At 68.3% G+C, this 57,671-nt stretch carries 38 protein-coding genes and 3 pseudogenes (2 of these 41 only partly in view); 16 read left to right on the top strand and 25 right to left on the bottom strand.

Translation table 11 applies throughout. The annotated features are described in order from the left end of the window. The 4 genes from M878_RS68110 to M878_RS68095 form a co-directional block, all read left to right on the top strand. Positions 1–581, top strand: partial view of an ABC transporter ATP-binding protein gene (locus M878_RS68110; RefSeq protein WP_023547851.1) — the 3' portion only. It extends 358 nt beyond the left edge of the window; 581 of the gene's 939 nt are visible here — the last part of the coding sequence; its start codon lies off the left edge, out of view; its stop codon occupies positions 579–581. Continuing rightward, positions 578–1,438, top strand: coding sequence for an ABC transporter permease (locus M878_RS68105; protein ID WP_023547850.1), 861 nt, complete (start codon positions 578–580; stop codon positions 1,436–1,438). The genes M878_RS68110 and M878_RS68105 overlap by 4 nt, the downstream gene beginning before the upstream one ends. A 71-nt stretch (positions 1,439–1,509) precedes the next feature. Then, positions 1,510–2,775 carry a sensor histidine kinase gene (locus tag M878_RS68100; protein WP_209445641.1) on the top strand — a complete coding sequence of 422 codons (1,266 nt, stop codon included), beginning with the start codon at positions 1,510–1,512 and terminating at the stop codon, positions 2,773–2,775. Continuing rightward, on the top strand, positions 2,772–3,440 hold the full coding sequence (locus M878_RS68095) for a response regulator (protein ID WP_023547848.1): 669 nt from the start codon (positions 2,772–2,774) through the stop codon (positions 3,438–3,440). Before M878_RS68100 ends, M878_RS68095 begins: the two co-directional genes overlap by 4 nt. On the opposite strand, the gene M878_RS68090 is transcribed toward M878_RS68095, so the two are convergent. After that, positions 3,428–4,192: a polysaccharide deacetylase family protein gene (locus M878_RS68090; RefSeq protein WP_023547847.1), complete on the bottom strand. Its 765-nt coding sequence runs from the start codon at positions 4,190–4,192 to the stop codon at positions 3,428–3,430. The genes M878_RS68095 and M878_RS68090 overlap by 13 nt on opposite strands. Continuing rightward, on the bottom strand, positions 4,189–5,577 hold the full coding sequence (locus tag M878_RS68085) for a glycosyltransferase (RefSeq protein ID WP_078630314.1): 1,389 nt from the start codon (positions 5,575–5,577) through the stop codon (positions 4,189–4,191). Before M878_RS68085 ends, M878_RS68090 begins: the two co-directional genes overlap by 4 nt. Positions 5,578–5,771: 194 nt before the next feature. Here M878_RS68085 and M878_RS68080 point away from each other — a divergent pair, with 194 nt between their 5' ends. Beyond that, the gene (locus M878_RS68080) at positions 5,772–6,197 is read left to right on the top strand and encodes a BlaI/MecI/CopY family transcriptional regulator (protein WP_023547845.1); all 426 of its coding nucleotides are present in this window, start codon (positions 5,772–5,774) and stop codon (positions 6,195–6,197) included. Positions 6,198–6,248: 51 nt separating this feature from the next. Beyond that, complete coding sequence (locus M878_RS68075; RefSeq protein WP_023547844.1) at positions 6,249–7,271, top strand: M56 family metallopeptidase; 1,023 nt, start codon at positions 6,249–6,251, stop codon at positions 7,269–7,271. A 233-nt stretch (positions 7,272–7,504) separates the two neighbouring features. Here M878_RS68075 and M878_RS68070 read toward each other — a convergent pair whose 3' ends face one another. Both M878_RS68070 and M878_RS68065 read right to left on the bottom strand, forming a co-directional pair. Beyond that, complete coding sequence (locus M878_RS68070) at positions 7,505–7,828, bottom strand: hypothetical protein (RefSeq protein ID WP_023547843.1); 324 nt, start codon at positions 7,826–7,828, stop codon at positions 7,505–7,507. A 321-nt stretch (positions 7,829–8,149) separates the two neighbouring features. Then, positions 8,150–8,629: a hypothetical protein gene (locus M878_RS68065; RefSeq protein WP_023547842.1), complete on the bottom strand. Its 480-nt coding sequence runs from the start codon at positions 8,627–8,629 to the stop codon at positions 8,150–8,152. Between the two features lie 540 nt (positions 8,630–9,169). Here M878_RS68065 and M878_RS68060 point away from each other — a divergent pair. Together M878_RS68060 and M878_RS68055 are read left to right on the top strand one after the other, a co-directional pair. Continuing rightward, entirely contained in the window at positions 9,170–10,111 is a 942-nt protein-coding gene (locus M878_RS68060) for an NAD-dependent epimerase/dehydratase family protein (protein WP_031225215.1), read from the top strand. 89 nt (positions 10,112–10,200) lie between these two features. Continuing rightward, positions 10,201–13,602, top strand: a complete 3,402-nt coding sequence (locus M878_RS68055; RefSeq protein ID WP_023547840.1) for an aminotransferase class I/II-fold pyridoxal phosphate-dependent enzyme — start codon at positions 10,201–10,203, stop codon at positions 13,600–13,602. Between the two features lie 10 nt (positions 13,603–13,612). Here M878_RS68055 and M878_RS68050 read toward each other — a convergent pair whose 3' ends face one another. The 4 genes from M878_RS68050 to M878_RS68035 all read right to left on the bottom strand — a co-directional run bounded on the left by M878_RS68050 (position 13,613) and on the right by M878_RS68035 (position 16,942). Further along, the gene (locus M878_RS68050; protein WP_023547839.1) at positions 13,613–14,200 is read right to left on the bottom strand and encodes a toxin; all 588 of its coding nucleotides are present in this window, start codon (positions 14,198–14,200) and stop codon (positions 13,613–13,615) included. A 13-nt stretch (positions 14,201–14,213) separates the two neighbouring features. Continuing rightward, positions 14,214–14,654, bottom strand: a complete 441-nt coding sequence (locus M878_RS68045; protein WP_023547838.1) for a helix-turn-helix domain-containing protein — start codon at positions 14,652–14,654, stop codon at positions 14,214–14,216. Positions 14,655–15,059: 405 nt separating this feature from the next. Next, positions 15,060–16,202: an MAB_1171c family putative transporter gene (locus tag M878_RS68040; protein WP_023547837.1), complete on the bottom strand. Its 1,143-nt coding sequence runs from the start codon at positions 16,200–16,202 to the stop codon at positions 15,060–15,062. Between the two features lie 41 nt (positions 16,203–16,243). After that, on the bottom strand, positions 16,244–16,942 hold the full coding sequence (locus tag M878_RS68035) for a TetR/AcrR family transcriptional regulator (protein ID WP_023547836.1): 699 nt from the start codon (positions 16,940–16,942) through the stop codon (positions 16,244–16,246). 192 nt (positions 16,943–17,134) lie between these two features. Here M878_RS68035 and M878_RS68030 point away from each other — a divergent pair, with 192 nt between their 5' ends. Next, positions 17,135–17,362: a hypothetical protein gene (locus M878_RS68030; RefSeq protein ID WP_023547835.1), complete on the top strand. Its 228-nt coding sequence runs from the start codon at positions 17,135–17,137 to the stop codon at positions 17,360–17,362. Positions 17,363–17,753: 391 nt separating this feature from the next. Here the strand turns inward: M878_RS68030 and M878_RS68025 are convergent, their stop codons facing one another. From M878_RS68025 to M878_RS000000101445, 7 genes and pseudogenes are all read right to left on the bottom strand, one after another. Further along, the gene (locus tag M878_RS68025; protein WP_023547834.1) at positions 17,754–20,423 is read right to left on the bottom strand and encodes a hypothetical protein; all 2,670 of its coding nucleotides are present in this window, start codon (positions 20,421–20,423) and stop codon (positions 17,754–17,756) included. Positions 20,424–20,667: 244 nt separating this feature from the next. Continuing rightward, entirely contained in the window at positions 20,668–21,378 is a 711-nt protein-coding gene (locus M878_RS48175; RefSeq protein ID WP_342452754.1) for a hypothetical protein, read from the bottom strand. 328 nt (positions 21,379–21,706) lie between these two features. Then, positions 21,707–26,212, bottom strand: a complete 4,506-nt coding sequence (locus tag M878_RS68020) for a DUF6531 domain-containing protein (protein ID WP_023547832.1) — start codon at positions 26,210–26,212, stop codon at positions 21,707–21,709. Between the two features lie 5 nt (positions 26,213–26,217). Next, the gene (locus M878_RS68015; protein ID WP_023547831.1) at positions 26,218–26,529 is read right to left on the bottom strand and encodes a hypothetical protein; all 312 of its coding nucleotides are present in this window, start codon (positions 26,527–26,529) and stop codon (positions 26,218–26,220) included. A 147-nt stretch (positions 26,530–26,676) separates the two neighbouring features. Beyond that, entirely contained in the window at positions 26,677–27,717 is a 1,041-nt protein-coding gene (locus M878_RS68010) for a hypothetical protein (RefSeq protein WP_023547830.1), read from the bottom strand. Beyond that, positions 27,705–28,334, bottom strand: coding sequence for a hypothetical protein (locus M878_RS68005; RefSeq protein WP_245238129.1), 630 nt, complete (start codon positions 28,332–28,334; stop codon positions 27,705–27,707). Before M878_RS68005 ends, M878_RS68010 begins: the two co-directional genes overlap by 13 nt. Positions 28,335–28,886: 552 nt before the next feature. Then, positions 28,887–29,600: pseudogene (locus M878_RS000000101445) on the bottom strand (serine hydrolase domain-containing protein); the annotation flags it as partial. On the opposite strand from M878_RS000000101445, the pseudogene M878_RS94455 reads away from it, so the two are divergent. Then, positions 29,589–29,807: pseudogene (locus tag M878_RS94455) on the top strand (site-specific integrase); the annotation flags it as partial. The pseudogenes M878_RS000000101445 and M878_RS94455 sit on opposite strands and share 12 nt — an antisense overlap. A 332-nt stretch (positions 29,808–30,139) precedes the next feature. Here the strand turns inward: M878_RS94455 and M878_RS67990 are convergent. The 9 genes from M878_RS67990 to M878_RS67945 form a co-directional block, all read right to left on the bottom strand. Further along, the gene (locus M878_RS67990) at positions 30,140–31,990 is read right to left on the bottom strand and encodes a DUF262 domain-containing protein (RefSeq protein WP_023547824.1); all 1,851 of its coding nucleotides are present in this window, start codon (positions 31,988–31,990) and stop codon (positions 30,140–30,142) included. 156 nt (positions 31,991–32,146) lie between these two features. Further along, a complete protein-coding gene (locus M878_RS67985) occupies positions 32,147–33,331 on the bottom strand; it encodes an McrC family protein (protein ID WP_023547823.1) in 1,185 nt (394 codons plus the stop codon). Then, the gene (locus M878_RS67980; RefSeq protein ID WP_078630312.1) at positions 33,328–35,148 is read right to left on the bottom strand and encodes an McrB family protein; all 1,821 of its coding nucleotides are present in this window, start codon (positions 35,146–35,148) and stop codon (positions 33,328–33,330) included. Before M878_RS67980 ends, M878_RS67985 begins: the two co-directional genes overlap by 4 nt. A 63-nt stretch (positions 35,149–35,211) precedes the next feature. Further along, positions 35,212–37,056, bottom strand: coding sequence for an AIPR family protein (locus M878_RS67975; RefSeq protein WP_023547821.1), 1,845 nt, complete (start codon positions 37,054–37,056; stop codon positions 35,212–35,214). A 93-nt stretch (positions 37,057–37,149) separates the two neighbouring features. Continuing rightward, positions 37,150–41,208, bottom strand: a complete 4,059-nt coding sequence (locus M878_RS67970; protein WP_031225207.1) for an Eco57I restriction-modification methylase domain-containing protein — start codon at positions 41,206–41,208, stop codon at positions 37,150–37,152. After that, on the bottom strand, positions 41,205–44,228 hold the full coding sequence (locus M878_RS67965; protein WP_023547819.1) for a helicase-related protein: 3,024 nt from the start codon (positions 44,226–44,228) through the stop codon (positions 41,205–41,207). Before M878_RS67965 ends, M878_RS67970 begins: the two co-directional genes overlap by 4 nt. After that, positions 44,225–49,492 (bottom strand): DEAD/DEAH box helicase, encoded by a 5,268-nt coding sequence (locus M878_RS67960; RefSeq protein WP_023547818.1) that lies wholly within the window; start codon positions 49,490–49,492, stop codon positions 44,225–44,227. Before M878_RS67960 ends, M878_RS67965 begins: the two co-directional genes overlap by 4 nt. A 666-nt stretch (positions 49,493–50,158) precedes the next feature. Then, complete coding sequence (locus M878_RS67950) at positions 50,159–50,416, bottom strand: DUF397 domain-containing protein (protein WP_023547816.1); 258 nt, start codon at positions 50,414–50,416, stop codon at positions 50,159–50,161. Next, complete coding sequence (locus tag M878_RS67945) at positions 50,413–51,294, bottom strand: helix-turn-helix domain-containing protein (protein ID WP_023547815.1); 882 nt, start codon at positions 51,292–51,294, stop codon at positions 50,413–50,415. The genes M878_RS67950 and M878_RS67945 overlap by 4 nt, the downstream gene beginning before the upstream one ends. 221 nt (positions 51,295–51,515) lie before the next feature. On the opposite strand from M878_RS67945, the gene M878_RS97540 reads away from it, so the two are divergent. Both M878_RS97540 and M878_RS67935 read left to right on the top strand, forming a co-directional pair. After that, positions 51,516–52,856, top strand: a complete 1,341-nt coding sequence (locus M878_RS97540) for an NsdA family TPR-like regulatory protein (RefSeq protein WP_031225205.1) — start codon at positions 51,516–51,518, stop codon at positions 52,854–52,856. A 55-nt stretch (positions 52,857–52,911) separates the two neighbouring features. Continuing rightward, complete coding sequence (locus tag M878_RS67935) at positions 52,912–53,616, top strand: 2'-5' RNA ligase family protein (protein ID WP_023547813.1); 705 nt, start codon at positions 52,912–52,914, stop codon at positions 53,614–53,616. Here M878_RS67935 and M878_RS99960 read toward each other — a convergent pair. Next, positions 53,497–54,057: an ATP-binding protein gene (locus M878_RS99960; protein WP_245238128.1), complete on the bottom strand. Its 561-nt coding sequence runs from the start codon at positions 54,055–54,057 to the stop codon at positions 53,497–53,499. The genes M878_RS67935 and M878_RS99960 overlap by 120 nt on opposite strands. A 212-nt stretch (positions 54,058–54,269) precedes the next feature. On the opposite strand from M878_RS99960, the gene M878_RS99955 reads away from it, so the two are divergent. The 4 genes and pseudogenes from M878_RS99955 to M878_RS67925 all read left to right on the top strand — a co-directional run. Then, complete coding sequence (locus tag M878_RS99955; RefSeq protein ID WP_245238125.1) at positions 54,270–54,677, top strand: hypothetical protein; 408 nt, start codon at positions 54,270–54,272, stop codon at positions 54,675–54,677. A gap of 8 nt (positions 54,678–54,685) precedes the next feature. Continuing rightward, positions 54,686–54,853 (top strand): hypothetical protein, encoded by a 168-nt coding sequence (locus tag M878_RS97535; protein WP_023547811.1) that lies wholly within the window; start codon positions 54,686–54,688, stop codon positions 54,851–54,853. Between the two features lie 185 nt (positions 54,854–55,038). Next, complete coding sequence (gene fxlA / locus M878_RS67930) at positions 55,039–55,242, top strand: FxLD family lanthipeptide (RefSeq protein ID WP_023547810.1); 204 nt, start codon at positions 55,039–55,041, stop codon at positions 55,240–55,242. A gap of 79 nt (positions 55,243–55,321) precedes the next feature. Further along, positions 55,322–57,671: pseudogene (locus M878_RS67925) on the top strand (lantibiotic dehydratase); it runs 701 nt beyond the window's last position.

Below are 57,671 nucleotides of genomic sequence, written 5' to 3'. Positions count from 1 at the left end.
TCGCGAAGAAGCGGGCCGGTGCCTTCTCGCTCGGCATGGGACAGCGGCTCGGTATCGCCGCCGCGCTGCTGGGCGATCCGCAGACGGTGATGCTGGACGAGCCCGTGAACGGTCTGGACCCCGAGGGTGTCCTCTGGATCCGCAACCTGCTGACGTCGCTCGCGGCCGAGGGGCGCACGGTGTTCGTCTCCTCGCATCTGATGAGCGAGGTGGCCCTGGTCGCGGACCACCTGATCATCGTCGGCCGGGGACGGCTGCTGGCCGACACGACCGTACGGGACCTGGTCCGCGAGGCGGGCGGCGACACCGTGAAGGTCGCGACGCAGGACCCGGCCCGGCTGCGGGACCTGCTGGCCGGACCCGGCGTGGAGATCACCGGCCGCGTCGGCACCGAGGAACTGCAGGTCACCGGGGCGAGCGCCCGTGAGATCGGGCTGAAGGCGGCCGAGCACGGGATCCCGCTGTTCGAGCTGACCACGAAGGCGGTGTCGTTGGAAGAGGCATTCATGGAACTGACCAGGGACGCCGTCGAGTACCACGGCTCCACGACCGGCACCGACACCTCCGGGAGCGCGGCATGAGCACCCTCACGGCAACCCCCGAGACCCCCGAGACCCCCGAGACCGCTCCGGCGGCCGCGCCCCGCCCCGGCTACCGGGTGACCGGACGGCGCGTGCTGTCCTCGGAGTGGGCCAAACTCTGGTCCCTGCGCTCCACCTGGATCACCCTCGGCCTGGGCCTGCTGTTCCTGGTCGCCTTCGGCGTCATCGCCGCGAGCCACTACAAGTCCAACCTCGACTCCGGCCGTCACATGGACCGCGACTTCGCCACCGCGACAGCCGTGAGCCTGTCCCTCTTCGGCACCAACTTCGCCCAGCTGGCCCTCGGTGTGCTCGGCGTGCTGGTCACGGCGGGCGAGTACTCCACCGGCATGATCCGTTCGACCCTGGCCGCCGTGCCGCGCCGGCTGCCCGTGCTGTGGTCCAAGGCGGCGGTGTACGGGCTCGTCGCGCTGGTGGTCGCCACCGTCGGCGCGTTCGTCGCCTTCCTCGTCGGCAGCCAGATCGTGTCCGGCACGCCCGCCGCCCTGGGCCTCGGCCATGCCGGCGTCGTACGCAGCCTGCTGGGCGCCGGGCTCTACCTGGGCCTGGTCGGTGTGATCGGCACCGCGCTGGGCGCGTGGCTGCGGTCCGTGGCCGGCGGTATCTCGGTCCTGGTCGCCGCCCTCATGCTGGTACCCGGGCTGATCTCCCTGCTGCCCACCTCGTGGCAGAGCGGCATCGACCCCTATCTGCCGAGCCACGCGGGCGAGTCGATCTTCGCCCTGACCCATGACTCCACCACTCTGTCGCCCGGCGCCGGGCTCCTGGTCTTCCTCGGCTGGACGGCGCTGGCGCTGGCGGGGGCGGCGTACCGGATGCTGCGCAGCGACGTCTGAGCGGCGATGTCCGCGTACCGGCACCGCATCATGGTGTGGTGAATTCCGTGACCACCGAAGATCTCGGCGGGATGGGGCCGCTGGTCGCCCGGCTCGGCCGGGCCGGCCAGCGGCTCCGGCACGCCGACCGGGACCGTCCGTGGGTGCTGGACACCGCGGTGGTGGTCCTGGTCTTCCTGATGTTCTGCCTGCCGGACCTGCTGCACGGGATCGGGACCGACGGGGACGGCGACGGCCACCGCCGCTTCCGCCTGGCGTTCACCCAGCTGCCCCCGGCCGGGATGCTGGCTCTCCAGGCCGGACTGGTGCTGCCGCTGCTGTGGCGGCGGCGGGCGCCCGCCGTGGCCTTCGGCGCCGTCTCGGCCGTGTTCGTCCTGCAGTGGTCGCTCGGCGCCGTACTCCGTGCGGACGTCGCCCTCTTCGTCGCCCTGTACAGCCTGACCCTGCACGGGCGGCTACGGCAGCTGCCATGGGCCTGTGTGGTCATGGCGGGTGCGCTCGGCCTGGTCGCGGCGCGGGTGTCGGCGGCGGTGTCGGTCTGGGACGCGCTCTTCTTCCTCCTCAGCACGGCGACCGCGGCCCTCGCGCTCGGCCTGATGATCCGCATCCGGCGGGCTCAGCTGGCCGGGCTGCGGGACCGCGCGGCCCGGCTGGAGATCGAACGCGACCAGCGCGGCAGACTCGCCGTCGCGGCCGAACGGACGCGGGTGGCCCGCGAGATGCACGACATCGTCGGCCACAACCTGTCCGTCATCATCACCCTCGCCGACGCAGGCGCCTACGCCACCGCCGTCGCCCCGGAACGGGGCAGGGAGGCCCTGCACCTCATCGGCGACACCGGCCGGCAGGCGCTGGGCGAACTGCGCCGGGTGCTCGGCGTGCTGCGCGAGGCGGACGGCCGACGGGGCGAGGCCGAGCTGAGCCCGCAGCCCGGGCTCGCGGACATCGACGCGCTGTGCGAAGGCGTGCGCGCCGCCGGCCTGGAGGTCGTCTACCGCACCGCCGGTGACATCGAGGCCCTCGACAGCGGGGTGCAGCTCACGGTCTACCGCATCGTGCAGGAGGCCCTGACGAACACCCTGAAGCATGCCGGTGCGGGCGCCTGTGCACACTTGGCGATCGTCGTGGCGGACACGCGGCTGACCATCACCGTCCAGGACTCCGGCCCGTCGGTCCCGGCCGGCCGTCCCGGCACGGCGAACGAGGAAGGACACGGCCTGGTGGGCATGCGGGAACGAGCGGCTCTCTACGGCGGACACGTCAGCGCGGGTCCCGCCGGTACGGGATGGACGGTGCGGGCCGCTCTCGACCTCGCACCCCAGGGCGGTGCCCGATGACCACCGTGCTCGTCGTGGACGACCAGCCGCTCCAGCGGTACGGCTTCCGCATGCTCCTCGACTCCGTGCCCGAGACGGAGGTGCTCGGCGAGGCCGCTCACGGAGCCGAAGCCGTGCGCAAGGCCGCCGAACTGCGTCCCGACGTCGTCCTCATGGACGTACGCATGCCGGGCATGGACGGCATCGAGGCCACCCGCCGTATCGTCGCCGCCGGCGACCGCTCCCGCGTCCTCGTGCTGACCACCTTCGACCTCGACGAGTACGTCCATGCGGCCCTGCGCGCCGGAGCCAGCGGCTTCCTCCTCAAGGACGCCAGGCCCGAGGAACTGCTCGCGGGCATCCGCGCCGTGGCGGTCGGGGACGCGGTCATCGCCCCCGCGCTCACCCGCCGTCTCCTCCACGAGTTCGCCCGCCTCGTACCCTCCGGCACCGACGGCATCGCCGAGGACCCGCGACTGGCCTCCCTGACCGACCGCGAACGGGAGATCCTGGTCGCCATCGGCAAGGGCTGGACCAACGGCGAGATCGCCGCCCGCTTCGTCCTGTCGGAGTCCACGGTGAAAACGCATGTCGGCCGCGTCCTCGCCAAGATCGGCGCCCGCGACCGCGTCCAGGCGGTGATCTTCGCCTACGACCACGGCCTGGCCCGGCCTCAGACGGACTGAGCCCGCGAGCCATGGCTCGCGGCGCTGCCGGCCCACCCGTGGTCGGACAGCCGGCCGACCTCGTAGCCCCGCTGCTCGCAGGTGTCGAGAATGCGGGGAAGGGCGCCCAGGGCCGAACGCCAGGCGCCAGGGGCGGAGGTGCAGTCCGAGTCGTGGAGCAGGACGGTGCCACCGCCGTCCAGGCCGGAGACCACCGTGCGGTGGACCGACTCCGGTGTGGCCCGGGCCGTCCAGTCCTCGCCCCAGCAGGTCCACAGCACCGGGGTGAGGCCCAGCCGCCGGGCCGCCGTATGGGCGGCGGTGGACATGACCCCGTACGGAGGGCGGAAGAGCGTGGGCGGGCCGCCGGTGATCGCGGCGACCGTGTCGCGGGCGCGGGCGAAGTCGTCGTAGGTGGCGCGCGGGCCGCGCAGCAGCAGGGGGCGGTGCAGCCAGCCGTGGATGCCGATCTCGTGGCCCGCGGCGGCGATGTCACGCACCAGGCCGGGGGAGCGGTGGGCCGCGCTGCCGAGCAGGAAGAAGGTGGCGCGCACGCCGCGCCGGTCGAGCGTGCGCAGGAAGAAGGGGGTGGACAGGGGGTCGGGTCCGTCGTCGAAGGTGAGCGCGACGTGGTCCGGCCGGCCCCGGCCGGAGAGGCGGGGCATGACGCGGTTGCGCAGCGGGCCGAAGGTGGAGATGACGGGTGCGCAGTGGAGGGCCGCGAGTGCGGTGGCGGTCAGGGCGGCCGCCCGCAGCGGACGGGGCGTCGTCACGAGTGGCGCCCTTCCGGAGCGTGGCCGTGGCCGGTCGCGAGGCGGTCCGGGTCGAGGCTGTGGCCGAGGGCGTGCAGCAGGGCAGGTGGGTCGTACGTCGTCGCGACCCCGGTGCCGACCGCGCAGGCCCACACCGCGCAGGCCACCGTACCGGTGACCGCGAGCCGCCGCCGGCGGCCGCGCCTTCGTGCGCCGGGCTGCGCGGGCAGGGGCGGCGGACCCGAGCGGTGGACGCGGGCTATCTCGGCCGCCGGGCCGTCGTGCGCGGACCGTGCGAACAGGTCGAGCCCTGCTGCACGCTGCTGCCGCCCCAGCGAGCCGTCGACCAGGTCGCACAGCACGCTCTTGAGGTCGGCCGGGTCACGGATCCAGGCGGCGACGCCCGCCTCGTCCAGGGCGGCGGCGTTGGTCAGGCCGTGCCCCGGTATGCAGCGGTAACTGGCCACGGGCAGGCCCGCGGCGAACGCCTCCAGGGAGGTCAGCCCACCCGCGTTCTGCACGAGGACGTCGGCCGCGTGCATCAGGCCGGGCATGTCGTCGACCCAGCCGTAGGCGTGCTCGATCCCGTCCGCGGCCAGTTGCCGGGCCAGGGCCTCGTTGCGGCCGCAGACGACGACCGGGACGGCGGCTCCGCAGTCGCGCAGCTCGCGCGCCACCTGCCGGACGGGCCCGACACCCCAGGACCCGGCGACGAGCAGGGCCAGCGGGGCGTCGTACGGCAGCCCGAAACCGGCCCGGGCACGGTCGCGTTCCGGTGTGCCGCACGGGCGGAACCGGGGGTCGGCGACCGGCCCGCACACCCGGACGTCCCGGGCTCCGGCCGCCCGCGCCTGGGCGGCGGGCACGGCATGCGCCGCGAGGTGGACGTCCACACCGTCGGCCACCCACAGCGGATGCACGGAGAAGTCGGTCAGGTAGGTGACGACCGGGGCGGTCAGGCGTCCGGCGAGGCGCAGGTTGCCCAGCACACGGCTGGCTCCGGGATAGGTGGAGACGACCGTGCCGGTGCCGGGGTGCAGGGCGCGCAGTACGCGGTCCTCGGCGGCGCGGAGCAGGGCGCGCGCCGCGGGGCCGCTGCCACCGGCGCGCTCGGTGCCGGTGTAGAGCCGCTGGTAGGCCCACGGTGCCCGGACGAGCATGCGGTGGTAGCCGTCCCGGACGGCCCGGCCGAGTCCGGCGGGCAGCAGGTCCAGCAGGTCGTGCCGGTCGACGACCAGCCCGTCCGCCGTGAGGCGGCGCTCCAGCTCGGCGGCGGCACCGTCGTGGCCGGCGCCGACACTCGCCGAGACGATCGCGACCCGGTCCGAGCACATCGCCACCGTGCGGGGCGCCGGCAGAACATCCGCGGTCCTGTGTCGCCGAAGTGTGAGTCCGGGGTTGGCCATGGGTTTTCCTCTGCGCAGATGGGAGGACACGTGGGAAGAGAACGGGGAAGGAGAAAGGGGAGGAGACATGGGAAGGGCACAGCGAAACTACAAGTTGTAGTAGTTCGCCCTTCAAAGCCCGGAGCTTACCTCCTACAACTAGTAGAAGGTCGCCGGGTAGCCTGTCTGAAGGCAAAGCGACGGAAAGAGGAACGGTGCACCACCCCAGGGAGGACGAGGCCGGCGGCGCATCCGGCAGGCGGGCCCGCGGCGAACTCGAGAGCAACGTGCTCGCCGCCCTCTGGTCCGCCGACGGTCCGCTGACCGCGCGCCAGGTCCTGGAGCGCCTGCCGGGCGATCTGGCCTACACCACCGTGCTGACGATCCTGTCCCGGCTGTACGACAAGGGGATGCTGGTCCGGCACAGGGAGGGCCGTGGATACGCCTACGAGCCGGCCCGCGACGAGGCGTCCCACACCGCACAGCGCATGAAGTCACTCCTGGAGGGCGGCTCCGACCGCGAGGCGGTGCTGACCCGATTCGTCTCCGAGCTGTCCCAACGGGACGAGCGACTGCTGCACCAGCTGCTGTCCGGGCACGAGAGCCGCGACGGCGCCGGGAACTGGGACGAGAAGGGGTGAGCGGGTGCCGATCCGCGTGTGCGTTCCGCCCGTACGGCAAGGGGTGAGCCGGTGCTGATCAGCGTCTACGTTCCGCTCGCCGTCACGGCCGTACTGACCGTGTGCGCACCGCGGTTGGCTCGTCGGCTCGCCCCGCGTCCCGCGGCCTGGGCACTGGCGTGCACCGCGCTGGTGACGACGGTCGGCTGGGCGGGCTCACTGGCTCTCCTGGCGTTCACCGGGATCGCCCAGATCCCCGAGGTGGCGGCGGAGGGCCGTTGGTCGGTGCCGGCGCTGCGGGCCGAGGATCCGGTCCTGCTCGACGTCGCGGTCATCAGCGCCTTCGTCCTGCTGGCGGGCACCGCCTCCCTGCTCCTCGCCGCCGTACGACAGGCCCGCCACCTCCTGTGGGCCCGGCGCGAGTGTGCTCGCCTGTCCGGCGACAGCGAGCTGGTCGTCGTCGACGACGACACTCCGCACGCCTTCGCCCTGCCCGGTGCGCCCGGACGCATCGTGGTGTCACGCGGCATGCTGCGCTGCCTCGACAACGAGGAACGCGAGGCCCTGCTGGCACACGAACGGGCCCATCTGCGCGGCCGGCACCACGTGTTCCAGAGTCTGTGGCGACTGGCCGCGGCCCTCAACCCGCTGCTGCGTCCCCTGGCCGCAGCCGGCGGCTTCGCCCTGGAGCGCTGGGCCGACGAGGAGGCGGCGGCGCGGGTCGGCAGCCGGCGGGTCGTCGCCCGCGCCGTCGGACGGGCCGCTCTAGCGTCCTCACCCCGCACGGCGAGCCCCCCGCACCTCGCCGTCACCGGCGGCCCCGTACCCCAACGGGTCCGAGCCCTCCTGGCCCCTCCCCCGCCTCGCCGCACCCTCCCCATCGCCGCCGGAGCCCTGCTGCTGACCCTTTGCTGCGCCGGCCTGGCCAACGCCACCTCCGACAGCGACAAGATGCTCGACGACGCACAACGCGCCCAATGCGCCACGTCGCTCACCCAGCCAAGCGCCTCGGGGCCCGAAGACCCCCACCTCAGGCCGCCGCACGGCTGCTGCGAGCACCGCATGCGGGGCGGGCACGCGGAACATCTCGGCTGACCGGCCGAGGGTGGACCGCTCCGAGCTGGTGATCACCGCCGTACGCCGCCAGCCCTGATGGTTCGCAGTTCGGCCTGGCCGCGCTTCGTCCAGTCACCTTGGTGGAGGTAGCGACGCGACGTGCCCTTCATCGTCTCGCGGGTCAGTACGTCGAGCGCGCCGCTCGAAGGGCGAGGCCGAAGCTCCCCGGCGGCTCGGGGGTCGGGTGCCGGCGCCGTTCGCGCTCGTTGCTGTCATTCGTGGGCGCGTGGAACACGTGCCCACGAGAAGCGACGCCCCGCACGAAGGACCAAGACCAGCACTGTGACCGCCAACACGACGTTGACAGTGTCCACGATCACGACGACGGGGTGAGGCGCGTACAACAGTCCCGGCACCTTGGCGCCTATCATCCCCAGGCCCAAGAGAAGCAGGAACCACGCTCCCGGGAAGCGCCTGCCCTGATCGAGGCCGGCTCCCTTCCGCCCCTTGTCCCGTTCCCACCACCGGACGCCAAGACTCGCGAGGACCAGCGCGCATCCCATCGCGACTATGGACCAGTCCATGAACCGCAGCATCACAGCCCCCTTGATCGGCGGGAGGATCTTCGTCCTGAAAGGTGGCAGCGGTCAAGATACGACGGCCGCCCAGGTTGCCGGCCGGCTAAGACCCGGCCGTCGGCAGAATGAGGCCATGGACGCTGGATCGGCTGCACTGCTCGGCGCCGCCGTGGGCTCACTCGCCACCCTCGGCTCTGCGAGTGAGAACGGCCCATGGCCTGCGTATGTGGTCGAGGGCGGTCCTCATGCCCAGCTACCGTGACTGCCCGGCGCTCCCGTGGAGGGGGCTGTTGCTGCGGTTGCTGTATCCGGCTGCTGTACCGCAGGATCCTGCCGGGGTCACCTGCCCCGGACGACGATCCGTGAGAGACGGCCTACGCCGTGGAGCCCGGTGAGGCGCCTGGTCACACCGCCGCTGCCGTGCTGGATGAAGTGCAGCAGATACAGGGCCGCTGTGAACACGCACCAGCCGATGGGGACGAGCCGGGTGTCGGTGGTGTCGCCGCCGAACATCAGGCTTTCGGGACAACCGAGCATCACACACAGACACAGGGCTGCCACGGATGCGAACGCGCCGGCCTTCAGTTGCCGCTCCCAGCGCTGTCTCGGCCGTTGAGGCCGGTAGTAGGCGGCCAGAATGAGTACCAGCGCTGATCCGACCATGAAGTCGGAGAAGTCCCAGTTGCTGTGGTCGTTGTTCACCGTGAAGGCCGCTACGAGCGCGGTGCCCATGAGCACCGCCTGATCGGTGGCGTGCGCGGGTGCCGCGCCACCGGGTTGTTCCTGATGCGCGCTGTCCTGTCCGATGGCCTGAACCATGGCCAACCCCCCTGGTGGTGCGTCATGTTGATCCAGTTTCGCTCCAAGGCCACACGATTCCGGTGGAGTTCCCCCCAATTCCGTCTTCATCTCCCGCGTGGGCACTACAGGCGAAGCCTGCGTATGCCGGAGCACGGGTCATCATCCGGACGGGCACACCGGAGGCGGGAGCGGCGGTCTCCGCCGACAGCCAGCCACGATGGCGAGAGCGTCGCCCGTGCCAACGGTGCCGGAGCCATCAGCCTGGGACGCGACGGAGCTTGGGCGGTCAGATAGCTTCTGACCTGGGCTTATGTGCTCTGGTGTGGCGCCGTGAGCGTCGTACCGCACCTTCTCTTCGCGGCCGACGACTACCACGGCCTTCTCGTGCCCGAGGCCCGTGCCGTCCACGAGCGGGCCGACGCCGCGCTCAGGGGCAGGTGCTGCCGGCCGCCGGCAGCGTATGGTGGGCGGCCTCCGTCCGCCAGAGGAGGGCCTCGGGGTGACGCCCCCTTGGGTATCCGTTCCAAGGGCGGCGCACCCCCGCGCTAGTGTGCGAGCGTGAGTCTTTACGTCGTCATAGGATTCGGGCCCGCCGGAGCGGCCACCGCTCGACTACTGGTCGAAAAGGGGCATTCGGTACGGGTCGTGACTAAGTCGGGCCGAAGCCCCGAGCCCGGCATCGAGCATCTCGCGTTCGACGCGGCGGACCGCACGCGGCTGAGCGAGGCCGCGCAGGGAGCGGCCGCGATCTTCAACTGTGCCGGACCGCCCTACCACCGCTGGACGGACGAGTGGCCGCCGCTGGCCTCCTCGCTCTGCGCGGCGGCCGAGGCGAGCGGCGCCGTCCTGGTCATGCTGGGCAACCTCTACGGCTACGGCCCGGTGGACGGCCCCATGACCGAGGAACTCCCGCTCGCGGCGACCAGCCGCAAGGGGCGGATCCGCGCCGCCGTCTGGCAGCAGGCCCGGGAACTGCACGAACAGGGCCGGATCAAGGCGGTCGAGGTGCGGGCCTCGGACTTCTTCGGGCCCGGTGTGACCGATGGCGGGCACCTGGCCGAACGGGTCATGCCGCGGCTGCTGCGCGGCAAGCCGGTCTCCACGTTCGGGGACCCGGATGCCCCGCACAGCTGGTGCTACCTCCCCGACGTGGCCCGCGCCCTGGTCGAGGTCGCGGGTGCGGAACAGGCGTGGGGCCGGGCCTGGCACGTACCGAACGAGCCCGCCCGGTCCGCTCGGGAGATGGCCGACCTCCTCGCCGCCGAGTCGGGAACGGGGCCGGTCGCGGTGCGCCCGCTCCCGCCGGCCGTGCTCGCCGTCGCGTCGCTGCTCTCCCCGCTGATCCGCGAGATGAAGGAGATCCGGTACCAGTTCGACCGTCCCTTCGTGGTCGACGCGAGCGCGTACGAAGCCGCCTTCAAGGTACGGGCCACCCCGCTGGACGAGCAGGTCAAGGCGACTGTGGACTGGTGGCGTGACCGACTGGCCGGTACCGCGTGATACCTGTGACAGCGAACGATCCCGCAGCGGGTCCGGCCTCACCGGTGGATACGGCGGGACCACGGCCCGCGGACATCGCGATCGTGGGCATGGCCTGCCGCTTCCCCGGGGCACGGAACGTCAACGAGTACTGGCGGCTCCTCACCGACCCGCAGGCGCAGTTCTCCCCCGTTCCCGACTCGCGGTGGCGCACCGCCGCCTTCCTCAGCGACAGCCTCCGCGACTCCTCCGCGGCCTACACGGACACCATGGCGCTGCTGCCGGACGTGGGCCACTTCGACGCGGCGCACTACGGCATCCCGCCACGGCGGGCGAAGTCCATGGACCCCCAGCACCGGCTGCTGATCGACCTCGCCCGTGAGGCGATCCAGGACGCGGGGTGGGAGACCGAGGGCTTCGACCGCGAGGAGACCTCGGTGATCACCTCGCTCACCGAGAGCGGCTACCGCGAGATCTCCCTCATGCAGATCCGGATGCGGCAGCTGGCCGGCGGGGAGTTCGGGGCGCGGTCGGCTGATCCCCGCTGGCCGGAGATGGTCCGCGCGGTCGACGGGCTGCACGGCACGTCCGTGGCCGGGCTCCTGCTCAACATGGGACCGAACACGATCAGCTCGGTCTTCGATCTGCACGGCGAGAGCTATGCGCTGGACTCGGCGTGTTCCGGCGGGCTGATGGCCGTCGCCAACGCCGTCTTCGCGCTGCGTGCCGGCCGCTGCCGGATCGCCCTCGCCGGTGGTGCGCAACTGGTCCTCACCCCCGACCTGCTGGTCGGGCTGTGCCGGATCGGCGCCATCTCGCGCAGCGGCCGGTGCCTGCCGTTCGGCGCGCAGGCCGACGGCTTCGTCCTGGGAGAGGGTGCCGGAATCCTGGTGCTGCGGCCGCTGGCCGACGCGCTGGCGGCCGGCGACCGGGTCTACGCGGTGATCCGCGGGGTGGGCACGGCCAACGACGGGACCGTGCAGGGCGGTCTGCATCCTCAGGCGGCCGGCCAGCTCCGTACGCTGCGCCGGGCCTACCGGGACGCGGGCGTGCCCCTGGACTCGGTGGGCTACCTGGAGGCGCACGGCACCGGGACCGCGGTCGGCGATCCGGTCGAACTCGGTGTGCTGCGCGAACTGCGCGGTGTGCGCAGCGCCCCCGCCTTCCTCGGCGCGGTGAAGGCGGTGGTCGGGCACTCGCTCAACGCCGCGGGGATGGCCGGGCTCATCAAGACCGTGCTGGCCGTGCAGCGGGGAGTGGTACCGCCGCAGCCGGAGTTCGACCTGGCCGACCGGGCCGGTCTCGACGCCGCGGGGCTGACCGTCCCGACGGCGCCGGCCCGATGGCCGGGATCCGGCCATCCGCGCCGGGCGGGAGTGAGCGCCTTCGGCTTCGGTGGCACCGGCGTCCACGTAGTGGTGGAGGAGCCCCCAGCGGCACCTGCCCGCCCGGCACCGGAGGGCAGGCCGCACCTCCTCGTCCTCAGTGCCCGTGACCGGGCCGGGCTGGCTCGTTACGCCCGGGAAGTGTCCGACACCATCGTCGGCGAGCGGCTTCCGCTGGCCGGGGTGGCGGACACCCTGGCCCGCCGGGCCGCGCTTCCGGAACGCCTCGCCCTGGTGGCTGAGGACGCCGCCGATGCCGTTGCCAAGCTGACCGCGGCGGCCGACGCCGTGGCGGCGGGCCGGACCGGAACGCCGGACGGGCTCGCCGAGCACGCGGTCGGCGGCGCAGGGCTCCGTCCGGAAGGGGAGCGGATACCCCCGTGCACCCTGCCGCCCAGCCCGCTCGCCCCGCGCCGCCACTGGGTGGTGAACGACTCCGCCCGCGATGCCGCGGAGACTCCGCCGGCCGAGGACACTTCCGCCGTCGCGGAGACTTCCCCCGCCAAGGACACCCCCACCGTCGTGGAGACTCCCGCCCAGGCCCTCGCAATGGCCGGACAGGTGCGATCCGCTCAGCACGCCCAGATCGCCCCGCCCGGGCCGGCGCTCGCGGTGGCGCCGGGGACCGGCACCGCGGCCGCCGCCTCCCTCGTACTCGAAGAGGTCTCGCGGACCGGCGTCTTCCCCCTCTCCGACCTGAGCGAGCCGATGGCCCTGGTGGCCGACCTCGGCTTCGACTCCCTGATGCTGCAGGAGCTGGAGGTCAACATCGGCAAGCGGATACCGGGCTTCCGCACCGACGAGATGTTCCAGCCCGGCCTCACCATCGAGCGCCTGATCGCGCTGGTCGACCCGCATCTCATGGAGCCGCCGGCCGCGGGGGCGCCACTGCCCCGGCAGACCGAGGCCCACTGGGACGCCGCCACCGCGTGCGTCGACGACTTCCCCGAGGTGGGGCGGTTCGAGGACCTGCTGACCTCGATCGCCGACACGGGTGCCGACTTCCCGTACTTCCGGGTGCACCAGGGCACCATCCGTGACACCACGGTGATCGGCGGCCGGCCGTACCTGTCCTTCGGAAGCTACAACTACCTGGGACTCTCCGGCCATCCGGCGGTCAACGAGGCCGTGCACCAGGCGATAGACCGGTACGGCACATCGGTCTCCGCCAGCCGGGTGCTCTCCGGCGAACGGGACCTGACCGTACGGCTGGAGCGGGCGCTGGCCGCCTTCCTCGGCGTCGGGGACTGCCTGGCCCTGGTCAGCGGTCACGCCACCAACGTCACCGCGATAGGCCACCTGGTCGGCGCCGGGGACCTCGTGGTGCACGACGCGCTGGCCCACGACAGCATCCTCCAGGGCATCACCCTGTCCGGCGCGGCGCGGCGCCCGTTCGCCCACGAGGACATCGGTCAGCTGGAACACGTGCTGCGCCGGAACCGGTCCCGCTTCCGGCGGGTGCTGATCGCCGTCGAGGGCGCGTACAGCATGGACGGCGACGTGGTCGACCTGCCCGCCGTGGTCGAGCTGAAGAAGCGCTACGGCGCCCTGCTGATGGTCGACGAGGCGCACAGCATCGGCACGGTGGGCGAACGCGGCCGCGGCGTCGGTGAGTTCCACGGCGTCGACCGTGCCGACGTGGACCTGTGGATGGGCACCCTCTCCAAGTCCTTTGCCAGTTGCGGCGGTTACCTCGGTGGCTCGGCCCGGATGGTGCGGTGGCTGCGGCACACACTGCCGGGCTTCGTCTACAGCGTCGGCCTGACCCCGGCCAACGCGGCCGCGGCGCTGGCCGCCATCGAGCTGATCGAGGCGGAACCGCACCGGGTGCGCACGCTGCGGCGGAACGCGGATCTCTTCCGCGGCCTGGCCACCGAGGCCGGTCTGGCGACCGGCTCCAGCGCCCACACGCCGATCGTGCCCTGTCTCCTCGGCGGCTCGGCGCGTACTCTGCGCGTCGCGGACCGGCTGTTCGACCGTGGTGTGATTGCCGACCCGATCTTCCACCCCGCCGTGGAGGAGGGGCTCGCCCGGCTGCGGTTCTTCGTCACCAGCGAGCACCACGAGGACGACATCCGACGGGCCGTGGCGATCCTGGCCGAGGAGGTGGCGGCCGCGGGCGGATGAGTACCTCACGTCAGATCAGGGTGCGTTCGATCCGGCTGAGCATGGCGGTCTTCCCGGCGTCCGCGGCATCCTGGGGCCCTGCGGTGTCCCCGGCCGCGGGTGCGCCGTGCCGTTCCGCGGTGCTGCCCACCCGTTGGGAGAGCAGATAGGCGATGATCTCCGCCTCCTGCTCCTGGACGTCGTCGTAGGTCGCGCGCAGGAGCATGTCACGCACGAGGTCGGGGTCGAGGTTGGGGAAGAGGAGGCGGGCACTCGCCTCGTCCAGCCAACCCGCCCCGCGGTGGCAGCAGATGATGTGACCCAGCTCGTGCAAGATGATGTGCTCCTGATGCGCGCTGGTCGTGTTGGCGTCGTAGAAGATCAGGTCCTCGTCGCGGGCGGCGACCCATATGCCGCACGGGTGTGACGCGGGCATCTGCATCGGGACCAGGGTGATCGGACGGTCCCGGATCTCGCTGAGGTGGCGGCAGAGTTCGGCGACGTCGGAGACCTCGGGCAGATCGAGTTCGATGATCCGCTGGGCGCCGGCCTTCCGGAGCCGCTTGAGCTGGCTGCGGCGGTCCTGGTCGGCCGCGCGGCCCTTCCTGACGCCCCTCACCCCCCTGTGCTCCTCACTCGCCCTCCGTGGGGTCGGTGACGGGCGGCAGGCCCTGCATCTGCCGGTACTGGTCCATGATGGCGGTGATGGCTTGGAGGTTCTCCTTCTTCATCCCGGCCGCCCGCATCGCCACCGAGCGGACGCCCGCCTGCCGCAGCGCCTCGATGGCGGCGACCTGGCTGAGCACCGACTCGGCGACCTCGTCGTCGAAGAAGTAGGCGACCGACACGCCGAAGAAGCGCGCCAGCGCCTCCAGGAGGTCCGGGGAGGGATTGGACCGCTTGCCCGTCCGCAACTGCGACAAGTACACGCCCCCGACGCGGAGTTCGGGGTTGGCCTGCTTCAGCTCCTCTGCCACCTCGGCATTGGTCCAGTGCTTGCCCTTGGGACGAACCGTCTTGAAGAGGTTGTCCAGACGCACCGCCAGCTTGGGCCGGTCCTCAGTCTCGGACATTGTGGGTCTCCCTCCCGTCACCTCCCAGGCTGTTAGCCCTCGGCTAATCGCCAGTTTCGCAGATTAGCCGTCAGTTGACAATCGACCGAGACTCCGTCAACGTGGATCCCGCCGATAGCTGTCAGCTAACTTTGCTTACGGGGGTAGCCGAGTTGGTTGCCGGCCATGTCGGTCTGGGCCGGCCCTCGGGGGAAGGGCCGGCCCAGGACCGGACGGGGACATCGCGTCCGGTCCGACAGGTGAATACGGGGGAACAACGGGGGAACAACGGGGGACCTGCGGGACACACGGGGGAACAACGCAGGTAACGGGGGAACGGGGGAACCGAGAAAAAAACCCGCCCCGGTCCGACGGGGGAACGGACCGGGGCGGGAGCTCTCAACGCGGGTGATCTTAGCCCGCGTTCTAGAGTTTACGATACGCGTATGCGACTTTGGTGAGCCAGTCGACTTCCGCCGTGAAGTTGTTCGTATCGCGGTCCTCGAAGTCGCCGGCGTCCTTGTTGTCGTCGGGGACGACGCCGACGCGCTTGGCGTGCAGGGCCTGCCGGATCTGGGCCGCCTCGGCCAGCGCCTGCCGGGACTCATCGCTCGCCCCGCGGTCCGCGCCGGGCGTCCCGCCCGCCGTGCGCTCGATGTAGGGACGCAGATCCCGCCATCCGTCGCGGATCTCGATGACCCGGCGGTGGAGCCGGTAGTTGAGGTCGGAGACCGAGGCCCCCGGCGGCTCCAGCAGGATGTCCGGGGAGGACTCGTACAGATCCCGCCAGAGCGGGTACAGCGCCCGGTACGAGCGGTAGCTGCGCGCCCACTCCAGCAGCTTGCCGGCCGACGGTCCCCAGGAGGAGATCGTCAGGGCGAGCGAGAGGGTGGCGATGCCCACCGCGCTGAAGACGTTGGCGGCGAGCTGCCAGACGCCGATGTCGAACCCGCACGCCGAGGTGAGGATGTTGACGGTCCTGGACAGGCAGTAGAGGAAGAGGACCATCGCGGCGACGGAGAGCAGGTGCAGGGCCTGCCGCAGCTCGGCCTTGTCGGTCATCCGGGCGTAGGGGCCGCACTGGCGGAAGATGGTGACGCACGGAACCGCTTGGGAGACGATGAAGACCAAGAGGTAGGTGAGGACCAGCGGCTGACCGCTGCCGCTGTTGAAGTCCGAGGCCGGCCGCCCCGGGCCGTCGGCGATCAGGAAGAGCCCGATCAGCAGCGCGTTGAGGGCGATACCGGCGATCAGCCAGTAGCGGGTCTTGCGCACCGCCTCCTCGGCGGCGGTCGCCCAGCGCAGCAGGATGATCTGCGAGCTGACGCAGAAAGCGACCGCCGAGACGTGCATCACGAGGATGGCGAGGTTGCCGACGCCCAGGAAGCGCTCGCTTCCCATGGCGACGGCGCCCATCGTGAAGGTGAGGCACTGCAACAGCAGCGTGATCACCAGGGTGCGGTAGGCGTTGTCCCGCCAGCTGTGACGCACCTGGGTGAGCCGGTAGACGAGCGCGGCATACGACGAGAGCGCCGCTATGACGAAGCAGAGGGTTCTAATGGAGTTCACGGCTTGATTCCCCGTCGGCGCCGCGCACGCGGCGAACAGAACTAGTCGGTGTGCTCGCTCAAGGGAACCACGAGCCCGATCCCCTCAGCCGCCACGGCGATGGCGCGGTCGAAGAAGGCCGACTGGTCCTGGACGCTGTCGTGGGTACGGCTGAAGACCTGGAACACCAGGAGCCCGATCAGATTGCTCCACAGCACCATGCCACGTTCGATGAGGTCCGCGAACGGAGCCTCAGGCGCCCCACCGAAGACCTCCACGGCCGTCGGCAGCAGCACCGACGGGCCGGGCAGCGGCCGCTGGGGCGGGGTGAGCTCACCGTCCTGAAGCGCCGAGCGGATGACGGCGCCCAGCACCTCGGGGGTGCGCGAGGCGGGCGGCACCGTCTCCTGCGGGGCGTGATACCCCGGGACCGGCGAACCGTAGATCAGCGTGAACTCGGCCACGTTGGCGAAGGACCACGTCCGCAGCGCCCGCGCCACCGCCAGCAGCCGCACCCCCGCCGAAGCCTGCGCGTCCCGGGCGGCCTGGTCGGCCTGCTCCATCGCCGCGCCGGAGGCGTTGTAGGCATCGATGACCAGCGCGGTCAGCAGGTCGTTCCGGTGCGGGAAGACGCCTGCCACCTCGCTGACGGCAAGATCACTGGCGGCGGCGACGGCATCCAGGGACAGCCCTCCGGCGCCCAGATCCACCAGCAGGCGGCGCGCGGCGGCCTTGATGGCCTCCGGCAGCTTGGTGTTCACGTCGTCCGCACTCCTTCCGGAAACATCCATGGCCAAACCGTACCTGTCGGCTACCACGGCCGGCGGCCCGATCACCCGGCTCGGTCCGGCGATCCACGAGATTCGGCCATCCCCTGCCGCGGGACGAGGCCGGCGGCAGGGGCGGCCGGGCCGGGGACACAGTCCGGCCAGGACCGGACCATCGCTCTGCCGATGCAGGCGGTCGACGTCCTCGAAGAGCACCTGCGATGGCAGAAGCAGGAGCGAGCATCGAGAGGGAAAGGGAAGGAGCGGAGCCCGACCGGCCGCGTCTTCACGACTGGCAGCGGCGAGCCGCTTGACGCGGCGAACGTCCGGCGAGACTCCACGGCCATCGTGAAGAAGGCCGGACTGAAGCTGAGGGGCACGGAGGCCGCCGAAGAGGGCGACGCGGTGGCCTGACCAAATTCGTTTGGCTCCCCGTTTAGCCCCCAAGCATGACAGAGGGCCAATCGCGATCACGCGATTGGCCCTCTGACCTGTGTCGGGGTGGCGGGATTTGAACCCACGACCTCTTCGTCCCGAATGAGGTTCGGGCAAGATCGGCGCCTGAAGATCTTGCTAAACGTGCAGGTCAGCAGGCTGGTCTGGGTTGGTGCGGCAGGGGCTCGCCGCGTCTCCGGGGGAAGATCATCTCCCAGATTTCTCCCAAAGGGGTGGTGTGGCAGCACGCTGGCCGTGTCTGCATGACGCGTTGCGTCGGCGAATTTGCGCTTGGATAGTCGGGCAGGGTCGCCGCTGCCTTGTGGAGAACTGGGCAATCTCCTGGCAGCAGCAGACCGTGTACTGCGGCTCAACGAACCCCACCGACGTGATCGCGGCGTCCCAGTACTATGTTGCGCCATCGTTCCCGGGTCTGTCGTTCCCCGTCGATCCATTGTGCTCGTACGGTATTCGGAGGCAGTGGGAGGCCGCCCATGAAGTGGGCGATTTCGACGTAGTAGGCGTAGTAGCCGTTTTGTGTGAGTTCGCGCAAGCGGGCGATGTCAGCCGCGAGGTTGTCCTGGGCATCAAGGACCGCGTGGTGGAAGCACAGGGCCAGTTGTAGTTTGGCCGCGGCGTAGGAGATGCCGGAGACGCCGATTTCTGCGAGCTGGACGGCCGCCCGGTCAGGCAGGTCTACGGCGAATCCTGCGTCGCGCACGAGTGCGGCGATGTGAGCGGTCATCTCGTTGGAGCGCAGACTCAGGGGCGACAGCAGCCGGTCCGCGAGGTCGAGTTCGTCGTCGGCCCGAAGCGGGTCGACGAAGGATACGGCGAAGGCGAGGTGTGCCTGGGCCACGGCGGTCTCGCCGACCACACCGTGTTCTTCGGCCTCGCTCCGGGCCGCCAGATAGGCGGCTGCCGCCCGTTCCATGTCTCCCTGTACCCACCACACGTCCCCCAGCACCCGATGGTGCCGTCCCGCCCAGCCCAGCCTCCCGGCGGCCTCCACCGCCGCAGGGAAGTCTCCGGACACTCGGCTCAGGTGCGCCAGGCCCCGTCGTGCGGCGGAAGCGAGCCGACCGCCGGCGGACGCGACATGCTGCATGCCGCGGCGAGAATCCTCGGTCAGCCCGAGGTCCCGCTGGGCCTTCGCCCGGTAGTACGCGGCCAGTTCGACCAGTCCATCGGGGAGCAACCCCGATGCAAGGACGGCGGAGAGCCGACTGACGGTGCGTTCACGGTGTTCGTGCTGGCGCCGGGCGATGGCACTGAGCGTTTCCACCAGGGCATCCGCAGCAGTCTGCAGGCCGTCCGACGACGCGGCATCGTCGGCTGGGAGCACCAGCGGTTCCCAGATCGAGTCCCCCACGTACTGGAATGCTGCATCGCCGAGCCAGCCGAGATCGAGACGGAAGGTCCGTGCGAGGAGCAGCCCTTGCTGGAGGCAGCCGACCAGGACGGCGCGGTCGCGCCGCAGGTCCTGGCGCCACTGCGATTCCAGAGCGTGGAAGGCGCGATGGGCCGCGCGCTGCCAGTCCTGCTCCGACCAGCGGTCGTCACTGGCGTCGTCCGCGTTGCGAATGGCGCAGCGGATCAGGTCGTGGACATGAAAGGGCCACACACCGGAGGGGGACTCCCGGATGAAGGGGCGCTCGGTCAACCGCAGGGCCGGCGCATCATGCTGCATGCCGGCGGCTTGGGTGGCCAGGGGCACGGAGAACGCGTTGAGCAGGCTGACCGAGCGGAGTACGTGGCGTTCCTCGGCGGTCAGGTCTCTGAGGGTGCGGGTGATCAGGGCGGGGAAGTCGTGGTCGAAGTCCGTGACCTGCGGCTGTCGGCCGCTGCGCCGCAGCTCCAGGTAGCGCATGACCGACAGGTCCAGGTACAGGGGCAGCCCATGGGAGCGCTCGGCGATGATCCGGCGGACCGGTTCGTCGATCAGCGGCTGCCCGTCGCGGCTGAGCCTGCGGGCCAGGTAGTCCTCGCAGTCTTCGGGGGAGAAGTCGCTGATCAGGATCTGACGGCCGGATGCGCGTGACCGGGTGGGTGTCGTGTCGGGGACGAGGCCGGGCCAGGCGTGCGGCCCGGTCCAGTCGAGTTGGCCTGACAGGCTCGTTTCCGCCCACTGAAGGCGGTTGCGTCCGGTGACGACGAAGAACGCGTTGGGCATCAGCCACACGATGCGCTGGAGCAGGCGTTCGAGGTCGCGGTGCGTGCGGTCGCCGGTGTCCTCGAAGGTATCCAGAAGGATCACGGGTAGTACGCGCTCGTCAGCCGGGAGTTGGGCCAGGTCCCAGGCGAGAAGATGCGGGTAGAAGCTGAGGGCTTCCAGGTCGGGCTCGGCTTCCAGGAGGTCGGCCAAGCGGGAGCAGCCGGCGAGGGCGCGTACGGACTGGCGCCGCTCGCGTAACGCCTTGATGAGCGCTCCGGCTCCGTGCCCGAGCGCGCTGCCGACGGTGCCGGGCAGGAGCAGGGCCTGGGCGACATCGCCGAGGGCGGACTGCATCTGCTGAGGCAGAGCGGCAGCAGCGCTGAAGCGGCTCAGCAGCCCGCCCCTGCGCAGGTAGTCCTCGATCGGTTCGCCCGGGTGGTTGTGCTCCCAGTAGCGGCGCAGAGCGAGGTCGAAGGCCGGCATCGGCCCGCCGAGCGCGGCGATGGCAAGGCGGATGGTGAGGACGACGCGCTCGAAGTCCATGCCCGCGGCGTGCGCGAGGTCGATGCGGACCGGCAGGATCCCTTCCTCGTGAGATGTCGCTTCCCACTGCACTGGGCGGTGCTCACTGTGGGCGAGTGACGCCTCGATCTTGCGGGAGAGCGTTGACTTACCGATCCCGCCCACACCGTGGAACACGAGGACGTTATGGCGGGGACTTTCCAAGTCCTCCACGTCGAAGTCAGAACGGGTCACGTGCCGTATGTGCTCCGCGAGGCCGGCCGTCACCGCCTGCCACTGCGCCTGCCGGTTCGTGAACGCCTCGCTGGCGGATATGCTCCGGTCGTTCGAGCTGAACAGTGTTCGAAGATCCCTCCCTGCCACCGCTCCCCCTGAAGATCAGCTGGAGCCAATCTACGCTGCCTCGAGGACACCGTGGCAAGCCAGCATTCAGACGGAGCTGCAGAGGTGATTACATGTCTTCGCCCCGATATGGAGGTGCGGTGCTTGGAGCGCCAACCGGATAAGAACGGCTCTGACCAGGTGACCAGCGCGTTTTAGGTCGCCGCCACGACGTACACCAGGCCAGCTGTCGCCATCCGGACTGCGTTGATCTTCGATGTGTTGGTCACTGCAGGGTGACCTGGTGTGGGTGCCTGGGATCAGTAGGGCAAGTGAAGATGGTGAGGGAGCCACCTCTGCCCACGGTGACGCGGGTGGGGGTATTCGCCTCGAATTCCTCTGCCAGGTGTCGGTCTTCCACTGGAACCCAACTGATGGTCTCGTCCTCCCACTCTGTGCTGGCGATGGTCAGCAAGGGGCACATCGGCGAACCGCAGGTGCATACCACTTGGTACGGGCCGCTGGTCTCCCAGGTCGCGAACCCACCGACCTTCCAGCCAGGTGCCGTGGAAAGGTCCGTCTGGTAGCGAGGCGGTTCGTGGCCCTCGAACTCGTCGGCCTCGGCTTGCCCGTCCTCCCATCCGTAGATGCGTTCCTGCAGACCTGCATCCAGGAGTCCGATGTACTCGTGCTCCGTGACAGGTTCGGGGTGAAGAACGCAGGGCTCCGGCACGTATTCGTCGTCACCGATCACCGCAGGGAGCGGAGGCTCCGCCAGGAGCTCACCGACCTTTGACGAGTTGCGCCACCTGAGGTGAATCCCCGGTGTGGCCAGATCTCCGTGTGCACTGAACGGGCACCACAGGACCTGGAGCACATCGGCTCCATCGGGCCCGGCGAGGCCCGGAACATCCCGAGCGAAGAACTGCGCCAGCGGCAGCAACGGGACCGGATGAGTGTCGGTGATCCCTGGGACATGGTGCTCTTGCTCAAGCACGGACAAGCGCTGGAGTTCCTCTGGGGTCGGCCCACTGCCCGGAGACCTGCGCCATGCCTCCGCCAGGATGCGACGCCACTCGTGAATATCGTCAACGCTTCGGCCCCGATCCCGCGGGTGCGGCTCCTGACATGCCGGCCACGCTTCGCCAGCAGGCCACAGAAGCGGGCCGCCGATAGAATTGTCGGTGGCGTTGGGGTTGCCGGGACGAGGGTGGAGACGAGTGCAGCCTCGTCGGTGGGAGCCCAGTTCAGGGAAGACTGCTTCGATGTCCACCGGCCGTGGCGGGGTCGTTCGGGGCATTGCTGGCCTCGCATTGCGCTGCAGACTACTTGGGGACAGGAATTCGTACGCCGGCGGAGGGGTTTTCCAGCGAGCGGCTCAGGTTGAATCCCCGGTTGCCGTACGCCGATATGTCCAGCCTGGTGGGTATGGGGTTTGTTCCCTCGTAGACAGGTACGACCGAGTACTGAACGTTCTCACCTTTCGCCACCGCGTTGTACACCTCCTTCTCTATTCCACGCATGACCGGGGTGTTCACCGGATTCTGCATCAATGTGACCAGGTTTCGGTAGCCGTTCTCACCCGACCCCGGGCCGCCAAGCTTCCTCGCCAGCAGGTGACCACGTGCCTCGTTGAAGAGGCGGCCGTTTCCGCGCCATCCGGGCGGCCAGATGTAGTCCGCAGCTCCGCTACCGCCCTTCATGATCTCCTTACGGAGTGCTGCCCAGGCCCCGGTCGGGCGCCCGAGATCGTCCAGTTTGCCGAGTCTGACGCTGCCGTCCCACAGGTAGGCGTCCGTCTCGAAACACGCCTTCGGGACGAGCCCGAGCGGGTCGCTCCACGTGTGGGGGTTGTGCGGGTAGGTGACGGGGTTGGGGGCGGGGTCGAGACCGAGGGGGTCGGGGCTGGCGAAGCGCGCCGTGTCGGGGTCGTAGTGACGGAAGAAGTTGTAGTGCAGGCCAGTCTCGTGGTCGGCGTACTGACCTGGAAAGCGCAACGGTGTGTAGGCGGACGCGTTCTGGTTCCAGGTGGTGGTGCCCCACAAGGTGGTGCGGCAGTGCCAGGCGATCTCGCCTTGTTCGTCAACGAGTTCCGTCGGGGTGCCGACGAGGTCGGTGATGATGGCGAAGAACCTGGCGTCGACCTCGGACTGCGTCAGCCCTTCCTGACCGGCGCGCCGCTCGAGCTGGGCAAGGGGGAATTCGTCGCTGTACTCCCACGTGGTGATGATGCCCGTGGCGCTCTCGGTCTGTTCAGCGAGGTTGGTGCCGTCCCAGGTGAAGTGGATGGTCTGCTGGATCGTTTCGCCGTCAGGTGCCATGTGGTGCTTGGCGGTGCGGCGGCCGAGCGGATCGTAACTGTAGCGCCAGATAGTGCCGTCAGGCGTGGTACAGGCGACGAGGTGGTCCTCGGAGTTGTACTCGTAGCGCCAGGTGTCGGGCTTGCGGGACAGACGCATCTTCTGGCGCAGGACCATCCGGCCGGCCGCATCGTATTCGTAGCGAACGCTTCCGGCGGAGTGTATTCGGGTGCCGGTATACGAGCGTTCACCTCGAGCCTCGGGGTGGGGGGCGGTATCGGGCCACTGTGCGCTGGTCTGGTTGCCTGCCGTGTCGTAGGCATACGACTCGTTCCAGCCCTCCGCTGTGACCTTGAGCGGTCGGCCGATCGGGTCGAGGGAGATGGTGCGCTGTTCGCCGGTGAGTTGGTCGGTGATCGCGGTAAGGATGCTGTCCGGTCGGTAGGCGTAGGCGCGAGAGCGCAGGGTCCTTCCTGCGGTGGCCAGTTGCTGGATGACAGGGCGGCCGGAGCTGTCAAAGGCACGGCTGAGCGTCACGGAGGCTGCGGGCGGGCCAAAGGCGCGATCGGTTTCGCGGTCGAGGCGGTCGCGGGTGAAGGTGAGGGCGTGTCCGGCAAGGGCCAGCTCGGTGATATTGCCTGCCGCATTGCGGGTGATGCGGGTAACCGCACCGCTCGGAGTGGTACGGCTGGACCGCCGCCCTTGGGCGTCGTAGGTATATCGGGTGGTGTTCCCCTCGACCGTCTCGGCCAGGACACGGCCCAGGACATCTAGTTGCAATGTGAGAGATGAGGAAGGTGCCGTCGCGGCTATGAGCTGTCCAGCGGTGTTGTACGTGTACGCAGTGCGCTCGCCGTCGACGTCCTTGCCGATGATCCGGCCTGCGGCATCGAGTTCGTAGGCAGTCACCTGACCAAGCGGCGCCGTCCGAGACATGAAGCGACCGGCAGCGTCGTAGGTGTAGGTCAGGGTGCGGCCATCGAAATCTGTCTCCGAGATCAGACGACCGGCCGGGTCATACTCATAACTCCAGGTAAAACCTAGTGGGTTGCTGACCTGTGTCAGCCGCATCTCCGCGTCGTGCGTGAACGTGAATCGGGCGCCGTCTGGATCAGTGCGGGCCGCCAGTAGATCGAATTCCCCGTACTCGAAGCGTGTGACCCCGCCGACCGGATCCGTCAGAGCGACGCGGTTGCCCTCGTCGTCGTAGGTGTACGTCTCGCTTGTGCCATCAGGGTTCGTGCGACGTGTCAGGTTGCCCTCGACAGTCCAATCCAGCCGAGTGGTGTTGCCTGCCGCGTCCGTGATGGCCGACTGCCGGCCCATGCTGTCGTATTGGTACGAGGTCACTGCCCCCAGCGCATCGGTGACCTCAACGGGCAGGCCCGCCTTGTTGTACCGAATTCGACTCACGTTGCCGAGCACATCGATCAACGCGGTCACTTGTCCGGCTGAGTTGTAGGTATACCGCGTGGTGGACCCCGACGGATCGGTGACCGCGGTGCGGTTGCCGTGCTCGTCGTACTCCTGGCGCCACATGCTCCCGTCCGGGCCGGTGATGAGCGTTGGTAGGCCACCTTCGTTGTACTCGGCCGTGTTCTCCCGGCCGTCCGGCCCTATGGCGCAGACCACTTGGCCCAGCTCGTTGAAATGCGTCCGAGTCGTGTAGCCCAACGGATCGGTGGTCGCGATCAGCCGTCCCGCAGCGTCCCACTCGTAGCGGGTCGTGTTGCCGAGGGGATCCGTCTGCCGGATCAGCCGAAACGCCTCATTGTGCTCGAACGTCGTGGAGTGGCCCAGGGCGTTGATGACCGTGGTGGTACGGGTCCTGTCGTCGTAGGAGAGGGTTCCGGACAGGTAGCCGCCGCTGCCCTCGGTGCGGACTACGCGGCCTCGGTCGTCGTAGGTGTACGAGTACGTGTTGGCGTTGCGATCCGTCCACGAGGTGATCCGGTACTCGGCGTCGTACGTGAAGCACATGGGTACACCTGCGGAGTTGCGCACCTCGGTCAGATTGCCGCGCTCGTCGTAGCCGTAGGACACCAGTGCCGTGCTGCGGCCCTCGGGGCGTTGCGGGTCGAGCAGCCGCAGGCCCGTGATGCGGGGCAAGGAGGCATGGCGGTCGAGACCGATGTGGTAGCCCGCCGAGTGCGTGACCTTGAGGGGCGCGCCGCGGTCGTCATAGTGGACCGTGATCCGCTGCCCGTGGCGGGAGACGACGAACTGCAGGGGGAGGTCTACGGCCTCGTCGTCCTCGGTGGGCTGGGGGCTGTGAAAGACGTAGCTCAGGCCGGTGGCCGGATTGGTGACGCGCAGCGCGCCGTCGACCGTGGTGTCCCAGGTGAGGGGGAGACGGGGGCCGGTCTCGGGGTACACCGGTTCCGTGGCGTTCGGAGCCGGGTGGGGGTAGACCAGTCGGGAGCCGTCTGGAGCGGCGAAAGTGATCTTCTCGTCGTCGGCCTGCAGGCGCTGGTCGAGGGTGGAGGCCCAAGACGGGCCGAACCAGCCGCCCCAGCGGTACGAGGAGACGTGGGTGCGTTCCAGGATCAGGGGAAGTGCTGCGGCCAGCTCCACGTCGACCTGCGGCAGCAGCATGCTGCCGGTGGCTACATCGATTGGGTCCAGTTGGCATTCCGCTTCCGATTTGGGAATGCCGGCCTCGATCTTCTCCAGCTCTCCGGGGCGTATCTTGAAGCGGGCGAGGTCGCCTCCCCCCATCCCCAATGCCTTGGCCAGCTTGGACAGTTCGCTGGGCTTGAGGGCCTTGAGTCCTTTGCCGAGGGCTTTGCCGAGCATGCCGCCGCCGATGCCCATAAGGGCGCCTTCGGTGAGGATCCCGGCGAGTTTCTCGGGGTCTTTGAAGGCGCCGGGGTCTTCGAGGGCGGTGGCGAAGGCAGTGAACTTCATGCCGTCGGCGGCGAGTTTGCCGACCTTGGCGACGCCCTTGATCTCCCTGAGGGCCTTTAGGACTCGCTCGACGTTGCGGATGGCCTCCATCACCGTGCGGATCGTGGACCCGAGTACGGAGCCGGACTCCTCGATGCGCGAGATCAACGCCATGATCTTGATCGCGCGCGAACCCGCGGCGAGGGTCGACGCGACGTCCGACAGTCCGGCGGTGAGGACGGACAGGGCCAGGCCCGCGATCTCGAACTCGGCGATCTCGGCGACAAGGACACCGATCTGGGAGATCAACTCGTGTGCTTCGTTGGCGTACTTGTCGAGGGCGTCGGCGCCCTTGTGGAGGGCATCGGCAGTGTGGTTCGCGTTGGTGCGCGTGGTCTTGGCGCGCTTGTGGAACGCCTTGGCTGCTTTGCCCTCCCACCTCACGTCCCGCAGAGCCGACTCCGCGTCGTGGCTGGCGTCATCCAGACCCTTGGCCAGGGCGCGCCACTTCTTGGCAATCTCACGTACCCCGTCGGGGTCGACGGCGGGGTTGGTGATGCCGAGGAACTCCAGGCCGCTGGCCATGGTGTCGCCGAAGGCGTGGTTGATCTTGTTGATGTAGTGGAGCGGATTCAAGTCGACCACGAGGCTCAGCTCTTCTTGGCTGCGGTCTCGGCGGCGAGGAGGAGGTCCAACAGATCGAAGGTGGCCGAGACTTCGCCCATAAAGCTCGTCTCGTCCCGCCACTCCTCGTTCAGGCCGGCGGTGACCTTGGCGAGGGTGTTCATGCCGTCGCGTATGTCATTCTTGACGCCCAGGAGCGAGCCGAGGGCGCCGAGCGCGGACAGGTCATGGGCCGCTTCCTTGAAGTCGTGCACCGGCTTGGTCGTGTGCTGGCCGACCTTGCCCAGCGCCGAGGCTGCCTTGTGCAGTGAGTCGGCTTCCTTCTTCAAGTCCGACATGCGAAACCAACTCCCCCGATGTGCCGTGTGGGCAAGTGATGATGGCGAGCCCGGAAGGCCGGGATCAATGCGCGATCCCATGCTTCCCAGGGACCGGTGAAGCGCGTTCGGGCGTCCGCGCTCGGCCGTGCACGCCCGGCCTCGTACTCAGCGGTTGACGGCCTGGGCTTCTTCAACGACGACGTTCTGGGTCGTGCCGAACACACCGTCGGGCAGGCCGGTCGGGTTTTGGTGGCCCGTTCCGGTCCAGGTGACCTGCCAGGTGATCGTCGCCTTCAGAGGGAAGGAACCGCCGGCGGACGAACGCAGGTACTTGATGCCACAGGGCGGGTCCTGGTTCCCAAGTCCTGGGGCCCAAGCCGTGCCGATGGAGCCGTCGTCATTGAACGTGCACTCGCCGCCGGCCGGGTAGGTCGTCGCATCCGGCGTGCCGGGCTCCAACTTCAGTGAGATCGGCTTGGCGGTCGTGATGGCCTGGAGGTTCCACCCCGGTACGTTCAGCTCGGCGGTAACCGACACCGGCTTGAAGTCCTTCTTGTCCAGCCAGGCCCAGGTCGCCAGGTTCACCTTGGTGGGGCCGGATGGAGCGAGCGTCACCTTTGTGTCGGGCAACTTGATCCTGCTGTATGCGAGTTGAGCCAGAACGTCGGGGGTGACCGCGTTCTTGACGGTGGGCGTCTCCCCGTTCTTCACCCAGAACGTGGCGGTGTCGCAGGCGAAAGCCGCCGGATCGCCGGCCTTCTCCCGTGCCGGATCCCGCACCGCGTCCCACCACATGCCTTTGCCGGTCTCGGCCTTGTTGAAGTCCTTGTACGGCTTGCCGTTCTGGAAGTGGTCCTTGGCCATGTTGTAAGCCTCGCCGACCCCGCTGGCGTCAGGGATGTTCCACTCCTTCTCGAAGTGCTTGGCGAACTCGTCAGGGTTCCACTTCGGCTCGTACCAGCACGCGGGCGGTGCCCAGTTGGTCACTGGAGCCAAGCCTCCGGAGTCGCCGCCGTCGGAACCACGGGTCGCCCCGTGGAAGGAGATACGCGAGCCGATGGACTGGCTCTGACCTTGCTGATTGTCGCCCGAGACGTCGAACTGGGAACCGCCCGGCCCCGTGGCGAACGCCAGGTTCGGCGCGAGGACACCAGCGAGGACGAGCGCGCCGACGAGGAGCGTGCCGGAGCGCTTCAGCGCATGCATGACTGACTTCCCCTCACAGACGTTCCGACTGCGGTCTGCCAGACGCCCTGGGCGTTCTTCTCCAGACGCATGTTGTACAGCACGAACGCGTCCTTGCCGGGCGCGGAGTGGTCGACCTTGCCGGTCTTGCGGTTCTTGTTGAACGCCTTGGTCTCGTCCGAGCAGAACACGACTCCGGCGGCGTTCTTGCCGAACATCTCGACCTTCGGGTTGAAGTAGGACGTGGTTCCTGTGAAGGTGAGCCCGGCGTCCTTCCACTTCTGCACCCACTTCACGGTGGAGACGAGGGCTTGGTCCTTGTAGTAGAAGGACATGGCCGACGTGTTGGGATCGCCCTTGAGGATCGCGTCGTTCATGGCGTTCTGCGCGCCACCGGCGTCGGTGAGGACCGCATCCTTCGTGGGGTCGCCCGCCTTCCAGTTTTCGAAGTCGTCCTTCACATCGCTCGGCAGAGAGATCGCCGGGCGATCGGCCGAGGTCGACGCGCTCGAGCTGGGTGACGCCGACTGCGTTGTGTCGCCGCTCCCGGCGCCCGCGATCTTGTCATTGCCCTTGTCCTTGGAGCCGCTGCTGCAGGCAGACAGCGAAAAGGCTGCGGCGCTCGTCAGCGCGGCCACGATGAGCAGAGGGCGGCGGTTCACGTGTGACTCCCAGTGAGGCGACGGCTTCGTGGTGGACATGACGATACGCAGGGCACAGGGTGTCACGATGGCGAATGAGCATCCAACGCGGGATCGCAACGTGGCTGATATCGGCTCCATCCCCGGCCGCCGAGGGATAGGTGAGCTACGTTGTGTTTCATTAGGATCGTCGGCTCCCTGCACGTCAGCCAGCTTGAAGGTACCGTGCCGTGAGCCGGTGGCGCTTGCAGGAGCAGCCGAAGGGCGATGCTGGCGTCTTCGCCGTTCTTTGCGCGTGGCTGACATTTGTCCCCCGGGTTGGTGCACGTGAGACCGGCTCGGGTGAATCCGGGAGTGGAGAGGGCCACCGTGTCTCCCTAAACTCGCGGACGGGCGCCCTGTCCATGCAGGGCAGTCCGTTCACGCATCGCACACACGAAGCCCGCATCCTGAGGCGAAGACGTAGCACGCGGCCAGGCCGGCTCAGTCAGGCGGACGATGACACGGACCCTCGGTACCAAGGTCCAACCCCAACACGCTTTCCAAGTCGGCTTGCACTTCGGGTTCGTCGAAGTCGATCTGGGCGGGGTCGGTGACCGCGTAGGCCCTGTTGCTGAATGAGTTCGGGTCGCGCCAGGCGGCGACCAGTTCACGGAGTTCCTCCGGAATCGTCTCGACGGGCACGGTGGTGAGGTCGACGTCCGGCCGTTGGTACACCATGCGGCTGACCCGGTCGCGTTCATCCGCCGGCAGCCCGATCAAGAAGTCCAGTCCGAGGGGGGGCAGCGATCTCGTCGGCGAAGAAGCGGCCGGGCGTTTGGCCAGTCACGCGGCGGATCACCTCGCTGACGAGCCAGCCCCAGGTCCGACCGTGATACCCGTGCGCTGTGCCCGGTGTCCACAGAGGGCGCTGCGCAGCCAGGGCAGCCGCCATAGGATGCCAGGCCAACGCTTCGTTCAGCGGTACCGGTTGATCCAGTGCGATCAATCCGGCTTGGTGGGACAGGAGCCAGCGTACGGGGATGTCCGCCTTGCCGATCGCGGCGAACTCTGGCCAGTACTTGGCTACCGGCGCGTCCAGGTCCAGCGCACCGCGCTGGGCCGGCACGTGTGCCACGGTCGCGGTCGCCCCCTTGGTAGCCGAGTAGACGAGTTGCAGAGTGTCCCGCTCCACGGCCGACCGGTCTCGGGGTCGGCGACGCCACCCCACAGGTCCACTACCAATCGGCCGTACTGGTACACGCACACTGCCGCGCCGATGTCGTGTCCCTGCTCTCCGACCACGGCATCCCCCTGGAACGGATCGCGCTCTTGGTCGGTCACAGCAGTCAGGCGACCACAGAGGCGGTCTACCGCAAGCAGCTCCGGCCCGTGATCACGCAGGGTGCCGAAGCGATGGATGACATCTTCGCCGAAGATCAGGAAGGGGAGGACACGGAGGACGCCGAAGAGAGGGACGCGGTGGCCTGATCAAATTCGTTTGGCCCCCTGTTTGGCCCCCCGAGCACGACAGAGGGCCAATCGCGATCATGCGATTGGCCCTCTGACCAGCGTCGGGGTGGCGGGATTTGAACCCACGACCTCTTCGTCCCGAATGAGGTTCGATCATGTTGTCCACCTGCTACCGATGGTGTACGCGCAGGTCAGGACGTTGGTGGTGGTTGGTCTCGGGGGGGCGTTGCGAGGGCTCTGAGAGAAGATCTTCTCCCGGATTTCTCCCAGGCGGTGGACTGCCAGCGTGGTGGCCGTACCTGCGCTTGTATTGCAGCAGCAAATTCGCATGAAAGTGCTGATCGTGAGCGTCACGTGTTGTCGTGCTCGGAAGACAACGGGTCGGTGCGCAGATCGTCGGCATGCGGCCAGATGTCCAAGGACAGTGAGGCCAGGTACGTGCCCCGCGTACGGATTCGATGCTCGTCCCAGGTGGTCGCCCAGTCGCTGATGTCAGTGTTCGGTGGAGCACTGAGCAAGGTGCCGTGGGTGAGGCGTAGCAGGCTGTGCTTGCCGAGCCACTGCCGCTTGTCCTCCCAGGCCATGTTGCCCAGGGTGGGGTTCAGGCGGGCGGTGACCAGTGTCAGGTTACCGAGTGTGTGGACCAGTTCGTCGCGGTCGGCTCCTTCGGACAGATCGTTCTCAAGGGGCGGCCAGTTGTCGCGCCAGCTCTGCGGCATGACGTGCTCGATGGTCAACTTTGTGCCGGCCTGTTCGCCGACGGGGACAGTGAGCTGTTCGGTGTGGTCGGTGCGCAACTCGTCCTCGAGTGCCTCCAGGAGGATGCGTACGCTGCGGCGGACCAAGCGGGAGTAGATGGGGTCCTGTTCCAGCGAGGCACGGAACTCGGAGTTGCTCGGCCAATGACGGTGGTGGCCCTGCATTGCCGACAGGGCCTTGATGACGGCTTCGTCCGCGCGGTCGGGTTGTCGGGCTACGGCCGCGACCAGGTCACGGAAGACGTTGTTGTAGTCGCGGGTGCTGAGATTGAGCACCGCCCGGCGAACGAGGTAGCTGTCGATGGCCCGGATCGCCCGCCGTCGGCGCTCCAGTGGCAGCACGGACTCGTCCAGGCCGTAGAGGAGGAGGAGCAGGGGCATCGGAGTGGAGGTCTGAAGGACCTTCATCCGATACAGGAACCGTCCCTCGACGCCGTGCAGCGGATGGTCGTCGATGAGGTCATAGATCTCGGCGTATCGCGTCAGCTCGGTAAAGACGTCTTCCGTAGGGACGGCAGACGAGAGCAGCCAGCGCTCGAACTCCTTGAACAAGGCGGAGGCAGTGAACTCGCGCTGCGTACGCATCGTGAGCCAGTGCGTCAGGAACACGTCGAGGCGGCTTCGCGTAATGCGGCCAGTCGTCTGTTCAACGCGCCATTCGTCCTGGTCGAAGGGCGCCCAGTACGTTTTGTAGAGCCGGTCGACGTCCGCGCCGGCCCGTTCGGCGTCGCGGAACAGCAGGTTCTTGATCAGGTCCGCGTGCTCCAGTGGTGTACCGCGGCTGTTCAGCGTCTCGAAGACGACCTGCGCGTCGTCGTGCTCTTCCAAGTCGATGATGACCAAACGCAGCTGTTCCCGCAGCGCCTGCACCAGCATCCCCAGCCGCTCCTGCGGCTCAGCTGCTTCCGCCAGCCACGTGTCAATCTCCTGCTGAAAGTAGGCGACGGCTTCGGCGAGCCGTCCTCCCTCTCCCTGGCCGAGCATGACCGCGCGGAACTCGTCACGGTCCGCATTGGTCGGCCAGACCTTGTAGAGATGGTCGGGATGCTGGGCGCGGTCGAACAGGTCTTCGTCGTTCTCCAGGAACTTACTCAGCAGGCGCACGGAGCGCTCGTGGTTGAGAGCCGCCGCCGACAGGCGGGCCGCGAATAGGAACAACTGTAGTGTTGTCAGGCGCTGTTGGCCGTCGATGACCTGCCGCGTCTCCAGGCTTGACGAAAGGTACGGGGTCTCATCGAAGACAACCGCTCCGAGAAAGTGCGGTGCCACCGTCTCCCCGGTCACTGCCGCCTGCTCGGCCCGCTCGACGGTACGGCGGATGTCCTCCCACAGGGCCGACCAGTTCTCGTCCCGGTTCCACACGTACGGCCTCTGGAACAGCGGCACCGTGTAGCGCACGTCCCTGCCGAAGATCCGCCGCAGGTCGACCGTGTCCGCTCTCATGGATTGGGGTCCCCTCCCTCGCGTCCAGGCTATTACCGTAGCGATCTCCGCTATAGCTGAACGGCGTGATCCATGAACTTCGGCAGGAAGACGGCGGGGAATACGGTCGGGTGGTGGGATGCTGTTGAGCCTTCTTGCGGTGTTCTGGTCCGACCATCACGATTTGTTAGCGAGTGCGGCAGCGATTCGTGAGATTGCGGTGAGTACTGTGGGTGGCTCAGCAGCCAGCGGCACGGTGTGTTGGATGAGCTCAATGCCGGAGTGCCGGACGGCGTGACGGAGGGCTGGTCTCTCACCCGCAGCGTAGATGAGGTGCCCGCGGTCGAGTCCCAGACCGAGGCAGTACGACGCCATCTGGTAGAGATCGGCGTTTGGAAAGCCACGCACCGAGTCGGACTTGTACTTGGCGTCGGCCACCCCGGCAGCTGTGCCGTCGCCGCGACACCATACGACATCGGGGAGCAGGCGGATCCGGTGCGCCTCGTCGAGGAAGTGGCGGCCGCCATCGGTGATCACATATCCGGAGTACGGACGGAGTGCTTCCCGGAGCGATACAGCGACAAAGTCCTCGAAAACTTTTTCCATGTTGATGAGCAGGCCGTCCACGGGGACGGTTCCGCCGTCGTCGAGTTCGTACGAAGCTCCTCGCAGGACGAGCTCGCCGAGGCGGATTGCGATACGCAAGCGCGCGTTGTCAGGGCTGGCAGTCCAGTCGGGCAAGGCCCGCGTCGATGGCACGTCCTCCACATCGGGGAGTGCGGCGATCACCCGCCTGAGCTCGGGACGGCAGGTTGCCGGCACCCCGGGGAGTGCCAAGAGACGCCGGGCCGCTGCGCGTAGGATGCGATTCTCCGGGATGTCTTCGGTGAATTCCTCGTAGCTTGCTTCCACGGGGAAGGCTCTGCCGAAGTGCCGACGCAGCTGATCAGCATGGCGTATACGACCGCGCACGACGGGCAGCGTCGCGTCGACACTCACGTACCCCTGTAGGGCGCCGTGGCGGAGGCCGCGCTCAGCGGCTCTGACGAAAGCGTATGCTACCGCCGGGAGCAGTCCGTCGCGCTCCGACGCTGCGATGGGCTCGGGGTACCAGCGGTCCGGAGCTGCGGTGTACGCCAGGAGGAACAGCAGGCGTGCGACCGGTGTCTTTGGTGCGATGCGGACGTCGATGCCCCCGATTCGCGCGGCGCCGACGAGCCGGTTGCCGCTGATTCGCCACAGACCTGGGCGGCGGCCTGGCTCCACTCGCACGATGCGAGACGAGGTCAGGGCGGCTGCCTGTCGCGGGCTGAGTTCCGCTTGAATGGCTTTGCCGCTCTCGGACAGGTTGAGGCGCGTCATGCCGGACCGCTGACATCCTCGCCACGAGCTTTGTCGGCTGAGGGGGTCTGACGCAGCAATGACCCTTCCTCGATGCCCAGCTCGTCGAGGATCTCGTCTAGCAAGAACCGATCGATGGTGTCGCCGGGTTCCTGGTCGGCGAGCAGCGGCAGAATCGAGGTACGCCAGGCGCGGGCGAGCGCGCCCGGTTCCTCATACAGTGAACGGCGCATGAAGTAGGACGGCCCGAGCTGGAAGTCCCGTTCGGCGATGCGGCTGTTGAGCTCTTCCAGGAGTAGGGCTGCGGTGTCCGGAAGTCCTTCGCTGCGGAGCCAGCTGCGCAGCATGGACGAGGTGGGTTCGGCGGTGGGATGCAGCTCAACGAATGAGAAGCGTCGCCGCATGGCCGCGTCGACGCGTGCCACCGACCGGTCGACCGTGTTCATCGTCCCGATGATGACGACGTTCCGCGGGAGCGTGAAGCCGTTGCCGTCGTCGGTTCCGTACTGGAGGTGCACTATGTCGTCGCGGTACTCCAGCAGGAAGTACAGCTCTCCGAAGACCCGAGCCAGATTGGCCCGGTTGATTTCGTCGATGATCAGAACATGAGGGCTGGATGGGTCCTTACGGGCGTTCTCGACGGTGCGCCGGAATGGGCCGGGCACGAGTTCGAATCCGGGCTGCCCATCCTTGCCCTGACGTGGGCGGAACCCTTCGAAGAAGTCCTCGTAGGCGTAAGAGGGATGAAACTGTACGAGGGTGACGCGTTCACGTCGTCCTGCTGTGAGGTGCAGGGCGAGCTTGCGTGCGAGATACGTCTTGCCAGTGCCCGGTGGGCCGTAGAAGACGAGCTGAGGCCGTTCTTTGAGGAGTTTGATCCAGTCGTCGAGATCCTGTGGACGGATATGTAGATCTCCGGCCAACTGGGCATCCGGCCCGGGGAGGTGCAGACTGCGACGGGGCGGAGGTGGGGGAGCACCGGCCTCGGGCGGCAGCATGGCGGCGAGGTCATCGGCGAGGTCTGTGAGGTCGACGACGCTGAGTTGGACGCCGAGCTTGCCGTTGAGGCCGTCCGGTATGTCGTCCTCGAAGGGATCGATGGGAGCCGCGGTGTTGAGCCAGCGCACACTGCGGGTCAGGGCCACCGTCCGGTCCGATATGAAGTGCGGGCCCGACGTGACCTCCCCCAGATACAGCTGGTCACCTTCTCTGGCAGGGGCCAGCACGAGGTCACCCTCACGCATCCGGTTCAGGAAGAGGTGGATCTCCGCGCTTTTGTCCCTCAGGCCGACTTGGGCGAGATGGGCGTAATCGGCTTCCACGGCGAGACGTACGGCATCCTCGCCACTGCCCGGCTCCAACGCGCGCAAGCGTGACGCCTCGACGCCGCAGTACCCCTCGTTCAGCCAGTCCTGTAGCAGGTCAGAGGGGCCCGTGTCGGAGGCCCGGACCAGCCAGGCGCGGCGCGGTGGGGATGGTGCAGCGGTGCCCAGAGCTTCGCGCATAGCTTCGACGGTAACTCTCCGGGCTGGATCCGGTCTCCCGGACTGTGGCAAGAGCGTGCCTTCCCTGCGCATGGCGTGCGCCTGAGCCTGCGAATCGGGCTGAGCCGCGTTGCTGACGATGCGATCGGAGGCGCTGGACTGGATCTGCCGTGCATAGCGCATGACGGTGGCGGGATCGACTCGTAGTACGTCGGCGACGTCGTCCCGGGTGGCCCAGGTCCCAGCGGTGAGCAGCGCGAGTACGACGCCTAAATTACCGGCGTCACCTGTGTCTTCTGTGACCCGGGTGATGAGTTCGTGGGTGCCGAACATGGCGTTGTCGGGGGAGAGCACGCGATGGTCTCTGGATCCTCTAAGTGGCGGAGCCTTGGTTAGGGAGAAGGGTGGTGATGGCGGCTAGTTAGCCCTTTCGCCAAGCTTCTGCCGGAAGATGTCAAATACCGTCTTAACGTGGTCCTGATCGCTCAAAGATTCGACCATTCCGGCGAAATTCGTGCGGGCCTCCTCAACCGCCTTCGCCCGGTCATGCTCGCCGGCACCTTTCGAGCCCCCGCGTTGGAGAGCGGGTGCGAGGTGTGGGAGGAAGGGAACTATGGGTTTGAGTACTTGGTGCCAGTGCTCGATCACTTTGGGGAGTGTGGGCTGCCGGGAGAACCCGAGCGTGAACGGGTCACGCGTGCCGCGGCCGAGCAGGGTGTCCATGCAAGCGGCGACGGCATCGACGACCACGGGAACAGCGCCCCGGCGCTGGAGGAAGTCGTGCACCTTGCGTGGGTTGCCTTTGAGGTCCGGATCGTTCCTGCATCTGACGGCGTACTCGGTCTTCGCCTGCTCCACCGCGCGATGCAACCCGTAGCAGAACAGCACATGCCGAGCCGTGGTGTGGTCGCCAAAGAGGCTGGCGTAGAGCCCGTCGTCCGACCAGATCCTGCCCGGCTCATTATGAGCGATGTAGGGATCACCGTGGAAGGCTGCGAGAGCCTTGGCTGCCGTCGTCGCCACGACGCGGTTCGCAGGTGGTGCCACCGCGATGTCGCTGGGGTCGGTACGGCGCCCCCCGTCGTAGGCGATGTCGCCGAGCTGCTGGAACTCCTTGATGAGCCGCAGCTGGGTACGGTCGTTGCTGCGGAAGTCCGCTGGCAGGGTGGCGAGCTGACGGTTCGTGGTGCGGATCACCTCGCTGACGAGCGAAGGGTCGTCGCACACCACGAACCGGATCAGCAGCTGGCCAGCCTCGGTCTGTCTGCGGAGGGTTTCGTCGCTCACGGCCCCGGTCGTTTGTGCACCATTGACGATCGACAGACCCTGCAACGTGATGACACGCCGACCGTCGGGGCCGGGCTCACCAACCTCGACTCCCTGAGTGAGGGCCGTAACGCCGTTGTTCAGGACGAAGAGATTTGCCGGCTGCTCCTGCACGGTTTTACGGATCGCGCTGTTGATAGCGCCCTTCTTGCCCTTGACTCCGACGAAGCCACGGACGTTGGCGGAAAACAGACGGTTCTCCTCGGTGCCGTTGTGTTCCCAGTACAGGTTCTGAAGCCAGGCGGTGTCCACGGCGGTGCACACGGCACTCCACTTACCGCTTGACAGTTCGAAGCAGTCATCCACGGTGAGAGTGATCTCATCGGTGACCAGAATGGGACTCCGCGACCCCTTGTACCAGCGGTACAGGGTGGGCACACCTACCTCGAGACCGATGACGCGCTCCGGAGCGGAGTCCGGATACGCTTGCTGAAGCACCCGCGTCGCCATGCGAACGGTCGCGTCGAGCTCGGCCCGTGCGTTGGCGGTCTCGAGTTGATTATGGACGAACCAGAACTGCGCCTCCTTGATGCGTCCGTCCTGGAGGGCCTGGCGGACGGCCTCGCCGGCGGGCTTCAGCCGTGCGGGCAGGTCCTCCGGTTTCCCGCTCAGCAGCCAGGCGACGCTCTCGTTGAGGGCGGTGGCTTTCCAAACTTTGGGCTCTGCCAGGGATGACTTGGGAGACTCGAACCCCTGGGCGATGATGAGCTTCTCGGAGTCGGGGTCGATGTAGACCAGGTCGCAGCCGTGGTCCTGGCCCCCGTCGGTCAGGGAATCGACGGCCACCGCATGGATGTCGTCGATTCCCTGGTGCAGCTGGAGGGCGAAGAGCAGGCGCTTGTTGTCCCCGTATTCATCACGGTCGAGGTCGGTGCGGTCGTCGAGCACCTTCTTGAGTACGGCTGCCGCTTCGTGCGCCGTTACCCCGTCACCCACGCCGCTCACCTTGTCCCCTCGCTGATGCGTAGTCACGCCGTTTCAGATCCTAAAGTGTCGAGCTTGCCGCGCCCTCGTCGCACGGAGAACTGGCTACTCCGGCACATGCCTTGGCCCTTGTCCCGGAGGTGGGTTGAGCGGCGAGACGTAGGCGTCGCCCGCTTGGGCAGCCTTGTCCATCGCCGTGTAAGCCTCGATGATCAGGCGCTTCGTGCGGTACTCGCCGTGGGCCGCCATGTCCTTGCCACGCACGATGGGGAACGTCTCCATCACATGGTCGACCTGGGCCTCGGTTAGGTCGTAGAGGTGGAACACGGCGGCGTCGAGCTCGGCGCGGATCTGGGCCCGGCGGGCTTCGTCCCAGCGGAAAGGGGGGCCTTCGTCGTTGAGGTCGCGGGCGAAGGGGGCGAGGTCGTGCGCCGTGTAGGTGAGTTCCAGGACCCGAGCGGCGAACCAGTCGACATCCATTTGCTCTGGTGCCCATGCGAGCTGCTCGAAAGCGCTAGGGCGGGGAAGCGCGATCTGTTTGAGGATGAAGTAGTTGAGAGAGACGCCACTCATCTTCTGTCTGACGAGGAAGTCCATAGCAAACGATGACATGCATGCAAGCAGCGCTGACGGGCTTCCGTGTTGGGTGAAGGCAAGGAGGAACTTGTTGTTCGTGGCAATACGAGGCACCACGTCAGCAACGAGTGTCCGCTCGTCCGTGGACCGAGTCACGTCACGCCACCCCAGTAGCCAGCCCTTGTCCCACCGCCCGCCCAAGCGGTAGTCCACATCGCACTCGGACATCCAGTACCGCGGAATGGGTCCCCGCCCCGGGTCGTTCTTCTCCTCCAGCGTCAGTCGCGGCAGCTCCGTGTCCTGGCTGCCCTCGGGCCGCTTGCTGTAGCAGGACAACCGGTGGTCGTAGTGGTGGACGAACTTTGCCTCGTACAGCGGCAGCAGCCGGTGAGTGCCGTCGGTGAAGACATTCCCCTCCAGGTGCAGCCCGCCTGCCTCCAGTTCTGGCTGCTCCCAGAACAGGTCGGAGTCATTGGCCATGTCGAACATTCGCATGAAGGAGATGCCCCAGAGATTGACGTCAGGGGCGTCATTGTTCTCGTCCCAGAGCACCGGTACGCGGTGGTAGATCCCGAGTGTGATGTCGGCGTCCTGCTGGGTGCGGAACATGGGCATGGTGCCGGTGTTGGGGTTCACCAGCAGCAGGTCCTTCGGATCGACCTTGATGCGCTCGCCGCGCGGAGGCAGTTCGTCCGGGTGTTTGCCCAGGGTCCAGGACTCGGCCTGCGTGATTTCGCTGTCTCGGCCCGTAACTGTCAGGAGCGAGAATCGATAGCGGCGGTTGCCCACATCTGTCCAGATTCGCGGATTGGTGACGAAATCCAGCAGAGATTCGAGGCGCCGCTGTTGCAGGATGTCTCGGAAGAAGGGCGCCGTGGTGGAGTCCACGGCGATCCCAGTCGGCACGATGATGCCCAAACGACCGCGCCCCGCGATGAACTGCCGGGCGGTTTCGGCAAACACCGAGTACGTGTTGACGTCGCCCTGTCCCGTGAAAGGGAACCGTCCCGAGTCACGCAGGAAGTGGAGAGTGCCCTCAGAGCGCCGGCGCGCGGCGAGGTAAGCGTCGTAGTGGAAGCGCTGCTCTGGCGAAGCGGCGAGCTTGGCGATCGCGCGGTCGCGAGCCGACTTGTTGGAAGCGTCCGCGATCTCCGGAACGCGTGCGGCGAAGAACTCCTTGTCCTGGAGCTTCACCCGATCCCAGGGGGGGTTGCCCAGGACGCACGAGAAGCCGCCGTTCCATCCCAGGTCCGGGTCGTAGCCGGGTGCTTCGTCGTCCGAGCTGTTGAAGATGTGCGGGAACTCCAGATGCCAGTGAAAGAACCCGTATTCATGGGCGAGTTGGTCCACCGTCTGGTCGGTCACCGCACCCGCGCTGCCGTTCTCGACTAGGCGGCGCCAGGCGTCCGCGGCGATTCCCTCCGGTCCGCCGACATAGGTGGGCCACACGAAGGCGGCGCACCAGGCGTCCGCGATACGGCGGTCCTTGACTTTCTCCGGGGACGACTGCCACGAGCGGTACTTGTCGATCTGCCGGTGGATGTCGACGAGCTCGCGGCCGGGCTTGCTGTGGATGTCCGCGATGACGTGGGCGTGGTGGGCGTTGCCCGTGGCCACGGTGACGCCGCCGGTGGAGAACAGTGCGTCCTGTCCTGCGTCGCGCTCCTCCCGGTTGCGCTTGCGGAGTCGGGCTACCTGCTTGGCATCGTCGCCTTCGAGGGCCTGGTACGCCACGTCGGGGATGCCCTGCTCCAGCAGGCGCGGCGTGGTACCGAGCAGGGCGTTGCCCTGACGGATGTGGGCGTCGAGGAAGGACATCGGGCGGGGCTTGCCCGGTTCGAGGGCCTGCATCCAGAGGGCGAACTTGGCGAGGTCGACAGCCATCGGGTCAAGGTCCACGCCGTGGATGCAGCGTGCCACGACATCGGGCAGCCAGCGCTGCACGGCATCCACAGGTGGCTCGGTTTCCTGGGTGTGTACGACGGCGATGCGTTTGGCGATGCGGCGGGCGGCGGCGACCAGGAAGTGTCCAGATCCGCACGCCGGGTCGCACACGGTCACCCGCAGCAGGGCGTCCACGGGGTTGGTCGACTTCGCCGCTTCCTCCAGGACGGGATCCAGGGCGGATTCGAGCAGGGTGTCCACAAGTGCCGTAGGCGTGTAGTACGAGCCCGAAGCTTTGCGGGAATGCCCGGCGGAGTTGCGCAGGCGGTAGGTCTTGCGGTCCGGATCGGGGTCCGGGACCAGTTCGAGCAGTCCCTCATACACCCCGCCCAGCTCCTCCGCGCCGAGGTGGCGGTAGTCGACGGGAAGCCAGCGGCTGCCGTCGTCGCTGCGGACCCGGGAGAGGTGGCGCACCGCAGCGAGGAGACGGTCGTTTGGCAGTCGGAGGGAGGCCAAGGTGACGTCATCGAGGAGGTGGTCCTGGGCACCAGGATCGTAGACGCCGCCGAGTCCTGGCAGGGCGAGTCGAGGATCCCCGCCCTCTTTACCCAGGGCGTTCAGCACCATGACCAGGGCTTGCCACAGATCGTCCCGACGGTCGCCCTTCATCGTCAGCGCGAGGCGGCGCAGCCGACTGCTGGAGAAGTACGCCTCGTAGCGGTCCCGGGCCTGTGGATCGCAGTCCTTGCCGAACAGGGCCTGCCGGTCCTCGGCGACGAACAGGAAGATCAGTCGGTAGACAAGCCGCAGCAGGGCGGCATTGAGGCGGTCCTTGGGGAGGTCGCCGCTCCTGAGCCCCTTGCCCAGCTGTTCGTTAGCGGGGTGGGCGAGGAAGCCGGAGCCCAGCTCCTCCAGCGCGAGACGCAGCCCGGTACTCAGGCCCTGCAGGAAGCGCGAGCCGCTTTCCAGGGCTTCCTCCCGCCAGCGTTCGAGCCAGCAGTCAGCGGTGGTGGGCTCGCCGGATGCGTCGTCCTCTCGGGGCAGCAGGTTGATGCGGGAGGCGTGGAGCAGGGCGTACAGCAGGTAGAAGTCCGCGTACAGGTCCCCGTCGAAGATCGATTCGAGGTCAAACTCGATATATGCGGAGCCGACAAGGGAGGTGGAGTCCCGCACCAGTCGCAGCACCCGGCCGTTGGAGAGCACTCCCCACAACAGCGACCCGCCGGTGTTGAGGCAGTCCTGAAGCATAGCTTGGGGGACGCGTCCCTTGGCGGGGCGGCGGTCCAGTTCGGTGTGCCAGGACAGAAGGTGGACGGGGAAGTGCTCGCGGTGGAGATGGCTGATGGGGAAGGACCGTCCGCCAGCTGTGACTCCTCGCCGTGTCGTTGGCAGTTGGCCGTAGCCGAGTTCGGCGAAGAGGGGGAGCAGCCACTTCCGCCGGGTCAGGGTGGTGCCGAGGTCGGCCGCCGGCAGCTGCTTCAGTTGGTCACGGTAGGACTGGTACACGCCTTGCAGATACGCCCACGACCGGCTCACGGCGTCGCCTAGCCGCCCGACTGGCAGGCTGTACTCGCCCGGCGTCATCCCGGGCAGAGTGCGGTCTCCTGCGGAGATACGCGCCAGGATCTCGGGGGAGAGCACGCTGCCCTCGATACTTACAGCAGTGAATCCGTCGCTCGCGAGAGGGACGGCAGTCGGGCTCACGCGGTGCCTCCGGGTGTGGTGGTCCGGTTGGTTGCTGCGGTGTCAGGAACGTACACGTACACACCGAGGACATCGGCCGAGGGCTGGAACGTCACCTGCAGTCCGCGCCGGGCGGCGGAGGCCGAGCGGCGGACGCGGCGGTGCGCTGCGAGGAGCTCGGACGCTGCTGCCTCTCCGTGGCGGTCCAACTCCGGCTGGATTCGGTCGAGATCGCGTACGGCCCGGTCTGCGTACTGGCGTACGTGTTCTTCCATGGCGTTGGCCGTGGGTTCGGCGTCCAGGAGCTGGGTCATTTCCGGCGGGGTGAGCCACTCGGGTGCGCTCGCACTGCCCCGGTAAGCGAGGACGCGGGCCTCCTCGGCCACGGTGGGTGTGGTGCCGCGCCCTGGCAGGGTCAGGTGATGGCGGAGGCGGATCAGCAGGAGCGTGGTGCGGGAGTCCACTGCGGTCGTCCTGATGACGCCGCAGCGCCGGGCCAGGCGTCGCCCGCCGGCGATCGATCCGTCGAGGGAGGTGTCGAGCACCCACTGGGCCAGGGCGACCACACGGGGGTCTGATCTGGTGAGGGTAGCTTCGCCGATCCGTTCAGCACCTTCTGCGCGGAAGGTGAGCTCTGGGGTCCGGGCCGCGCCGTCGAGCTGCAGGTCACGCAGCAGTCCGGGGGGCAGCCCGGTGAGGTCGGCGGTGAAGTCCTTTGCTTCCTCTACTGGTTCCGTCAGGGCCGTCTGGGCGGTCGAGGCGGAACCGGCAGGCTTGCGGCGGGCGGAGGCTGAGGCTTCTTCCCGGGAGGGAGCGGGATGCAGGGTGGCGCCCAGCTTGGTGAGGCTGGCGCGGACGAACCGGATGACGTCGTCCCGGTTTCCGATGGCCTGCCGGAGGGCGTCGATCTCCTGCTGCATCTCGTCGGTGTGGATGGTTCGTTGTGCGTAGCGGGTCTGTGCCTTGGACTCACGCTCAGCCGCGTCGCGCCACTGCCGTTCAAGTGCCTCGGCTGCCTCCTCGGCCTCCACGTCGAGGGTCAGCTGCCGTTCTTCGCGGCCGCGCAGCAGTACGCCCTGCACGAGTGCCTGTACCAGGCTGTCGGCGGCCTCGGGGACCGGTACCGCGACGCCGGTTGCCTTCTGGATGGCACGGTGTTTGCGCAGCAGGACTTCGAGGACCACACCATCGATGCCGTTGTCCTCGCCGTACAAGGTCACGGCTCGCACGTACGTCGAACGCTGGCCGAAACGGTCGACACGTCCTTCGCGCTGCTCGAGACGCGTCGGGTTCCACGGAAGGTCGTAGTGGACGACAGCTTGGAAGCCGTGCTGCAGGTTGACGCCCTCCGACAGGCAGTCGGTGGCGACCAGGACCCTGCGAGCGGCAGGGCCCTGAGTGAGCGTCGCGATGCGGTCCTCGCGCTCCTTCGGGGGCAACAGCCCGGTGACGTGCTCGACTGTAATCTTGCCGAGGATGGACTTCAGGTAATCCGCAACGTACTGGGCCGTGGGGATGTACCGGCAGAAGACGATCGGGTTGTAGCCGGCCGTGATCAGCTGCTTGACTTCCTTGCCCACCTGAAGGAGCTTCCGGTCGTGCTCTGGGCCGGCCAGCTGCCGGGCGCGTTCGGCGAATCGCCGGAGCCTTTTCCGCTCCTCCAGGATCCGGGCCTTGTCCCGCTCACTCAGTTCGCTCTCCTCGGCTCCTTCCACGCCCTTGAGAGGGATCAGTGCCTCAGTGGCATCACCGGCGGGCGCGGCGTCGGCGCCTTCGTCGGTGTCGTCCTCGGTGCCGTCCAGGACAGAGGCCCGGCCGAGCCGTTCTGCTTCCGCGTCGGTCAGAGCCTCGACGGCGGCCCTGGTCTCCAATGTGGCGGCGGCGGCCAGGGGCGAGGAAGCGAGGGAGCGCAACAGGGCGAGGGCTGACCACCAGCGGATGCGGTCGCGGGTCGCACCGCTGCTCGTACGAACGGTCTCCCGCGCGTACGCCAGTACGTCCTCCAGGAGATCCGCGTACTCGTCGTGCATCCGGAAGGGCACATCCCGCAGGAACCGCGTGTCCGGGAAGTGGGTCTCCTCCTGCAGGTAGTGCTTGATGTCGCGGCGGCGTCGCTGCACGAAGAACTTGGCCAGGCGCATCCTGTCTTCTGACTGGGATGGGTCGAACGAGCCGGAATCCGGGGCGAACTGAGGGTCGAGCAAGCCGATGAGGCAGCGGAAGGTCTCCTCCTTGCCGCTGTGGGGTGTGGCGGTGACCAGAATGACGTGGCGCTGTGGTGACGTGGAAAGCTCGGTGAGGAGTTCGTAACGCAGCTGGCGGTGTTTGCCTGCCCGGTCGGCGGCGTCCGGTACACAGGTGTGAGCTTCGTCGACGATGACGAGTTCCGGTGCGCTGCGCAGGAACTGGCTGCGGCGGTCCTCCCGCTTGATGAAGTCCGTCGACACGATGGTGAACCGGTGCCGAGAGAAGAGGCTTTCGGCGCCCATGAGGTCGCGCTCCAGCTTCTTGACGGTGCTGGGCAGGACCAGCGCGGCTTCGATGCCGAACTTGTCCCGCAGCTCGTCCTGCCACTGCCGGGCCAGCGCTGGGGGGCACAGCACACTGAATCGGTCAACCTGCCCCTGAGCCACCAGCTCTTTTGCGATGAGCCCTGATTCCACAGTCTTGCCGATGCCGACATCGTCGGCGATGAGCAGACGCGTCACATCCATGCTCATCGACATCATCAGCGGTACCAGCTGGTAGCGGCGAGGCTCGAAGTTCAACTGGGCGAGGGATCGGAAGGGGCCCGCGCTGTCCCGGAACCCGATCTGCAGCGCCGTTCGAAGAAGCCCCGCGCTGCTGAAGTCACCCACCTCGTCGGGGGCGGTGCTGGGCCTGGGAAAGGACGAATCCGTTACTTCGTCGACGAAGAGCCCGGTGGTGAATGCCGCGTCACCGCCCAATGGGCGTGCCACCAGAAAATCCTCGGTGACCTTCTCCACGACCCAGTCACGCCCGCGGGCGGCCACCAGATTGCCGGTCTCGTACTTGGTCACCGGGCTCCTCCGGATCCGAACACGTTCGGGTAACGGTCGACGATTTTCTGCCAGTTGTCAGTGTGCCCGAAGCGGACAACCAGCCAGCCCGCGTCCATCAGCCGGTCCTCGGCCTCCTCGTCGCGCTGCTGCTGGGTGGGCCGGTCGTGGTGTGGACCATCGACGAAGACGGCTACGTCGGCACCGGCGAGGCGGTAGACGAAGTCCGGCCGGGCCGCGAGCTGTATCAGCGGGACCTGCGCCTCGTCCGGCACGCGCAGCTCCCGGTCGGCGAGGAAATCGAGGAAGGCGCGCTCCAGTTCGCTCTCGCTGTCCTCTTTGAGCATGATGAGCCGGTCGGCAGGACTGGCTGTGCCGCCCGTGCCCCGCACCGTTGCCCGCGCGATGCCCCTCAACAGCCCGATCACCTTCGTGCGGTCGATCAGCCGGTGCTCGCTCTGGTTCCCGTAGGACAGAAGGCAGTCGTAGCAACCGAGTTCGCAGGGCTCGGGCAGACCGGCCGCCGCCGGCGCGTCCTCACCGGTGTCGGGGTCGGTGTGCACGATGCGCAGGGCTTCGGCGGCCGCGGTCGCCAGGGCGTCCGGTTCGGCCTGCAGGCGGCGCAGCACCCCGGCCCCGCCCTCGGCGCTCTCCGTGAACAGCATCCGGGCCCGGTTGTCCGGGTCCGGCAGGGCGATGGAGGTCAGCTCGGAGTCCTCCAACTGGAATACCGCCTCGACACCGCGCTCAAGGGCGAAACGCAACGTGGTGGCGGTGATCTCGTCAACCGGCTCGGCGAGACGCAGGAGGAGGATGTTCCGTCGGTCCTCCACAAAGGGGACCACGGGGCGGGAGATGTCGGCATCCGCAAACGACTCCCCTTCGTCTGATTCGAGGGCTTCGGCCTGCTTGTCGGGCAGCCATCGGCCGGTCGCAGTATCGATGCGGTAACCGACCCGTGCCTTGTCCTTGCGCCGTCGTCGTCCCTTGTTGATGACGCGCAGGCTGGCGGTGTCTCCGTAGGCCAGATCGGCAAGCTTCTGGCCATCGAGGAGAATCTGGGCGTCCAGCCTGGCCGGTCGGTCGCCGTGCGCGTTGAACCGGTAGGCGGTTTCCAGCTCGAAGCCTGCCCGGCGTCGTTCTTCCTCGTCGGAGGAGATGCGTTCGCGACGCTCGGTGACGACCGTGGTCAACCGCATCAGGTTGGGGATGAGCCCGGTGAGCGCTTCCCCGCAGTTGTCGCAGAGATCCGTCCCGGCCTGCTGCTCGTGGAAGTAGCCGCAGTGGCGGCAGAGCCGGGCCGCTTCGGTGTCGATCTCGCCCGGTTCGGCGATGGGCAACTGCACCCGCTTGACCTCGTATCGGGCTCCTTCGTGGTAGATGAGGGCACCGGGGCCGAACTCGTTGATGGCCAGGAAACGGGGGCGTTGCAAGTAGTCGCCCTCAGCACCCGCACCCCGAGCTTTGCGGGAGCCCGGGATGTACGCAGCCAGCGGGAGCCGTGGGAAGGAGTATCCGGGCAGGAACCCCTCAGACGCGAAGTAGCGGTACGTGTAGAAGTCGCTGAAGTTGTGGCCGAGGCGCTGGCTGTCCTCGTTCCGCAGCAACTTGAGCTGGTTCTCGGCTTCGCGCCTGCGCCGGGCCGCCTGCTCACGGGACTGGGGGCTCAGCGACTGGTCGAGGACACGGCGGTTCTGTTCCTCCTGCTCCGCGAGAGCGCCCCGGTAGAGGTTGCGCCAGCGGTCGCAGGCTCGGTCGAAGCCTCGCGCGGCGTTGCGGACAACGTCCTCCAGCCAGCGCGGGCTCCACCAGCTTGAGCTGTCGAGGTCCGGTACGGACGCGAGCACGTTCCGGGCCCGCTCCTCCGCACGGCGGCCCGGCGCAGGATCGAGCATCTGCGCCCAGATCTCCTCGCGCACTGGATAACCGCGCATCGAATCAGCGAGATCCAGTACCTCGGGCAGGCTCGAGTGCAGGTCGGCTCCGGTCTCGGCGAGCCAGATCGCCTGGATGTGGCTGCGGACCAGATCTTCGTTCGCGAGATCGAGGCGTGGCGGCGCCACCCGCCCTTGAACCATGAGGTGGGACCGACGGAAGTAGTACTGATCGTGTGCGTTCCCGGTGGCACAGTAGGTGGTGACCAGGGCGGGCTCACCGGAACGTCCAGCGCGCCCGGAACGCTGCGCGTAATTCGCCGGGGTAGGCGGCACATTACGCATCGCGACGGTGTTGAGGCTCTTGATGTCGACGCCGAGCTCCATCGTCGGGGAGCAGTACAGCAACGGCAGCTGGCCAGAACTGAACCGAGCCTCCCGTTCCTCCCGTACGGGCGTGGGGACCTGAGCGGTGTGCTCCGCGGCTTGCAGCCCGGCGAGGCTGTGCGCGAGATCCGCGTAGAGACCACGGAAGAAGGCATTAACGCGCGGCGCGGTGGCACCGTGTCGGCGACGCAGCAGATCGCGCATGCCTTCGGAACCGTCTGAAGGCAGCCAGAGCAGCGAGGACGCCTTCACTCTGTAGCCGGGGGTACCCGTCTCCGACCGTGGCACGGACTCCGTGATCAGGTCTGCTTCGCAGAGCGCTTCGAGCAGCCTGCGGATCACGAGCTGGGCGTCGTCGACGGTCAGGCGGTCCGACAGGTGAGGGAAACAGCTCGGCGCGCGCAGATAGCGGCCGAGCATGGACCGGCCGGTGAAGTGGACGTCACTGCGGTACCCGCCGGGCCGCGCCGGCGTTGGGAACACAGCCGCAGGGCGGGGCTCCGGATGACTCTCCGAGAGCGCCCAAGGGCCAGTCAGCCACTGGTCGGAGCGCGAACGCACCCGCTCGAAACCGGTGCGGGACAGAACCTCGACGTCGACGGCGAGATTGCGGCGCATCTCATCGAGCACCAGCCGGAGCAGCTGCTCGCGCTGCTCCGGGGCGGCGTCGGCGAGAGCCGCGTGCCCGGTCTCCCAAAGGTCCTCGGCAGCGGCGATCTCACCGAGAGCCGGATAGTCGAAAACCAGCAGCCCGGTCTGCTCCAGGCCCGGCATCGTCACACGCCAGGACCCCTGCAGGTCCTGGTACAGGAGGAGTTCCACCACCGCGCGCAGAGCAGAGGTGACATTCTCCCGCTGATGGCTGAAGCGAACCTCCGCCCTGCCCGCGTAGGACTCCACCGGCAGGGCCAGGGCATCGGTGACACGCTGCGCCAGAGTGTCGTAGCGCAACCCGGCTGGACCGGCGTCACTCAACGCCTTGACCAGGGCGCCCCGCAGATGCGTCACCTGGACAAAGTCGTTGAAATGCCCAGCCTGCAGACTGGCGTCCTGACGGTTGTCCACGAAGGTGAGAAGCTTCTGAGCCTCTCTCGGCATCTCCTCGCCGGGTGGCTGGCTGCGCAGACTCCGGACGATGCTCGCGCTGATCACCGTCATCGCGGAGCTGCGCCCCTCCGAGTCGAGGCTGGCGAGCTTGGCGAAGTCCCGGCCACGGACCTGCTCGTACGAGACCTTGCACTCGGGGTTCAGGCAGAACAGGAACGGGGCGGGGACGAAGGCAGCCCTAAGCCCCTCGGGAGGTTCAGTGCCGTGGTCGCCCGCGGCTGAGGACTCGCTCTCTGCGCCGCCGTACCCCATTTCCGTACCGTCGAGGGCCACGGTCACAGGCACCGGAAGATAGCGCCGACGATTGTCGGTCACATGGATACCGGATTCGTCGCGCACGAGCCAGGAGTCCGGCAGCCGCCCGTCCGTGACAGGATCCGCTGGCCACGGTGCGGCGGTGCTCACATACAGATAGCCGTCCGCGGTCTGATCGTCGTCCGACTCGTGGTCGTGCCTCGGCTCGTAGGCCACCTGGCCGGCTCTCATCGTCCGGGACACAGCGAGGTACTCCTGGCCGCACTCGCGGCAGAAGGACAAGGGCAGCAGGAGCTTGCCCCGGTCACCTTGGACCACACGCTGGTATCGCCTGGTGGCGTAGCGTGTCGCCTCGGGCTCAAGGCTTACATAGACGGTGTCCCCCTTCGACACGAACTGGTGCAGACGGAAGGCGAACAAGGGGCGATGCGTGTCAGGGGCCTTCGCCTTCGCTCCGGCACGCAGCATGTCCTCGATGGCAGCCCTGCACGTGTCCTCGTCCAGGTTCACCAGGGCGGCCAGGCCGACCGCAGCATCAGCCAGCGTGATCGGGCGCTGCCGCTCCAGATGCCCGGCCTGGTCCCGCAGACCGAAGGTGTTCTCGATCCAGATCGCGAGCGGATCCTCAGCAAGATCGTCGTAGTCGCGGGTGAGCCGGTCCGGTGCCCTGAGAACGGCTTCGGTCAGCTGCGCCGGTGACGGATCCGGCCCTCGGGTGGCGCGGCGGAGTGTCTCGCCGATTACATGTTCCGGTGCAACGTCTTCCGGCCCTCCGAAGATCCGGCTGGCCACGCGCGCCACGTCCTTGCGGCGCTCCAGATGATCTCCCTCGTTCGACATGGTGGCAGAGGTGCCGATGCACTGAAGGCTCCGCGCCTCGCAGGCGTCCCGCACACGCCGCACCAGCAGAGCGACATCCGCTCCCTGCCGGCCGCGGTAGGTGTGGAGCTCGTCCAGGACGAGGAAACGCAGATCGCGTGTGGCATTCAGAAAGTTTCCGCGCTCCTTGTCGCGGGTGAGGAGGAGGTCGAGCATCACGTAGTTCGTGAGGATGATGTCGGGGCGATCGCGCAGGATCCGGTGGCGCTCCTCCTCGGACTCCTGGCCGGTGTAGCGGGCAAAGGTCGCTGGCGACGCCTCTGGCCCGTACCCTGCCTGAAGGAACTTCTCGAGCTCCTTGCGCTGGCTGTTCGCCAGAGCGTTCATCGGGTACACGATCACCGCGCGCGTACGGCGTTCCGTATCGCCCGCGGCGCGTGCACGCAGGATGTGGTCCACGATTGGCACGATGTAGCCGAGGCTCTTGCCCGAACCGGTGCCGGTGGTGAGCACGAAGCTCCTGCCGGTGGTAGCTACCTCGATCGCTTCTCGCTGGTGCCGGTGGAAAGAGATGGGAACGCCGGGAGCCCCTTCGGCATCTTTGCCGGTGCGGAAGATCTTGGAGCACTCGGGGTGCAGCAGCTGGCCCTTGACGAGCGCGTCAACCGAGCCCCCCGGTTCGAAGAGAGGATTGATCGACAGCCATGCGTCCGGCCATTGGCCGCCTTCTGCGAGGTCGCGCTCGACGGCCTCACGAATTCTGGGGTCCCGGATGCCCACGAATGACTCGGTGAACTGCCGGTAGTCAGCGACAAGCTTCCGGTGCAGTTCAAAGACATCCACAGCGGCCAAACCTCTCTCATCCCCTGGTCGGCCTACATCATCGCGCACGCCACTGACATGCGGTGTCGGAGTCTGCCCAGTTATCGCAATTGATGTGATCTGGAGTTTCCCCTGCGATCACGGACTCCACGCTACGAGCGGAGGGATAGGTGACGTTTACCGCGAGATGCGCAGGCGCTGCGGCCCTGGGGCGGTGGACCTCATCCGCCGGTGTCAGGAGGGCGTCCATCCGTCGGGCACGTCGGTGCCGGACCCCACCGGTTCGTGAACGACATTGAGGCCGTAGCGCAGACGGTGCGTAAGCCGGAGGAGGTCACGCCATGACCCCGACGATCCGCCAGCAGATCGACACCGCCGACCTGCTTCTCGCGGACGTAGGCGGCCCCACTATGGCCGGCCCCGTCACGGTCGTATCCGCTTCGCCCACCGTGCTCACCGCCACTGCGGCGAGCCGGTACCGGGGCGCGGCCTTCGCTGCGGGCCGCGTTCGAGGGTGCGGTCGCCGACAGCCTCACCGCCCATAGGGCACCGCGGGCGAACTGTGAGGGCTCGAAGCGAACCGGGCTCCTTTGGCTCCGCAGCTGCGTCGAGGCCGACAGCGCCCGCCGGGCGAAGGCCGTGTGGAGCCAGCTCTGCCTGGGATGTCCTCGCGCCTCAGCCCTCTTTTCAGCTCCAACGCTCACTGACTGACCCGCAGGCGATCCCGCTGACCAGCGCGCGCATCGCCGCCTTCGAGAAGAGCAACGGCCCACGGCTGATGTCCTTGGAATCGCGCACTGCGGCGCGGTCGCCCAGTGCAGCAACTTCCACACAGTCGTTCGCACCCCCGCTGTACGAGCTCTTCCGCCACCGCGCGTGAGCAAGATCGGCGTCGTGCGGAGCTGTCGTGACATCGTGCGGGGCGGACGTGCTGGGCGTGCTCACTCTTCGAGCTCCTTGCTGATGCGCGCGATGAGGGTGCGGGTCTCCGACGGGTCGAGGGCGGTGCTCCTCAACTGGTCGAAGATGTCCGTGTAGTTCTCCACGTCCTCTGGGGACTCGAGATACACGGAGTTCTTGGGATTCTCCAGCCACACCAGGTCCGGCGTGGGGGGCGGGAAGGTCAGGATGACGAACGGGCCGTACAGCCCGGGATGCGCGCCGAGCGAGAACGGCAGCAGCTGCACGGTGACGTTCGACCGCTCGCTCGCCTCCACCAGCTTCCGCATCTGGTCGCGCATCACTTCAACAGAGCCGACCGTCCTGCGCAGCACGGCTTCGTCGAGGATCGCCCAGAGTCTGGCGGGGGCCTCACCACCCAAGCGGCTGTTCTGCCGCTCCATGCGGACCCTGACCAGGGACTCGACCTGCGGCGGGGACAGGTCCTTCCTCATCTGGGAGATCACGGCACGCGCGTAGTCCTCGGTCTGCAGCAGCCCCGGCACGAGCATCGGCTGATAGCTGGCGAGGTGCGTCGCGCCGGCCTCCAGCGCGAGGTACCCGTCATAGCGGGTCGGCGTGAGCACTGTCGAATACTTCCGCCACCAGGGCTTCTGCTGCTCCTTGTCCGCTCGCACGAGGTCGAGCACGTCGGCGCGCCGGTCCTCGTCCTTGACGCCGTAAAGGTCCAGCAGTGCCCGGACGAGGACCGGCGTCGTGCCGCGTTCGCCGTTCTCGATCCGGCTCAGCGACCCCTGGTTGACTTCCAGTTGGTCGGCAACCTCGGTGAGGGTGAGCCCGGTCGCGTCACGCAGTTCCTTCAGCCGTGCCGCGAGCTGTCGCCGGTACACCGACTGCGGGACCAGGCTTCTCTTCAAGGCCATGCCGGAAGTCTCTCCATACCGGCGACACCTCTACAACCCATACGGGTCAACTTCACCAGACATATTGCCTAGTTGGTGGTTGCGTCGGCATGCTGTCAGGAGTCACGGCGCGCGTTCGTACGGGCATGCGCCGCAGCCGACCGATGGGCGAGCAGGCCACGACCTCGCTGCCGGCACGCGCCTCCGCGTCGGTCCTGCACGCCGCACCAGGAGGGTGGGCCATGCCACGGACAACGCTGCTCCGGCAGCTGCTCCAGCAACGGCACCTGACGACGCACGAGGCTTTCGCTGGCCAGTACGAGCGGGCCGCCGCCCGGCTGGCGGAACTCGACCGAGACCCCCGCCTGGCGTCCCTCCAGGTCTCTCCACGCCAGTTCGACCGCTGGTACGGCGGGGAGTTGCTGACTCTGCCCCGTCCTGACGCCTGCCGAGTTCTGGAGCACATGCTGGGCAGACCCGTGTCCGAGCTGTTCTCCACGGCGTACGACGGCGATTCCGCGCACGACCGCGACGAGGAGTCGAGCACGGGCCAGCAGGCGACGAGTGCGCCTCCGCCACGGGAGGACGACGAGAACCCACTGGACATCGTCACCCGGACCCGGCAGCTCACGGCCAGCAACGCCGACGACGCGATGCTCGCCTTCCTCGACTCCTCGCTGGAGGGCATCGCCAGCCGGTACGAACAGGACGGGCCGTACGTCCTCCGCCCCCAGGCCCGCCAGGTACGGCAGCTCGCCCACACCCTCCTCGACGGCCGCCAGCCCCCACGCACGCGCCGGGAGCTCTTCCGCCTCGCCGCCCGCGCCTCCGGCCTGCTCGGCTACATGGCGGTGAACACAGGCGACTTCGCGCTCTCGGCGGCGTACTGCACCGAAGCCCGGGATCTCAGCCGTGAGATCGGCGACCTGGACACCGACCTCTGGGCGTGCGGAACCCTCTCCTTCAGCCTCTACTACGCCGGCCGGTACGACGAGGCGGACGCCTGCGCGGCCGCGGCCGTCGAGCGAGCCCCGCGCCACGCCCAGTGCATCCGCCTGCTCGCCAACGGCCGGGCCCGGGCCCTCGGCAAGACCGGCGACCGGCGTGCCGTCGAGCAGGCCATCGGACAGGCACTACGCCTCTCCGACCTCCACGAGGTACCCGTCGGGCTGACCTCCTGCATCTCCTTCGAGCCGTACGGGCGGGCGCGGACGCTGGCCAACGCCGTCACGTCACACGTGGCGCTGCGCAACACGGCCCAGGTACTGCGCGACGCCGAGCTCATCGACGATCTGGTGGAGCACTCGGCCTCCTCCTGGAGCCGATCGCTAGTACGCCTCGACGTCGCCGCCGCGCTGCTGCAGCAGCGCACGCCCGACGTCGACCACGCGATGGCGCTGGGCCGTGAGGCCCTGCGGCTGTGCGGAGACACACCGATCAGCTCCGTCTACCAACGCTCCCGTGACCTGCACGAACAGGCCGGGCCGTGGCGTGATCACCCGGCGGTACGCGATTATGGCGACGAGTTCCGGACCTGGAGCTCGCAGCCAGCGGCCCTGGCCATGGCGTCATCCGCGTCGTAGGCGCCGTCGGTGTCGTCGTACTCCGGGGCAGTGTGAAGCCGAAGGAGTACGTCGGGTGCCCCTGCTCAGCGTCGATCCCGCCGCGTTCCCCGCCGAGCCCCCCGCCGACACGCACGATCCGGCGGTCACCGCGGCCCACGACTGGGCGGCGTTCAGCGCACTCGACGAGATGACCGACCACTGGGCACGCCCCGGCTGGTCGGACGGCAGCCGGGCGTACTACTGGATGCTGACCTTCCCGGATGATCAGCGGCTCGCGACTCTCGCCGGGCACTGCCAGGAGGAGCTGACACCCCTCGGCCTCGACCCGGTGCCGACGGACGGACTGCACATCACCCTCGCCCGAGTGGGAACGCCAGACGTCGTCACCCCGGGCCAGCTGGACAGCCTGGCGCGGGACGCCGAAGCGCTGCTGCCCTCCGCGTTCTCCGTACACGCCATGCCGCTGGCCGGCTCCCGAGGCGCCGTCCGCCTGTCCCTCGGCCCCTGGGAACCCCTGCTCCGGCTGCACCACGCGCTGGCCAAGACAGGGAGCAGCGTCGGTCTGGCCCCGAAGAAGCCGACGTCCGCATTCCGGCCGCACCTGAGCCTCGCGTACAACAACCGCCGGCGCCCCGCCGCGCCCGTTGTAGAGACGGTCTCAGGGCTTCGCGCTCTTCCGGCTGTCGAACTCTCCGTGTCCGCCGTCCAGTTGGTGGAGCTCCGCCGTGAGGGGCGGACGTACCGTTGGGATGTGCGGAAGAGCGTCACGCTCGGGTAGCCCACCGGCGTCCAGGGCGAGAATTACGACCACTTCCTTGCCGATCGCGGTCGGCCGGACCGACCACGCGGAGGCCAACTCCCCGACGAGCAGCAGTCCGAGGCCATTGCCCGTCAGCTGATCCACCGACTCCTCCGGAGAGCGCGCCTGGACCCTGGAGACGTCCCGTCCCGCGTCATGGACTCGCAGTACCGCCACGTTCCGGTAGACCTCCACACACATGCAGTCCGGTCCGCCGGCTGTGTGCCTGAGCGCGTTGCCCACGAGCTCCGAGGCGATCAGAACGGCGTCGTCGACCCGCTCCGGCGCGGCTCGCCCGTCGAGGAACTCTCGTACGTGTCTGCGCGCGAGGCCCGAAGGCTCGGTGCAATCGGCCAGCTTCACCCAATGACGCCGTACTGGCGTCCGCCTGCAGAGGCGCTCTTCGTCCACCGCGTCCATCGCCGCTTCTCGTTTCCGCTTGGCACTGGACCGATCAGCCTCGTCTCGCGTGAGCCGCGGCGGTACGCCGCGCCTCCGCCTCCTCGCGCGCCGCCGGACGGCGGACAAACGGCGTGCTGACGGCGTACCGCCGCCGACTGCCCCCGACGAGGCTCTTCGTCGAGGCGCCGGACCCTTGGCGTCTCGGCTCACCTGGCTGGAGGTAACGCGGAATGAGCAGCAGTGCGAGGCAGACCGCACCACACGAGGTGCCCCCGGGCACGCGCCTGGTGTTGTACGCCTGTCTGCCCGCGTCACTCGGTGAGGCCGCCGACCACAGCGTGGCCAGCGCACGGCGGTACGTGGCCGATGCCGGCTGGGAGGCGGTCGAGACGCACGTGGACCGGGCGGCACCGTTCGAGAGCCGCGCCCTGTGCGAGGGCTGGCACAACGCTCTGGCCGCAGTCGAGCAGGGGAAGGCGGCCGGGATCGTCACCCCTCTGCTCGTGATGCTGGGGCATCTGGAGGGGGACAGGGCGAACCTCGCTGCCTGGCAGGCTCGGACCGGAGCGCTGATCACGACCCCGTGGGCGGTCGTCGATGCCGCCGGCGCCACGGTCGCACGGCGGTCGGCGGCGTGATGGCCCGGATGCGGCAACGGTCGCTCCTGCAGCTGCTCGACCAGGTCGGATGGGTGCTGCGGCATCCGGCCACGTACGTCGGACGGTTCGGCTTCGGCACCTTCCAGGTGCTGTTCCTGCCCGTCCTGGTGACCGGCACAACCTTGACCACGCTCTACGCGGGCCAGTCCCGGTAGCCCCGGCCCGTGTCCTCGACCCCCCTCTCCGGATGCTCCGAATCCATGTCCCCCACGGAATTTGGTCAACCGGAGAGGGGCCGCACCCAAGGTGCGAACGCAGAAGCCCGGCCCCGCGGCAATCCATACGCGGGCAGGGCAGCACGACGAACCCTTCGGAACCTTCCGACAGAAGAGGAAGTGCGATGACCGCAACCATGCTCAGCCCGATCACGACGGCCACCACCGGGGCGTCCGCTGCGACGGCCGCCCCCGAGGCGCCCGCCGACCCGTTCGACATCGACCTGACCATCGTCACGGAGATCGGCGCCGACCTGCTCCCCAAGGCGTGCGGCACCGGTGACGGGTGCGCGGCCTCCTGCGCCTCGTCCTGCGCCAGCGCCGTCTGACGACGGCCCGTGCACGGGGTCGGGGGCGCTGCCGCCCCCGACCCCGCTCGTTCACAGCACTGACGGCGGAGGCATTGGCATGGGAAGCGACGGAAAGCTCTACCAGCACACAGGCGCGGCGCTGCTCCGGGCCGCCGCGATGCCACTGACGGGTCTGCCGACATGGTGGCCTGACCCGTCCGACACAGAGGCGTGCGGCAGGTGGCTGAAGCAGGTGTGGGCCGATGCGCGGTTCGCCGACGCCGTCCGGCAGGCCAGCGGCGATCTCGCCACGCGGGTCGACGCGATCTGCACCGGGCAGAGGACACGCTCCAAGCAGGTCCGGCGCGCCGCCATGGCCACCGTCCGCTACTTGTTGCGCGCCACCGGGCGACCGACCCCGTTCGGCCTCTTCGCAGGAGTCACTGCGGCCAGCGTGGGTTCGACGCCACACGTGAGGTGGGGCGACACACACCAGGCCGTGGCGCGGGTGGATACCGAGTGGCTGGACAACGTCATCGTCCGCCTGGAGGCGTGTCCGGCCCTGCTGGAGCGCCTGGATGTCGTCCTCAACAACCTGGCGACGCGCCGCGGCGGGCGGCTGCATGTCCCGCACGGCGGACCGATGGGGGCCACCGTCCGGCGCACGAGTGCGGTACGCGTGATCGAGCGCCTCGCGGGCGGGCCGGTCCGCTTCGCCGCCCTCGCCGAGCAGTTGGCCGCCTCCTTCCCCCGAACCGAGCCGCAGAACATCCGCACACTGCTCGGCGCGTTGGTGCGCGAGAAATTCCTGATCACCAGTTTGCGCGCGCCGATGACCAACACCGATCCGCTGTCCCACCTGATTGACCGGCTGCACGGCGCGGACGCGGGCACTGTGCCGCAGGTCGCGCAGGTTTTGCACGAACTGGAAGCTGTGCAACGCGCCGTACACGGGCACAACCGGCGCCCGGCGAGCGCGCAAGGGCTGGCTCGGGAGGAACTCACGGGTCGACTGCGTGGGCTCTCCGAGGCGGGTCGAAGTCCCTTGGCCGTCGACCTGAGGCTGGACGCCGAGGTACGGATCCCCGAGAGCGTCGCGCAGGAGATGGAGAGGGCTGCCGATGCTCTACTGCGGCTCACGCGCCGACCGGCGGGCCAGGGTGTGTGGAAGGAGTACCAGGTCGCGTTCTGGGAACGGTATGGCACCGGCACGCTCGTGCCGGTGAAGGAGGTCGTCGACCCGGCGTCCGGGCTCGGCTATCCGGCCGAGTACCCCGGCAGTCGCATGACCGCACCGCCCCCGACAGTCTCCGAGCGGGACGAGCGGCTGCTGGCCCTGGCCTGGCAGGCACTGGCTGACGGCAGCAGGGAGATCGTCCTCACCGACGACCTGATCGACCGCCTGGCCGGCGATGCGCCGACCGGGCAGGAGGCACCACCCCACGTGGAGATGTGCGCGCGTCTTCACGCCGACAGCCTGTCCGCCCTGGAACGCGGGGACTTCACGCTCACGGTGACACCGGCCCGCGCCGCGGGCACGCTCACCTCCCGGTTCACTCCGGTCGCCACCGGCACGGGACTCGACGAGATCTACCGCCAGGTTCCCACGGGCGTCGAGAACGCGCTGACCGCGCAGCTGTCCTTCCCGCCGCTCTACCCGCGCACGGAGAACGTCGCCCGCATCCCCGCTTATCTTCCACACGTGATCCCGTTGGGCGAGCACCACGGCCCCGACGACACCTCGACGACGCTCATCGACGTCGACGACCTCGCGGTCACGGCCACGCACACCCGCCTGTACCTGGTCAGCATCTCCCGCCGTCGCCTGGTGGACCCGCAGGTCTTCCACGCTATGGCCCTGGACAAGCAACCCCCTCCCCTGGCCAGGTTCCTGGCGCACCTGACCCGCTCCTTCGGCCCTGCCTGGAGCGGCTTCGACTGGGGGCCGCACGGCGCACGGCTGCCGTTCCTGCCGCGCGTCCGCTACGGGCGCGTGATTCTCTCTCCCAGCCGCTGGAACCTGACTGCTGACGACCTTCCAAGCTACGGTGCGGACATGCGGGAGTGGTCGGACGCCCTCGGCCGGTGGCGGAAGTTGTGGCACTGCTACGGTGCCGTCGAGCTGCGGGAGGACGACCGGACACGTCGGCTCCAACTCGACGTGCCCGCCCACGCCACCGTCCTGCGCGCCCACCTGGACCGGGAAGGTCATGCCGTGCTCACGGAAGCGCCGGCCGAGGAGACCTACGGCTGGATTGGCGGCCACGTCCACGAGATCGCCCTGCCGATGACCAGCACCCGCCCGCCGATACCCGACCCGCTCTCCGGCTTCCTCCCCGTGCTCACCAACAGCACCCTCGGACCCGTACCGGGGGCGGTGCAGGCACCCTGGCTGAACGCCAAGATCTACAGCCATCCCGAACAGTTCGAGGAGCTGATCGGCACTCACCTCGGGCGGCTCGTGGCCC

Source organism: Streptomyces roseochromogenus subsp. oscitans DS 12.976 (assembly GCF_000497445.1).
Taxonomy (GTDB): Bacteria; Actinomycetota; Actinomycetes; order Streptomycetales; family Streptomycetaceae; genus Streptomyces; species Streptomyces oscitans.
This window is presented reverse-complemented; position numbering and strand designations above follow the sequence as displayed.

Coding starts and splice junctions, on each gene's coding strand:
- M878_RS68105 (WP_023547850.1), top strand. CDS start 578: ATGAGCACCCTCACGGCAACCCCCGAGACCCCCGAGACCCCCGAGACC.
- M878_RS68100 (WP_209445641.1), top strand. CDS start 1,510: ATGGGGCCGCTGGTCGCCCGGCTCGGCCGGGCCGGCCAGCGGCTCCGG.
- M878_RS68095 (WP_023547848.1), top strand. CDS start 2,772: ATGACCACCGTGCTCGTCGTGGACGACCAGCCGCTCCAGCGGTACGGC.
- M878_RS68085 (WP_078630314.1), bottom strand. CDS start 5,577: ATGGCCAACCCCGGACTCACACTTCGGCGACACAGGACCGCGGATGTT.
- M878_RS68070 (WP_023547843.1), bottom strand. CDS start 7,828: ATGCTGCGGTTCATGGACTGGTCCATAGTCGCGATGGGATGCGCGCTG.
- M878_RS68065 (WP_023547842.1), bottom strand. CDS start 8,629: ATGGTTCAGGCCATCGGACAGGACAGCGCGCATCAGGAACAACCCGGT.
- M878_RS68055 (WP_023547840.1), top strand. CDS start 10,201: ATGGCCTGCCGCTTCCCCGGGGCACGGAACGTCAACGAGTACTGGCGG.
- M878_RS68045 (WP_023547838.1), bottom strand. CDS start 14,654: ATGTCCGAGACTGAGGACCGGCCCAAGCTGGCGGTGCGTCTGGACAAC.
- M878_RS68030 (WP_023547835.1), top strand. CDS start 17,135: ATGCAGGCGGTCGACGTCCTCGAAGAGCACCTGCGATGGCAGAAGCAG.
- M878_RS68015 (WP_023547831.1), bottom strand. CDS start 26,529: ATGTCGGACTTGAAGAAGGAAGCCGACTCACTGCACAAGGCAGCCTCG.
- M878_RS68010 (WP_023547830.1), bottom strand. CDS start 27,717: ATGCATGCGCTGAAGCGCTCCGGCACGCTCCTCGTCGGCGCGCTCGTC.
- M878_RS67990 (WP_023547824.1), bottom strand. CDS start 31,990: ATGAGAGCGGACACGGTCGACCTGCGGCGGATCTTCGGCAGGGACGTG.
- M878_RS67985 (WP_023547823.1), bottom strand. CDS start 33,331: ATGACGCGCCTCAACCTGTCCGAGAGCGGCAAAGCCATTCAAGCGGAA.
- M878_RS67945 (WP_023547815.1), bottom strand. CDS start 51,294: ATGGCCTTGAAGAGAAGCCTGGTCCCGCAGTCGGTGTACCGGCGACAG.
- M878_RS97540 (WP_031225205.1), top strand. CDS start 51,516: ATGCCACGGACAACGCTGCTCCGGCAGCTGCTCCAGCAACGGCACCTG.
- M878_RS99960 (WP_245238128.1), bottom strand. CDS start 54,057: ATGGACGCGGTGGACGAAGAGCGCCTCTGCAGGCGGACGCCAGTACGG.
- M878_RS99955 (WP_245238125.1), top strand. CDS start 54,270: ATGAGCAGCAGTGCGAGGCAGACCGCACCACACGAGGTGCCCCCGGGC.
- M878_RS97535 (WP_023547811.1), top strand. CDS start 54,686: ATGCGGCAACGGTCGCTCCTGCAGCTGCTCGACCAGGTCGGATGGGTG.
- fxlA (WP_023547810.1), top strand. CDS start 55,039: ATGACCGCAACCATGCTCAGCCCGATCACGACGGCCACCACCGGGGCG.